The organism is Alphaproteobacteria bacterium (assembly GCA_026400645.1).
Classification (GTDB): Bacteria; Pseudomonadota; Alphaproteobacteria; order Paracaedibacterales; family CAIULA01; genus JAPLOP01.
This window is the reverse complement of sequence record JAPLOP010000025.1, coordinates 1-42,922: the sequence shown is the minus strand read 5'-3', so window position 1 is coordinate 42,922 and position 42,922 is coordinate 1. Positions and strand designations below refer to the sequence as shown.

The 42,922-nt window shown below is 45.0% G+C and carries 41 protein-coding genes, 2 tRNA genes, 1 other RNA gene and 1 pseudogene; 20 read left to right on the top strand and 25 right to left on the bottom strand.

Annotated elements, in window-relative coordinates:
- Positions 1-190 precede the first annotated feature (190 nt).
- From NTX76_03915 to NTX76_03900, 4 genes are all read left to right on the top strand, one after another.
- Positions 191-904 carry a DUF4143 domain-containing protein gene (locus NTX76_03915; protein ID MCX7338410.1) on the top strand — a complete coding sequence of 238 codons (714 nt, stop codon included), beginning with the start codon at positions 191-193 and terminating at the stop codon, positions 902-904.
- A gap of 745 nt (positions 905-1,649) precedes the next feature.
- Positions 1,650-3,197 (top strand): NTP/NDP exchange transporter, encoded by a 1,548-nt coding sequence (locus NTX76_03910; GenBank protein MCX7338409.1) that lies wholly within the window; start codon positions 1,650-1,652, stop codon positions 3,195-3,197.
- 113 nt (positions 3,198-3,310) lie between these two features.
- Positions 3,311-3,385 (top strand) — tRNA-Thr (locus tag NTX76_03905).
- A 29-nt stretch (positions 3,386-3,414) separates the two neighbouring features.
- Positions 3,415-4,677, top strand: a complete 1,263-nt coding sequence (locus NTX76_03900; GenBank protein ID MCX7338408.1) for a serine hydroxymethyltransferase — start codon at positions 3,415-3,417, stop codon at positions 4,675-4,677.
- A gap of 525 nt (positions 4,678-5,202) precedes the next feature.
- Here NTX76_03900 and radA read toward each other — a convergent pair.
- From radA to NTX76_03865, 7 genes are all read right to left on the bottom strand, one after another.
- Positions 5,203-6,612, bottom strand: a complete 1,410-nt coding sequence (gene radA / locus NTX76_03895; GenBank protein MCX7338407.1) for a DNA repair protein RadA — start codon at positions 6,610-6,612, stop codon at positions 5,203-5,205.
- 67 nt (positions 6,613-6,679) lie between these two features.
- On the bottom strand, positions 6,680-6,916 hold the full coding sequence (locus tag NTX76_03890) for a hypothetical protein (protein MCX7338406.1): 237 nt from the start codon (positions 6,914-6,916) through the stop codon (positions 6,680-6,682).
- 116 nt (positions 6,917-7,032) lie between these two features.
- The gene (locus NTX76_03885; GenBank protein ID MCX7338405.1) at positions 7,033-8,301 is read right to left on the bottom strand and encodes an MFS transporter; all 1,269 of its coding nucleotides are present in this window, start codon (positions 8,299-8,301) and stop codon (positions 7,033-7,035) included.
- Between the two features lie 70 nt (positions 8,302-8,371).
- The gene (locus NTX76_03880; protein MCX7338404.1) at positions 8,372-8,695 is read right to left on the bottom strand and encodes a YbaB/EbfC family nucleoid-associated protein; all 324 of its coding nucleotides are present in this window, start codon (positions 8,693-8,695) and stop codon (positions 8,372-8,374) included.
- A 3-nt stretch (positions 8,696-8,698) separates the two neighbouring features.
- Positions 8,699-10,342, bottom strand: coding sequence for a DNA polymerase III subunit gamma/tau (gene dnaX, locus NTX76_03875; protein ID MCX7338403.1), 1,644 nt, complete (start codon positions 10,340-10,342; stop codon positions 8,699-8,701).
- 38 nt (positions 10,343-10,380) lie between these two features.
- Positions 10,381-10,477: signal recognition particle sRNA small type (gene ffs, locus NTX76_03870), an RNA gene on the bottom strand.
- A gap of 48 nt (positions 10,478-10,525) precedes the next feature.
- Positions 10,526-11,173: a hypothetical protein gene (locus NTX76_03865; protein ID MCX7338402.1), complete on the bottom strand. Its 648-nt coding sequence runs from the start codon at positions 11,171-11,173 to the stop codon at positions 10,526-10,528.
- A gap of 180 nt (positions 11,174-11,353) precedes the next feature.
- On the opposite strand from NTX76_03865, the gene NTX76_03860 reads away from it, so the two are divergent.
- The 5 genes and pseudogenes from NTX76_03860 to NTX76_03840 all read left to right on the top strand — a co-directional run bounded on the left by NTX76_03860 (position 11,354) and on the right by NTX76_03840 (position 15,906).
- Positions 11,354-11,575, top strand: coding sequence for a ribbon-helix-helix domain-containing protein (locus NTX76_03860; protein MCX7338401.1), 222 nt, complete (start codon positions 11,354-11,356; stop codon positions 11,573-11,575).
- A 293-nt stretch (positions 11,576-11,868) separates the two neighbouring features.
- On the top strand, positions 11,869-12,993 hold the full coding sequence (locus NTX76_03855) for a Re/Si-specific NAD(P)(+) transhydrogenase subunit alpha (protein MCX7338400.1): 1,125 nt from the start codon (positions 11,869-11,871) through the stop codon (positions 12,991-12,993).
- Positions 12,994-12,999: 6 nt separating this feature from the next.
- A complete protein-coding gene (locus NTX76_03850; GenBank protein MCX7338399.1) occupies positions 13,000-13,416 on the top strand; it encodes a proton-translocating transhydrogenase family protein in 417 nt (138 codons plus the stop codon).
- Between the two features lie 35 nt (positions 13,417-13,451).
- Complete coding sequence (locus NTX76_03845; GenBank protein ID MCX7338398.1) at positions 13,452-14,855, top strand: NAD(P)(+) transhydrogenase (Re/Si-specific) subunit beta; 1,404 nt, start codon at positions 13,452-13,454, stop codon at positions 14,853-14,855.
- 154 nt (positions 14,856-15,009) lie between these two features.
- Positions 15,010-15,906: pseudogene (locus NTX76_03840) on the top strand (ribose-phosphate diphosphokinase).
- 27 nt (positions 15,907-15,933) lie between these two features.
- Here the strand turns inward: NTX76_03840 and NTX76_03835 are convergent.
- Positions 15,934-16,019, bottom strand: a tRNA-Leu gene (locus NTX76_03835).
- Positions 16,020-16,195: 176 nt separating this feature from the next.
- On the opposite strand from NTX76_03835, the gene groES reads away from it, so the two are divergent.
- Together groES and groL are read left to right on the top strand one after the other, a co-directional pair.
- Positions 16,196-16,483 (top strand): co-chaperone GroES, encoded by a 288-nt coding sequence (groES, locus tag NTX76_03830; GenBank protein MCX7338397.1) that lies wholly within the window; start codon positions 16,196-16,198, stop codon positions 16,481-16,483.
- A 54-nt stretch (positions 16,484-16,537) separates the two neighbouring features.
- Complete coding sequence (gene groL, locus NTX76_03825) at positions 16,538-18,184, top strand: chaperonin GroEL (protein MCX7338396.1); 1,647 nt, start codon at positions 16,538-16,540, stop codon at positions 18,182-18,184.
- An 89-nt stretch (positions 18,185-18,273) separates the two neighbouring features.
- Here the strand turns inward: groL and NTX76_03820 are convergent, their stop codons facing one another.
- From NTX76_03820 to dnaQ, 4 genes are all read right to left on the bottom strand, one after another.
- Positions 18,274-19,041 (bottom strand): queuosine precursor transporter, encoded by a 768-nt coding sequence (locus tag NTX76_03820; protein MCX7338395.1) that lies wholly within the window; start codon positions 19,039-19,041, stop codon positions 18,274-18,276.
- Between the two features lie 107 nt (positions 19,042-19,148).
- Positions 19,149-19,445: a 50S ribosomal protein L28 gene (gene rpmB / locus NTX76_03815; protein ID MCX7338394.1), complete on the bottom strand. Its 297-nt coding sequence runs from the start codon at positions 19,443-19,445 to the stop codon at positions 19,149-19,151.
- Positions 19,446-19,557: 112 nt separating this feature from the next.
- The gene (locus tag NTX76_03810) at positions 19,558-20,502 is read right to left on the bottom strand and encodes a methyltransferase domain-containing protein (protein MCX7338393.1); all 945 of its coding nucleotides are present in this window, start codon (positions 20,500-20,502) and stop codon (positions 19,558-19,560) included.
- Between the two features lie 36 nt (positions 20,503-20,538).
- The gene (dnaQ, locus tag NTX76_03805) at positions 20,539-21,222 is read right to left on the bottom strand and encodes a DNA polymerase III subunit epsilon (GenBank protein MCX7338392.1); all 684 of its coding nucleotides are present in this window, start codon (positions 21,220-21,222) and stop codon (positions 20,539-20,541) included.
- Between the two features lie 494 nt (positions 21,223-21,716).
- On the opposite strand from dnaQ, the gene NTX76_03800 reads away from it, so the two are divergent.
- Positions 21,717-22,238 (top strand): phosphatase PAP2-related protein, encoded by a 522-nt coding sequence (locus NTX76_03800; GenBank protein MCX7338391.1) that lies wholly within the window; start codon positions 21,717-21,719, stop codon positions 22,236-22,238.
- A gap of 2 nt (positions 22,239-22,240) precedes the next feature.
- Here NTX76_03800 and NTX76_03795 read toward each other — a convergent pair whose 3' ends face one another.
- From NTX76_03795 to NTX76_03760, 8 genes are all read right to left on the bottom strand, one after another.
- The gene (locus NTX76_03795) at positions 22,241-23,149 is read right to left on the bottom strand and encodes a DUF1849 family protein (GenBank protein MCX7338390.1); all 909 of its coding nucleotides are present in this window, start codon (positions 23,147-23,149) and stop codon (positions 22,241-22,243) included.
- Positions 23,150-23,255: 106 nt separating this feature from the next.
- Positions 23,256-24,242: a hypothetical protein gene (locus NTX76_03790; GenBank protein ID MCX7338389.1), complete on the bottom strand. Its 987-nt coding sequence runs from the start codon at positions 24,240-24,242 to the stop codon at positions 23,256-23,258.
- Positions 24,232-24,561: an STAS domain-containing protein gene (locus NTX76_03785; protein MCX7338388.1), complete on the bottom strand. Its 330-nt coding sequence runs from the start codon at positions 24,559-24,561 to the stop codon at positions 24,232-24,234. The genes NTX76_03790 and NTX76_03785 overlap by 11 nt, the downstream gene beginning before the upstream one ends.
- Before the next feature lie 102 nt (positions 24,562-24,663).
- Positions 24,664-26,469 carry a M3 family oligoendopeptidase gene (locus tag NTX76_03780; protein MCX7338387.1) on the bottom strand — a complete coding sequence of 602 codons (1,806 nt, stop codon included), beginning with the start codon at positions 26,467-26,469 and terminating at the stop codon, positions 24,664-24,666.
- A 132-nt stretch (positions 26,470-26,601) separates the two neighbouring features.
- Entirely contained in the window at positions 26,602-27,498 is an 897-nt protein-coding gene (locus NTX76_03775) for a hypothetical protein (GenBank protein ID MCX7338386.1), read from the bottom strand.
- 176 nt (positions 27,499-27,674) lie between these two features.
- The gene (locus NTX76_03770) at positions 27,675-28,256 is read right to left on the bottom strand and encodes a hypothetical protein (GenBank protein ID MCX7338385.1); all 582 of its coding nucleotides are present in this window, start codon (positions 28,254-28,256) and stop codon (positions 27,675-27,677) included.
- A 96-nt stretch (positions 28,257-28,352) separates the two neighbouring features.
- On the bottom strand, positions 28,353-29,639 hold the full coding sequence (locus tag NTX76_03765; protein ID MCX7338384.1) for a CNNM domain-containing protein: 1,287 nt from the start codon (positions 29,637-29,639) through the stop codon (positions 28,353-28,355).
- 16 nt (positions 29,640-29,655) lie between these two features.
- The gene (locus NTX76_03760) at positions 29,656-30,285 is read right to left on the bottom strand and encodes a hypothetical protein (GenBank protein MCX7338383.1); all 630 of its coding nucleotides are present in this window, start codon (positions 30,283-30,285) and stop codon (positions 29,656-29,658) included.
- Positions 30,286-30,497: 212 nt separating this feature from the next.
- Here NTX76_03760 and NTX76_03755 point away from each other — a divergent pair, with 212 nt between their 5' ends.
- Together NTX76_03755 and NTX76_03750 are read left to right on the top strand one after the other, a co-directional pair.
- Positions 30,498-31,238 (top strand): DUF5765 domain-containing protein, encoded by a 741-nt coding sequence (locus NTX76_03755; protein ID MCX7338382.1) that lies wholly within the window; start codon positions 30,498-30,500, stop codon positions 31,236-31,238.
- A 156-nt stretch (positions 31,239-31,394) separates the two neighbouring features.
- Positions 31,395-32,132, top strand: a complete 738-nt coding sequence (locus tag NTX76_03750; GenBank protein MCX7338381.1) for a DUF5765 domain-containing protein — start codon at positions 31,395-31,397, stop codon at positions 32,130-32,132.
- A gap of 9 nt (positions 32,133-32,141) precedes the next feature.
- Here the strand turns inward: NTX76_03750 and tssA are convergent, their stop codons facing one another.
- A complete protein-coding gene (gene tssA, locus NTX76_03745; GenBank protein ID MCX7338380.1) occupies positions 32,142-33,308 on the bottom strand; it encodes a type VI secretion system protein TssA in 1,167 nt (388 codons plus the stop codon).
- A 146-nt stretch (positions 33,309-33,454) separates the two neighbouring features.
- Between tssA and NTX76_03740 the strand changes: the two genes are divergently transcribed.
- The 6 genes from NTX76_03740 to NTX76_03715 all read left to right on the top strand — a co-directional run bounded on the left by NTX76_03740 (position 33,455) and on the right by NTX76_03715 (position 38,895).
- A complete protein-coding gene (locus NTX76_03740) occupies positions 33,455-34,123 on the top strand; it encodes a Tim44/TimA family putative adaptor protein (GenBank protein MCX7338379.1) in 669 nt (222 codons plus the stop codon).
- A gap of 178 nt (positions 34,124-34,301) precedes the next feature.
- Positions 34,302-34,802, top strand: a complete 501-nt coding sequence (locus NTX76_03735) for a Smr/MutS family protein (GenBank protein ID MCX7338378.1) — start codon at positions 34,302-34,304, stop codon at positions 34,800-34,802.
- A gap of 65 nt (positions 34,803-34,867) precedes the next feature.
- Positions 34,868-35,650 carry a YdcF family protein gene (locus NTX76_03730; protein ID MCX7338377.1) on the top strand — a complete coding sequence of 261 codons (783 nt, stop codon included), beginning with the start codon at positions 34,868-34,870 and terminating at the stop codon, positions 35,648-35,650.
- Between the two features lie 22 nt (positions 35,651-35,672).
- On the top strand, positions 35,673-36,449 hold the full coding sequence (gene coxB, locus NTX76_03725) for a cytochrome c oxidase subunit II (GenBank protein MCX7338376.1): 777 nt from the start codon (positions 35,673-35,675) through the stop codon (positions 36,447-36,449).
- Complete coding sequence (gene ctaD, locus NTX76_03720) at positions 36,446-38,026, top strand: cytochrome c oxidase subunit I (GenBank protein MCX7338375.1); 1,581 nt, start codon at positions 36,446-36,448, stop codon at positions 38,024-38,026. The genes coxB and ctaD overlap by 4 nt, the downstream gene beginning before the upstream one ends.
- Positions 38,026-38,895, top strand: coding sequence for a heme o synthase (locus NTX76_03715; protein MCX7338374.1), 870 nt, complete (start codon positions 38,026-38,028; stop codon positions 38,893-38,895). The genes ctaD and NTX76_03715 overlap by 1 nt, the downstream gene beginning before the upstream one ends.
- A gap of 142 nt (positions 38,896-39,037) precedes the next feature.
- Here NTX76_03715 and NTX76_03710 read toward each other — a convergent pair whose 3' ends face one another.
- The 4 genes from NTX76_03710 to NTX76_03695 form a co-directional block, all read right to left on the bottom strand.
- Positions 39,038-39,490 (bottom strand): hypothetical protein, encoded by a 453-nt coding sequence (locus NTX76_03710; protein ID MCX7338373.1) that lies wholly within the window; start codon positions 39,488-39,490, stop codon positions 39,038-39,040.
- A 98-nt stretch (positions 39,491-39,588) separates the two neighbouring features.
- Entirely contained in the window at positions 39,589-41,847 is a 2,259-nt protein-coding gene (parC, locus tag NTX76_03705; GenBank protein ID MCX7338372.1) for a DNA topoisomerase IV subunit A, read from the bottom strand.
- Positions 41,848-42,171: a Grx4 family monothiol glutaredoxin gene (gene grxD / locus NTX76_03700; protein MCX7338371.1), complete on the bottom strand. Its 324-nt coding sequence runs from the start codon at positions 42,169-42,171 to the stop codon at positions 41,848-41,850.
- Positions 42,172-42,438: 267 nt separating this feature from the next.
- Positions 42,439-42,756, bottom strand: a complete 318-nt coding sequence (locus tag NTX76_03695) for a tetratricopeptide repeat protein (protein ID MCX7338370.1) — start codon at positions 42,754-42,756, stop codon at positions 42,439-42,441.
- Positions 42,757-42,922: the final 166 nt, after the last annotated feature.

Below are 42,922 nucleotides of genomic sequence, written 5' to 3'. Positions count from 1 at the left end.
GCCAATCTCCTTGGGATAAAATCATAAGCTCTGTATTGAATGAAGCAGGGGATGATGGTTTAAGGGATAGGGCAAGTAACAAGGGGAGGAGCGGTAGGGTAAAAATATAGGGATCACACACGCTTGCCGGAGGGACACAAAAGAAACGCGATTACCAAAAAAAATTAGCGAAGATGCTTGGCAACACCTCTTGAAGTTTGGCGGATTCCCGCGGCCATTTTTAGCGAGCAGTGACCGTATTTATAATCGCTGGGCTAACCAACGGCTGGAAAGGCTTTTTCATGAAGATTTACGCGATGTTTTAAAATCATATGATATTGCCAAAATTGAAGTTTTAGCCAATCTATTGCAGCAACAAGTCGGACAGCAGATTAACTACACATCTCTTTCGAAAAAAGTTCAAGTCAGCGACCAAACCATTCGTAGTTGGTTGGCTACACTAGAATCACTATACTATTGCTTTACAATTAGACCTTACAGCCAAAATGTGGCGAGGAGTCTACTGAAAGATCCAAAAGTTTATTCCTGGGATTGGTCAACCATTAAAGATAAGGGTCAGGCTTATGAAAATTTTATTGCTTCTCATTTGCTAAAAGCGGTGCATTTTTGGCAAGACATGGGTTACGGCCAGTATGGTCTGTATTATCTGCGTGACAAGGATCAACGAGAAGTTGATTTCTTGGTAACCAAAAATCAAAAGCCATGGATGATGATTGAGGTAAAATCAAATTCAAACGAATCCATTTCAAAAAACTTGCTATATTTTCAAAATCAACTTAATGCCGAGCACGTATTCCAGGTGGCCGTTGAGGCAGAATACATAGACGCTGACTGCTTTTCCTCTGCAGCTCCTGGTAACGCAATAATTGTTCCAGCCAAAACATTTCTATCACAATTAATTTAGAGGGTTGTCAAGCCAGCCCACTAAATTCCATAATAAGGATTATGCGATATATATTTTTTCAGACACACCTTGACCTTGCTCCCATAATCTCACATATACCTCCCGTGAGTGAGGACAATCAGACAATAAAAAAATCTGGATTCATTGGTAACAATGATTCTTACAGGCTAAGAAATTTCTGATCACGCACAAAATAACTCTACATAAAGGTCTAGATTGCTTTGTCGGGCTGCGCCCTCCGCGCAAAGACGTCGCGGCGTGCAGCGTAAAAAACGAAGCAATCCAGAATTACTCAGGAAAATAGTACAATTTCGGGCCCCTTGGGCTTTTTCGACTAAACCCCTTGAGCGAATCTATTGCAAGAATCAATTGCCGAAATGGCACTATATTGATACAAAACAAGGACCAATAGGACAGGTCAAGACGCTCTTAATTTTGACCCATTGCTGTGCAGATTGGGGACCCAGTTCGATCTCATTTGATGTAAGCTGCTCGCACAAAACTCGCACACTTACTTGACTGACGTACCCGGGATAGTGTAGACTTTATACCTGGACAAAAATGCCACTGCAAAAAGCAGACAAATAAACGAACAAATTTTTTATTCCTGACGTTTTTTCGTAATGGATGGAGGGCTTATCGCGACTTATTATTAATTTTTCAACTAAGGTCTGCACCAAAAAACACAACCAATTATTATCAACCGGTGTAGATGTATATTTAATAAAATTGAGGTTATAGAAGGATGTCAAAAGTAAGTAAAGAAACGGTCCCACAAGAGTTTACAGGTTTAAGAGCCGCTCTTTGGCCTATTCATAACTATGAACTAAAAAAGTTTTTGCCGCTTGGCTTGATCATGTTTTGTTTGTTGTTTAACTACACATTGTTGCGCGATACGAAAGATACACTCGTTGTCACATCAGCTGGCGCGGGCGCAATTACATTTTTAAAATTGTATTGCGTTACACCGGCAGCAATTTTGTTCGTTTTGCTGTATGCAAAATTAACGAATATCCTAAGCCGAGAAGCTGTTTTTTATGCAGTGGTTGCTCCGTTTTTGGTGTTTTTTGCAGCGTTCGCATTTATCATTTATCCAAACTTGGATACATTGCATCCATCGATTGAGGCGGTTCAGGCGCTTCATGCGGCTTACCCAGCATTGGGCGGGTTTATTGATTTGTATGCATATTGGTCATTTTCCTTATTTTACGTTTTGTCGGAAATTTGGGGAAGTGCGATGATTGCCCTAATGTTTTGGCAGTTTGCAAACCATGTGGTTCGCACATCAGAAGCCAAGCGGTTTTATCCCTTGTTTGGTGTTATTGCTAACTTTGCCCTTATCCTGTCTGGTCAGGTCGTTGTGTACTCATCCAGTATCCAGCATCTTTATCCAACAAAGGAAGAAGCTTGGAAAGTTTCACTTTATCTGATGATGGGAACCGTTGTCCTATTTGGTATGGTGGCCATGGGATTATACCGATGGATGACAACCTCTGTCCTAACAGACAAGCGCTTTTTCGATCCAGAAGAACAAACTGGCAAAACCAAGAAAAAGAAAGAAAAGCCATCCCTTGGTGAAAGCATCAAAACGATTTTCACCTCTCCGGAACTGGGGCTTATCGCCATTCTGATTATGGCATACGGCGTAACAATCAACTTGGTCGAAGTCCAATGGAAACACCAATTGGGTCTATACGCAGCCGGCGATAAAGGGGTCTATAACGCCTTCATGGGGAACCAATCGACCGTTTGTGGTATATTCACAATTCTTTTCGGATTGTTTGTTGGATCCAATATCTTACGGCGCGTCAGCTGGTTTAAAGCGGCCCTTATCACACCATTAATTATCACGCTTGGTGGGGTTCTTTTCTTTAGCTTTATTTTGGGCAAAGACATGTTGGATGTTGTTTTACATATGATGAAAACAGATGCGGTTACAGCTGCCACATTCCTTGGGGTTGCGATCATCATCGTTGGAAAGGGCGTCAAGTACATCTTGTTCGATCCAACGAAAGAAATGGCCTACATCCCCTTGAGTGATGAACTCAAAACAAAAGGTAAAGCTGCTGTGGACGTCATTGGTGGTCGTGCGGGTAAAGCCGGCGGTGCCTTTGTTCAAAGTACATTATTGATGGCCTATGCAACAAAAGACATTGTCGTTATTGCATTGCCTGCCTTTATCGTCTTTGGCGTTGTTTGCTTGGCCTGGCTTTATGCAGTAAAGGTTCTATCAGTCAAGGTAGATGCCGCTGTTAAGCGTCGCAAAGACGAACAAGACAGCAAAACAGCCTAAGCTGTTTTAAGGTCGACTTCATCAAACCCCGCGGTTTTTATAGGCTGTGGGGTTTTTTGTGCCTTGCGTTTTGCATCCATTTGTGGGATATTTTTATATCTTACGGAGCCAGCGCCGTAGTGGCTCAGTGGTAGAGCACACCCTTGGTAAGGGTGAGGTCGAGGGTTCGATTCCCTCCTACGGCACCATTCATAATTTTTATACCCAGGATGCTTAAATGAACAACCGCATTCTATCCTCCTCCGATCCATTGATCCATCAAGCGATTCAAAACGAACTGGAACGGCAACGAAATCAGATCGAACTCATCGCATCAGAAAACATCGTATCCGACGCCGTTTTACAGGCACAAGGATCAATTCTGACAAATAAATATGCCGAAGGGTATCCCGGGCGGCGGTATTATAACGGTTGTGATTATGTTGATGTTGTTGAATCGCTGGCCATTCGTCGCGTTAAACAACTGTTCGATGCGAATTTCGCCAACGTTCAGCCCCATTCCGGGTGCCAAGCAAACCAAGCAGTCATGCTGGCCCTTGTGCAACCAGGTGACACAATCATGGGAATGTCGTTGGATGCAGGCGGACATTTAACCCACGGATCCAGCGTCAGTCTTTCAGGTAAATGGTTCAAAGCCGTTGGTTATGGCGTCAATCGCGACACACATCTGATTGATTTTGATGAAATCGAAACGCTTGCCCAAACGCATCGCCCACGCCTGATCATCGCTGGGGGGTCAGCCTATTCACGGATAATTGATTTTGAACGGTTTCGATCAATCGCCGATTCTGTTGGGGCGTATCTGATGGTGGATATGGCGCATTTTGCTGGATTGGTGGCCGGTAAAGTTTACCCAAGCCCCCTGCCCTATGCACATGTCGTGACATCAACGACTCACAAAACCCTTCGTGGGCCTCGCGGTGGTTTAATCCTGACCAATGACGAAGACATCGGCCGAAAAATCAATTCTGCCGTTTTTCCCGGCATTCAGGGCGGGCCATTGATGCATATTATTGCGGCCAAAGCCGTCGCCTTTGGGGAGGCCCTTCGGCCTGAATTTCAACAATACGCACAAAAAGTCGTAGATAATGCGAAAACCCTTGGGGCAACCCTGAATGAACGCGGGTTTGATTTGGTATCTGGCGGAACGGATTCCCATTTGATTTTGGTGAATTGCCAACGCAAAAACGTTACGGGCAAGGATGCCGCGATCACCCTGGAGCGGGCGCATATGACCTGCAACAAAAATGGCCTGCCCTTTGACCCCCTGCCACCATCAATTACGTCCGGGATTCGCCTTGGGTCGCCAGCTATTACGACGCGTGGATTTGGCAAACCAGAGATGATCCAGGTGGGCCATATGATTGCCGACGTTATCGAGGCGATGTCCAATGAGACCGCAGAATTTGTTATTGAGAAGACAAAGCAGCAAGCGATTGAATTATGCCAAAGGTTTCCGATTTATACGCAGATGGAATGATGGCAATAGGGGTTGCGTTAGGGAAGATGATTGGAATGGGTACATGGTGAACCAATCAAAAGAACCCCCTCTTTTCTTGATCAAGCCATGATTTTAGGGCATTGCTTCCCTAGGGTTTCTCTATTGGATCCAAAACCATTTTCACAAATGATTAGAAGTAGTTCAACAAACCTATATTCTCTATGATAGTTCAGTTGTTTATTTGATCATAAAAAATGATCTCCCGTCATCCCGCGACTTGATCGCGGGATCCACAATGGAATACATGGTTCCCGTGGTCAAGCCACGGGATGACGGGAGTATTCGTTGAGATTAAATTAAAATAGTAAATAGCATGAATTAATATTTACGTTATAAGTGCAAATTTGTTGAACTACTTCTTAGTGAGTTTTCTGGATGGCCACACTCTCTTCGTTCGCTCGCCATGACGTCGTGGTGAGGAGGGCGAAGCCCGAGAAAACAATCCAGGAAACTCACTAATCATTCGTAAAAATGGTATTAACAAATCGTTTATGGGGTGCAAGCTCAAACAAGCTCGCGTACGCACCTTAATGGATTTAGGTGTATGTCCGCGATGCTTTCCTTGATTTTTTCGCCTTTCTTTTTTGCAACAGATCCAGAACAATAGGCTTGGGAAAATCCCATCTTGTTAGCTTCTTTTAAGCGAAGCTCCATATGGCTGACGGGGCGAACCTCCCCCGTTAATCCGATCTCGCCAAAGTAAACGGTTTCCCGGGGCACAGGGCAATTTTTCAGGGCTGAAATCAGGGATGCAGCAACAGCCAGATCAGCAGCGGGTTCAGTGATTTTAAAGCCGCCCGCGACGTTCAAATAGATGTCTTTGTTGGAAAAGCTCAGCCCGCAACGGGATTCCAAGACAGCCAAAATCATCGAAAGGCGGTTTGAATCCCATCCTATCGCTGTTCGCCGTGGTGATGGCAGGTAAGACGATGCGATTAGGGCCTGGATTTCGACCAAGATTGGCCGGGTCCCCTCTATGCCGGCAAAAATCGCCGTTCCACTGACGGGTTCTTGACCACCGGCCTGGCCATTAGCCTGATGATTAGCCAGAAAAAGAGCCGACGGATTGGTGATTTCCTCTAGTCCCTGTTCACCCATCGAAAACACCCCGATTTCATCTGTGGCGCCAAAGCGATTCTTGGCCGCCCGCAGGATGCGATAATCGTAATTGTGATCCCCCTCGAAATACAGAACCGTATCAACCATGTGTTCCAACACACGTGGGCCGGCCAAGACTCCCTCTTTCGTGACATGACCAACCAAAACGGCGACATAGTTATTTTTCTTTGCGGAGGCGATAATTTCCTGGGCGCAGGCCCGAACCTGGGAAACGCTGCCCGCAGCCGATTCGATTGAATCCGTTGTCATTGTTTGGATGGAATCGATGATAACCAGGGCCAAGTTGGGAAGGTGTTCCAGGGCCGAAAGTGTTTCGGATAATTTGGTGCTGGATGCCATATGAACAGATGATTGATGAACTTTAAGGCGTTCTGCGCGAACTTTGAGCTGCCCCAAGGCTTCCTCACCAGAAACGTACGCAGAAATCAAGGAACGCGCCGATGTCTGTTGCGACAAAGATGCAACAACTTGCAACAAAAGGGTAGATTTTCCAATTCCGGGGTCTCCACCAACCAAGATAACCGATCCCGGGACAAGGCCGCCACCGCAGACCCGATCAAATTCAGAAATTCCTGTGATGTATTTATGGAGGTATGATGGATCATCCTTTGATGATTCTGCTAGCGTAACAAAAAATGATTGGGGATTGATGGGCTTAACGCGACCGTTTTCCTTGTGAGCAATGATTTCCTCGACAAGGGTATTCCAGGCCCCACATGATTCGCAACGTCCCGCCCATTTGGTGGACCAGGAGCCACAGTCTTGGCAGGCGTATCGTTTTTGAATTTTTGCCATGATTTTCTTTAATAAAAAAGGACGGGTCTTTCGAGCCGTCCTTTTTTCAACTTAAGAAAAGCGAAAACTAGTGCTTTGCTTCTTCTTTTTTAGCTTCCATTACTGGAACAACTGCTACTGCAACAACAGCTTTTTCGTCTTTTTTAGCTTCTTCTTTTTTAGCTTCTGTTGTTGGAACAACTACTACTGGAGTTGTCGTTGCTGGAACAACTGCTACTGGAGCAACATCTTTTTTTGCTTCAGTTGTTGCGTGTGCTGCGGAAAATGCTACTACTACTGCGAATGCAAATGCTAACTTTGACATAATAATAACTCCTAAACGTGATTAATAAAAAAACAAACTCAGTTCACCACCAAGCCTTATGAGAATAAATTAAATCAGTTTATTCAAATGGTCAACAGTATTTATGCTTTCGTTGCTTATTTTTTCTTTTTGTATCCCATTATTACCATAAGAGTCAGCAAGGAACAAAGCGCGATGACTCCACTAGTCGTAAATGCATAGGCCTCTCCATAATGTTCAGAAATCGCCCCGGCACCAAGATCGGCAAAAAAAGCAGAGGTTGCCAGGATGATATAGTAACAACCAAGGCCAGTCCCCCTCAGGTTTTCTGGGACACTCTCAACAATAAGGGAAAGAAAAATATTCTGTGTAATGCCATATTGAACCCCCCACAAAGCCACCCCAATAAAAAAAACAGGTAGGGATAATGCGCTTGCCAAAACAATATCGGCCAATACGATAAAAATAATTCCAATAGCCAGAAACCAATATCGATTCATGCGATCAGCCAAAACACCAACAGGATAAGAAACCCCGCACCATGCCGCATTAAAAACCATCATAACCAATGGGGCATAGGTGACTTTTAGTCCGAAATTGCCGTGTGCATGGAGAATGAGAAAAGTTTCACTCATTCGCGATAGCATGAAAATCGCATTCACAACCATTAGCAACCAAAATGATTGCCCCAGTAATCGCAAATTTGACCACCGCATTTTTGGGCGACTCTTGGGAACAGGCAGGGGGATTTCGGCCGACACAGCAGGGTGGTCATAGCGCTTTGGTTCCTTGACCATAAAAATAAGGATTGAAAGCGCGATAAATGCCGGAATGGATGCTAGCCAAAAAACTTGCTGGAAATCATTGGATGTCCACCACATGGCCAAAATACCGACTGCCCCCCCTAGAAAGGCACCCGCTTGACCTAGGCTCCGTTTTAATCCATAAGACGCCCCAATTCGCCGTGGCGGAGCAATGTCAGCAACCATGGCATCCCTTGGTGTGGATTGCAATCCATTGCCAATACGCTCCATTAAACGCGCAGCAAAAACCAGCCCAAATGAACACGCCAAACCCAAAAGGAGCCGGCTAAATGCGGATAATACATAGCCCAAAACCAAAAGGGGTTTTCTACGCCTTAGATAATCACTAAATATGCCGGACAATAGTTTTAAAAGAAAGGATGTGGCTTCTATTGTCCCCTCGAGCAGGCCAATCCATGTAGTCGAGACACCCAACAGCGTTTTCAGATAAATTCCCGAAAAACTATAAACCATAAGAAAAGAAAGATTCAATGAAAACATCATGAATCCCAAAATCCAAATGGCTCGCGGAATAGGCTGCAAAGCATTGGGATGCGATGATTTGTGGGCGGAATCCTTTTGGTTTTGTGGTTGGCTCGACATTCTCTATGATTCTTTTCTTAAAAAGAAGATTGGTGATCGGACAAGGAAACTGCGGTATTAGGTACCCCCCTTAAAAAGGGAGTTCGAATCCTTTTGGCAATGCCAATCCCCCGGTCACCTTGCCCATTTCTTCGCTCATATGGGAATCAACTTTTGCCTTGGCATCATTAAAGGCCGCGATGATTAAATCTTCTAAAATCTCGTTATCCTTGGAATCCATAAGGGCGGGATCGATTTTGACATGCTTCATTTCACCCTTTCCGTTGACGGTGATTTTAACCATGCCACCCCCAGATAACCCGATCATTTCGGCTTCGCTGAGCTTGTTTTGCATGTCAGCCATTTTTGCTTGTAATTCTTGGGCTTGCTTAAGCATTTGATTAAGATTTTTCATATATTACTCCATGAATGTTACGGTTGAACCAGGAAAGGACTGCTTTAAAGAGTATATCACTGGATGGGTTAATGCTTCGTTACTTAAAGCGTTTTTTTGTTCTTGTTTTTGTTCGGCCAACGTTAAAGCAAGATTCTTGTGATCCTTGCTCTGACCAAGATTGATTTTCCACACATGCTGGGTTTGCTGTTTTAGAACCTGGGATAGCTGAGAGATGAACGATGCTGGTGCTTGTGGCCCCAAACAAATAGATAACTCCCCGGGTTTATAGTCGATCAGATGCAAGTCATGTGTAATGTGACCAACCAATAAAGGTTCCCGCGCCAATTCAAGCATTTTGATCAGATCCGCAAAGGTAGCAGGCAACGGAACAACTGGATGGGCAATCGGAGAGGGCGGCAACACTATGGGGTCTGTATCCATTTTTTCAGGAGGAGCAGCGGCCACCTGTGACCCCCTGGGGGTGGAATGACCGGAAGTCAGATTTTTTTTGAATGACTCCAAAATAGACTGCAAAGGCGGCATATCCGCCATGTAACAGAACCTCAACAAAACCATTTCCAACGCTTGGGCCGGAATGGGAGCCGAATTCACCTCCTCCAATCCTTTGAGCAACAATTGCCACGCCCGAATGAGGGTGGGCATTTCAAGCGGAGCCACAATCTGCACTCCTTCTGTTCTGTCAGCCTCTGGCCAGGTTGGATCATTTTGCAGCTGAGGGACGCTTTTCAAGCAGGTCAACCAATACAGCATATCCAAAATATCCTGAAGAATCACCGAGGGATCGCCCCCATTTCCAACAAGCAGACGCACTTCTTTCAACGTATTGTCGACGTCCCCAGTGAAAAGATGACGGACCAGCGAAAATAATCCCTGCCTGTCGCAAAGCCCCAACATGGTTTTAACTGTTGTGGCAGAAATCAAATCGGACCCTGTGCCGACTGTCAAGGCAATCGCCTGATCCAACAATGACAATCCATCACGCATCGATCCATCGGCGGTTCTGGCCAACGACGCCAGGGCTTCTTGTTCGATTTTAAACCCTTCACGTGTTGATATATCCTGTAAATGCTGAATAATTTGCAGGGGTTCGATTCGTTTTAAATCAAATCGCATGCACCGCGAAATAATCGTATCGGGGATTTTTCGAATTTCGGTGGTGGCAAAAATAAATTTAACGTGGGCTGGGGGCTCCTCTAGTGTCTTAAGCAACGCATTGAACGCGCTTTTGGATAACATGTGCACTTCGTCAATGATGAATATTTTATATCGACCCGTGACGGCTTTGTATCGGCAAGATTCGATAATCTCACGGATGTCATCCACGCTTGTTCGGCTGGCGGCATCTATTTCGATGACATCCAAATGGCGGTCATCATTGATACTGATGCATGATACGCAAACGCCACAGGGATCGGCGGTCATTCCGCCCTTTCCATCTTGGCCAATGCAATTAAGGGCGCGCGCAATAATTCGGGCCGTCGTGGTCTTTCCAACGCCGCGAATCCCATGCAATAAAAAGGCATGAGGTAGGCGATCGTTTTCTATCCCCTGGGCCAACGCCTTTGTCAGCACCTCTTGTCCGACAAGGTCCCCTAGGGTCTTTGGGCGATATTTTCGCGCTAATACTCGGTAAACTAAGACCATAAATTGAGTTCATTTCGGAGCTGATTGATGAATGAACAGGTGGAAGGTCGGATTCTGACCCAAAAAGGGATCGTTACGGCTGCTTCCTTCCGAATCTGACCGGATTGGCGACTTTCTTGTCCAGAACGACCTTCCGAATGCACTATAGCAGAGCCCCTTTATGCTTGCCATAAAAAATCACAATTATTCTTGATTTTCAGCAAGACACTGGGCGCATTCACAATAGTCTAAATGACTGCTAACGCTGTTCGGCCTTTCAAAGGATCGGAGTAACATCGTCTTTGTTTGTTGCCTCCTTTCGTTCAGGTCGATAATTCTATTTTTAAAAAAAACTGGATGGGAATCACAAATCTTTTCGTGAACAAAATCCAGAAAAAACAAAGCATCCTTGTGTGATGTAATGTATCTTTGGTTGATGGAGTATAGCTTATGAAAAAAACTTTCCTCTTGGCTAACAGGGCACTCAAAAACATCACTGCCATATGTTAAGGTTTCATGATCATTAGACAGGACAATTTGAAAAACAAAATCATCCTGAAGCGCTTTGAGTGCGATTTCAAAATCTTCTGTCGATAACTTCGGAAGACTGAGACGTTCCCGCGTGACTCGTTTCCCTGTTAACTGTATCCGAACATTGGGTGTTCGCGTGTCATCACAGTCAAATTCATCTGGGGTAAATTCTGCCGCAAGCCCCTCCCTAAAGACCTTGAACGGAATCGTTAAACGCGGAACCAACGACAAGGGGATCTGGTCCTGTTCTGTATAATTACTAGCAGCATAAGAATTACCGCGCACAGATAACAAAAGAATAAGTATGAAAATACGAATCATAATACTAACCACTTCATAATTACTAATGAATATATCAATTGGGGAGCATGTGTTAATTATATGTTAACATTATGTCGATTTTTTACCAACCACCCTGCACCGCATTATGGAAGTATGCTTTTAATTTTGTATGACATGTGTTACAATCTACATAGAAACAAAGAAAAGGAGTGGTACATCATGCTTTCTGTCCGTTTATCAAAAGCAACAGAAGAAAAGCTGGATCGTTTAGCAGCCCAAACCAATCGCACTAAAAGTTATTATGTCAAAAAAGCATTAACAAAGTTCTTGGAGGACCAAGCAGAGCATGAATGGGCTGCGGCCGCCTATAAGGAGTATTTAGAATCAGGGAAAAAAACGTATACCCTTGAGGAGATCGAAGAGAAGTACGGCCTTGACTAAATAACCTGAGTTCGACGTAAAAAGTCAATAAACCCAGATAAAAGCAAGCTTCCCTATGGCTTGACCATAGGGTCCAGAGAAAGAAAACGATCTTTATCAGCTGGATCCTTCGGTCAAGCCGAAGGAAAACTACGGTGGGCGCTGTTTTGATACGACTCTTACGTCGAGCTCAGGGCAAGCCAACAACTCTTTCTGTCAGTTCACTCCCAAAGCTTTTTAATTCCCCCCTTTATTCCTGCTCAAAAAGCTCTATAATAAGACTAGTTTTATTAAAATGCAGGTGATTAAGGCTTATGAAAATTGTCGTCCTAAAGGAAACCGCGGCGCATGAACGGCGTGTTGCCCTCAGCCCTGACGTGGCAAAAAAGTTTATTGAATCCGGCCACCAAGTGTACATCGAAAAAAATGCGGGTAAAGAATCTGGATTTTTAAACGAGGATTATGAAAACGCTGGATGTGTGTCCGAAAAGGAAAAAAGCAAACTTTTGGACAAAGCAGATGTTTTCCTGACCGTCTCGCCCCTTTCAGAAAGCGATATTGGGAAAATCCCGGAAAATTCCATTGTTATTGGAATGCTAAAACCCTATCAAAATAAGCCGCTTTTGAAAAAACTAGCGACGAAAAAAATAACCTCGTTTAGCTTGGAATTGTTACCACGCATTACACGGGCACAAACCATGGATGTTTTATCATCCCAAAGCAACCTTTCAGGATACAAAGCCGTTGTTAAGGCTGCCTTTCTGTTCGGGCGCCCGTTTCCATTGATGATGACCGCCGCTGGCACCGTTCCAGCAGCCCGCGTATTGGTACTGGGTGCCGGGGTTGCAGGGTTGCAGGCCATCGCCACAGCACGGCGTTTGGGTGCAATTGTTTCTGCCTTTGACGTTCGAACGGCAGCCAAGGAACAGGTCGAAAGCCTTGGTGCCACATTCATTTCCGTTGATTCAACCGAAACCGGCGATGGCAGTGGTGGATATGCCAGTGAAATGGGTGATGACTATAAAAAGGCCCAGGCCCAAAAACTTTTGGACACGCTCAAAACCCAAGACATCGTTATTACAACGGCCCAAATTCCGGGCAAACCAGCGCCAATCCTGATCACAGATGAAATGCTGAAAAACATGAAACCCGATTCGATTATTATTGATCTGGCAACGGAAACGGGCGGCAACTGCGTTGGGGCCGAGCATGGAAAAACGGTCGTCAAGCACGATGTCAAAATTGTTGGCCCTTTTAATATGCCAAGCCTTGTCGCCAACAGCGCCAGCCAGCTTTACGCACGAAATTTGTTGAATTTCTTTAAAATTCTTCAGCCAAATGATACCGCACCCATTACCATCAATTGGGACGATGAGATTATAAAAAGCACAGCGCTAACACATCAAGGTGCCATCGTTCACCCTAACTTTAAGGAGTAATTTTCTATGAATTCCCAAAGCCTACTCGATCAAACATCAAAAATTTTTCAATCCTCCAGACAAATCAGCGCCGAAGCTAAAGAGCTTGAAACGATGGTACGTGACGTGATTCAACATTCAGAGGTGGTCAACGTTGATCCATTTGTGATTGGGCTGACCGTTTTTGCCCTGGCTTGTTTTGTTGGATATTATGTCGTTTGGAAAGTCACGCCAGCCCTTCATTCCCCATTAATGTCTGTCACCAATGCCATATCTAGCGTGATTATCGTTGGTGCTTTATTTGCCGCCGGAGGAGCCGCTTTGTCGGGCCATGGCACATCGAACGTTTTTGGATTGCTGGCTGTGGTTCTTGCCTCTATTAACATCTTTGGTGGCTTTATTGTAACCCAACGCATGTTGCAAATGTTTTCCAAAACCAAATAAGCAAATAAAAAGCAACCTTTAAAAGGAAATTCTTTATGTCTATTCACTTCTCTGCATTTTTATATTTAATATCAGCCGTTTGTTTTATCATGGCCCTAAGGGGGTTATCATCCGCAGCAACATCCCGGAATGGCAACCTTTATGGTGTGTTCGGAATGGTTATAGCGATTTTAACCACCCTTGTTTCATCGGGCGTTTCCAAATACGTTTCGATCATCATTGCGATTGCTATTGGTGGTGGAATCGGAACCGTCATTGCCAAGCGCATCAAAATGACCGCCCTGCCCCAGCTTGTGGCAGGATTTCACAGCTTGGTTGGGTTGGCGGCCACTTTTGTTGCGGCAGCAGCTTTTTATTCCCCGGAAACGTTTCACATCGGGGTACGGGGACACATCAACCTTATTAGCCTGCTTGAAATGGGCCTTGGGTCCGCAATCGGTGCGATTACCTTTACGGGATCCATTATCGCCTTTTGCAAGCTTCAAGGTCTGATCAGTGGAAAGCCCTTGGTTTTCCAGAAACAGCATCTGTTAAATGCCTCCCTCGGAATCGCGATTGCTTTGCTTTTGGGCATATTTACAATAACCGGATCTGCATTCTCGTTTTGGTGTTTGACCGTGTTATCCTTTGCACTAGGCTTTCTTTTGATCCTGCCAATCGGTGGCGCCGACATGCCGGTCGTGATTTCAATGCTGAATTCGTATTCGGGATGGGCTGCATCAGGCATTGGTTTTACAATGCACAACAATTTGCTGATTATTACAGGTGCCTTGGTTGGTTCCAGTGGGGCAATCCTTAGCTATATCATGTGTAAAGGGATGAATCGTTCCATTTATAATGTGATCTTGGGCGGGTTTGGAACAGATCAATCTGGTGGGGACAGAAGTCACAGCCACGAAAGTGATCGCCCAGCAAAAGTCAGCAGTGGCGAAGATGCAGCTTACATGATGGCCAACGCAGGTTCAGTCATTATTGTCCCTGGATACGGTATGGCTGTTGCCCAAGCCCAACATGCCTTGCGTGACATGGCTGACGCGTTAAAAGCAAAGGGTGTCAAAGTCCGGTATGCAATCCATCCCGTCGCGGGCCGCATGCCAGGACACATGAATGTTTTGCTGGCCGAAGCCAACGTTTCGTATGATGAGGTTTTGGAACTTGACGATATCAATTCCGATTTTCCATCAACCGATGTCGCTTTTGTCATTGGGGCCAACGATATCACAAACCCAGCGGCAAAAACGGATACTGCGTCCCCAATTTACGGAATGCCCATTCTGGATGTTGAAAAGGCACGAACCGTTTTGTTTGTAAAACGATCTTTGGCACCCGGATATGCCGGCGTTGATAATGAACTTTTCTATGCAGATAATACCCTTATGGTATTGGGCGACGCAAAGAAAGTGTGTGAAGAGATTTTAAAAGCTCTTAAGGATCATTAATACAAAGTCGATATAGAAACGACATCAAACAGGACCCGCTGTAATTTTCCCCGGCTGATAAGGATCGATTTTTCAGATTTCGCCGAAAGACATTGCGTCAAGACGCGCATTTTGGTAGTCAAGTAGCAGTGATTGCCCTTGAGACATGAAATTGATGAAAATTATCGCCGGTCGCAGCAACCCTGAACTTGCACAAAAGATCGCACAGCAATTGGGTGCCCCCTTGGTGCCCATAACAATCAAGCGCTTTGGTGATGATGAAATTTTTGTCACGATCAATGAATCCGTCCAGGGCGATGATGTTTTTGTTATTCAATCAACGTCATCCCCGGCCAATGATCATCTGATGGAGCTGTTGATTATTGTTGATGCACTAAAACGCGGGTCAGCACGCCGCATTACAGCAGTTATTCCCTATTATGGATATGGGCGTCAGGATCGGCAATCAAGCCCGGTATCCCCCATTACCGCCCAATTGGTGGCGAACCTGGTGACGGCCGCTGGGGCGGACCGCGCGATTCTGATGGATCTTCATTCCCCTCACCTTCAGGGGTTTTTTGAAATACCTGTGGACCATTTGACAGCGTCATCTTTGTTTATCCAAGATATGCAAGCTACATATGGTGCCGATCCAATCGTGATCGTTTCCCCTGATAAGGGCGGAGCAGAACGCGTTCGGTATATTGCCAAAAGCCTGGGCCAAACAGTGGCCGTAATTGATAAATGTCGCGCTGATGATGGTGCGATTCACACTCATTCCATCATGGGTGATGTTCGGGGGGAAAAATGCGTAATTGTGGATGATATTATTGCATCAGGAGAAACTCTATATCAGGCAGCGGTCACGTTGATGGGGGCTGGGGCGTGTTCCGTTGATGCCTATATCACGCATGCAGTTCTAAGTCCGGGCGCAACCTATGTTCTGGATAAAATGCCCATCGGGCGACTGACGGTAACCGATACGATTTGTATACCGAAAAATCTTTCGATTGTACGTATCTTAAGCACGGGGGGGATTCTTGCTGATGCTATACGCAGAATTTCGCAGGATATCGCTTTAAGAAAAAACGGAATGAATTGGTGCCCTCGGGGAGACTCGAACTCCCACATCCTCACGAATAATAGATTTTGAGTCTACCGCGTCTACCATTCCGCCACAAGGGCACTGGGTTTATATAACACCATTTACGAATGTGACGTCAATAAAAAATTTTGCAAGAATCAGCTTGACAGAAAAGGGTTCTCATTTTAAATTAGCACTCAGCAACCGAGAGTGCTTACAATCGGTCAAGCGATCAGAAAAGCAATCGCAAAACTAAAATATCAAAAAGGAGAATTCCATGAAATTTAGACCTCTGCACGATCGTGTACTTGTCAAACGTACCGAATCCGAAGAAAAAACAGCAGGCGGGATTATTATCCCTGATACTGCCAAAGAAAAACCCATCGAAGGGGATGTTGTAGCAGTCGGTAATGGCGCACGCAACGAAGCCGGAAATATCGTCCCATTAGAAGTCAAAGCCGGCGACAGAATTTTGTTTGGCAAATGGTCCGGAACCGAAGTCAAAATCGAAGGCGCAGATTATCTTGTTATGAAAGAATCTGATGTTATGGGCATAATCGGTTAATCAATAAACCGAACATTATTACTCAATATAGAATTAAAAAAAGGAATTTATACTATGGGTGCAAAAGAAGTACGCTTTTCAACAGATGCTCGCGACAAAATGTTGCGCGGTGTTGATATATTGGCTGACGCTGTAAAAGTAACATTGGGACCAAAGGGTCGTAATGTTGTGATCGAAAAATCCTTTGGGGCTCCACGCATTACAAAAGATGGTGTTTCTGTTGCAAAAGAAATCGAACTGTCCGACAGATTCGAAAATATGGGCGCACAGATGCTTCGTGAAGTTGCCAGCAAGACATCGGATTTGGCTGGGGACGGAACAACAACAGCAACCGTTTTGGCACAGGCTATCGTTCGCGAAGGAATCAAAGCAGTCGCCGCTGGCATGAACCCAATGGATCTAAAGCGCGGTATCGACATGGCTGTTGAAGCCGTGATCAGCGATCTCAAAACACGGTCCAAGAAAGTTTCAACCAACGAAGAAATCGCCCAGGTTGCCACAGTATCGGCAAACGGCGAACGCGAAATTGGTGAAATGTTGGCAAAGGCTGTTCAAAAAGTCGGCAAAGAAGGCGTCATCACAATCGAAGAAGCCAAATCTTTCCAGACCGAATTGGATGTTGTTGAGGGGATGCAATTCGATCGCGGATATATCTCACCTTACTTTGTGACCAATTCTGAAAAAATGAATTGCGAATTGGAAAATCCGTACATTTTGATCCACGAGAAAAAATTGTCCGGCCTGCAAGCGATGTTACCTGTTTTGGAAAGCGTTGTTCAGTCTGGTCGTCCATTGTTGATTATCGCCGAAGATGTCGAAGGCGAAGCATTGGCAACCCTTGTTGTGAACAAGCTTCGTGGTGGCTTGAAAGTTGCTGCAGTAAAGGCACCTGGTTTTGGTGATCGTCGCAAAGCCATGTTAGAAGATTTAGCCGTTTTGACCAGTGGTCAGGTTATTTCCGATGACGTTGGCCTAAAGCTGGAAAATGTTACGATTGACATGTTGGGAACAGCACGCAAGGTTGTCATTACAAAAGACGACACAACGCTTGTTGATGGCGCTGGCAACAAAGAATCAATCGCAGCCCGTTGCAACCAAATTCGTGCACAAGTCGAGGACACTACATCTGATTACGATCGTGAAAAATTGCAAGAACGCCTGGCTAAACTCAGCGGCGGTGTTGCTGTTATTCGCGTTGGTGGTGCAACTGAATTAGAAGTCAAAGAACGCAAAGACCGCGTAGAAGATGCAATGCATGCAACACGCGCAGCAATCGAAGAAGGAATCGTTCCCGGTGGTGGTGTTGCTTTGGTTCGGAGCTTGAAAGTATTGGAGAACTTAAAAGGCGCCAATGGAGATCAAGAAGTCGGTATTCGCATTGTTCGCCAAGCTCTGACAGTTCCATGTCGTCAGATTGCCATCAATGCAGGGGCCGATGGGTCAATCGTTGTGGGTAAAATTACCGACAGCAGTGACTATAATTATGGATATGACGCACAAAGCAACACATACGTTGATTTGCTAAAAAGCGGCATTATCGACCCAACCAAAGTCGTTCGGTATGCATTACAAGATGCGGCATCCATTGCCAGCTTGTTGATTACAACCGAAGCCATGATTGCCGAGAAGCCAGAACCAAAGTCCGCCTCAGCCGGTGGTATGGGCGGCGGCATGGGTGGTATGGGCGGAATGGATTATTAATTAATCTGAATTCGACATATACCCGTTTCAAATGATTGGTGAGTTTCCTGGATGGCCACGCGCCTTCCAGGATTCCACATACCCTAGGCCTAATGAGTAAGTGTCTGCTTACTGTGCATATAATAACTTAAGTACATAACTGGTGTACCGCCAAGGTTAACAAGAAAGCGCAACAAATAAGACCCGAACACATAGCTAACCATTAGGGTGTAATAATCAATTGGCGTTGGATTCAGGATAACCCATGCGATTATGCTAAAAATAAAATTATCCAACAATCCCGACAGCAGCGTTGAAACGTTTTGCCTGAGCCATAAAAAACGGCTTTGGCTTAATTCTCTGATTTTTTGAAATAGCCAAATATCAAACAATTGACTGATCGCATAGGCAATCAGACTTGCCCACAGGAAACGCAGGGACGGCACAAAAAGCGTGGTCATCGCCCGGTCAACCGAGATCGGATTGCTTGACAAAGGATCATCAAGGGATGGATGCCCCAACGTCAGAATCATCAACGTAGTTACGAAAATCTGGGATAAAAAGCTTAACGCAAGCGCTTGCCTGGCGGCTTTTGCTCCATAATGTTCTGCCAGGATATCCGAAGCCAAAAATGTTGTGGCAAAAACAACCGTACCAAGCGCCATGGGTTCTGGGGAAAAACTAAATTTTGCCAGGCGCAATACCTGTATGTTTGCAACAACAATAGCGATTGAGTTATAAACATATAATCCGGGTGCGCCAAAGTACCGGACAAAGAATAGCAGAACGACACCGCAAACAAGAAAGGTCAGTAACGACAAAAACTCAGGCGAGAATTGACCAAGGAAACAAACAATGGTGGAAACGAAAATATCCATAGACGTTCAATTCAACCATCTAGCAGGCTTGGAAGCCCATCCATCAATTACCAGGCAAGAAAAAAGGCACAAGCAAAAACTTGTGCCGTAAAACAACTAATCGCTCACTAGGAAGCAGATTTTGCCGCAATTCTTTCCATGATGGTTTTTTTCAATGTAGCGATCTTTAGGTCCAGCTTTGCAGCAGGAGTCCTCACAAGAAATGAATCCAAACCGCCATGGAATTCAATGGTGCGAATACCGCTGGTTGTCAACCGCAAACGAACCATCCTGCCAAGAGATTCACTCATCAAGGATATTTCTTGCAAATTTGGAAGAAAACGACGACGCGTTTTATTGTTTGCGTGACTAACATTATTACCTGATTGAACGCCTTTGCCCGTAATTACACAACGTCTTGCCATTATAAAACCTTTATTCATATATAAGATACTGATTAATAGCAAAAAATGGCCACAAAGTCAATCGCGACAACAACATTCTAACGAAAAAACTTAACTTGCGTAATTTCTGCCCCTACTTCCGCGCCACAACCGTTGGAAACATCCCCTGGGAATCATACAGGACATCAAGAACCGTAAACCCTGCCTGCGCAAGCTGATCCCTGGTTTTTGATTCGCTTCTGAAAGCTTGCCAGCCCACCTGAATGATATCGCCAAATATAGCCTTTTGCTTCAACACATCACTTGGATCATAATTGTTCCATGGCGATTCAGCCGATAAAACCGGGGGCGGCGTCAGAAAACTGGTGATAAATATACCGCCCGCCTTAAGCGCCTTGTAAAACTCCCCATAAAGCGCAACGACCTTTTCATCATTGGGCTGATAAATGTTAAGACCGTTGCTTGTCAGCACATCGTATTCCGCGTTGACCCCTAAATTCCATGCGTCTCTCTTGATAAATTCAACAGCATTGATTCCGTGTGCCTGGGCATTTTTTTGTGCGAACTGCAAAGATTCACCATCCAAATCAATCCCCACAAGCTTGACGTCTTCACACTGTGCGTAATCCAGCCCCAACAAATCATCCATCAACCCACAGGGAACGGATGCTAGTATGATTTCGCTTTTCAGGTACTTCGAAAGTTGCTGCTTAAAAATTCCGAAACGTTCCTGTGTTGCCCTGACCGTGGGTGCCTTATGTAAAAACCAAGTCTCCAAAGGGGTTAAGTTGATTTCCAGGGGGCCGTGCAGAATAATATAGGCAGTCCAATATCCATTCAGACCCTTGTTTTTCAATAAAAACCGCCCAAGGTCAAATTCACCAAGCTCCTTTAAAAGGTCCATTTCCACATCCAAAGAAAACGTTAAGTTGGGTTTTCTTTCAAGATTTTTTTGATAAACAGATAAATCAAAATCCTGCCTTAGGTTATCATGCGTCAAAAGATGTTCGTCTTGGCTGGCAGCACAAGCCGATAGCGCCGTCATAAAAAGGACTGCAGCAGGCGATAATTTTTTCATATATTTTTTCCTTAATTAACTGTGAATTTAATTTACCTAATATTGGCTCCATAGCGGGTTTTTGATCTGCCCCAAGAATTCCTTGTGCGCCTTAGCCTCTTCATCAAAAATTTCAAATATACGTGCCGCACGTTTTACGTGTTTTGTGCCAATCTCCACGGTTTCCGCCGCCGGGCCATCCCTGGACGATTCCATGGCCAACGTACGCTGACGCCCACCCAAAAGCTCCAGATAGACAATTGCCAATAATTCGGAGTCTAACAACGCCCCGTGCTTGTTCCGCTTTCCCAAATCAACATTAAATCGTTTACATAACGCATCCAAGCTGGCTGGCGAACCGGGAAATTTCTGCCGGGCGATCAACAGCGTATCGACAGCACGACTTTGCGGCAATACAGCCAACCCTAGGCGTGACAACTCAAAATTCAAAAAAGTTAAGTCAAACTTGGCGTTGTGAATGACCAATTGATCATCCTGAATAAAGTCCAAAAAATCATCAACAACTTTTGAGAAAACAGGGAATGGTTTTAAAAATTCGGTCGTAAGCCCCGTAATGGCTGTCGATTGCGGTGGAACATCGCGTTCTGGATTAATGTAACACTGAAACGTTCGGCCGGTTGGAACGCAATTGAATAACTCCACACAGCCGATTTCAATAATCCTGTGTCCATCATTGGGGCTAAGACCCGTTGTTTCCGTATCAAGAATAATTTCACGCATGAATACAACCCTCCCCTAATTTAAATTAAGCCGACGTACGCCATGTGCGCTCACTCCAGATTATTTTCCCCACACAACCCCATTGTCATCCTCGGACTTGATCCGAGGATCTCCTGAGCAAAACACACAGATCCTCGGGTCAAGCCCGAGGATGACAAAATGTGGAAAATCATCTGAAGTGGGCATACACCACACAGCCCAACGCAGCATGACATAACAATTTGGCTTTATCAGGACAATTTATAACGCCCATTAGTAATATATTAAGATTTTGGGTGCAAGATCATAATTGCACCCAAAATAAATTAACCCCGTTATATATTGGAAAAAAATGACAAGCAAAATTTTCTCACCCCCCCTGCACATTATTAGCATATGTACCTATTGCCGGAAAATTAGCATTCGCAACACTGGGCCTTGTTGCATGGCGATACAGTCAAGCCTTACTGGAAGTATTTCATAAAAGTACAGAATCAAAGGGTATTTTTGATCTGATGCATAAATGGCTTGAGCCGTTTAATCATTTCCTTTTAGCGCATGAACAAATAACAAATTCCCTGCTTATTCTAAGCTCTGTTTGTATGGACATTATCACCATTGGCCTTGTTCTTTGGGGTTTATTTGGCAAAACAATGCGCCCATTCCTAGCCCTGATTATCTTGACGCTCATGCGACAAATTGCCCAGGCCCTGATCAGCTTTCCAATCCCCCAGGGTTTGATCTGGCATTATCCCGGTTTTCCGTCACTGACCGAGACATACGATGTCGCCACCGATTTCTTTTTCTCGAGTCACGTTGGAATTACAGCCCTTGCAGCCCTAGCAATCGCCAAAAGGAATTTCTCCAAAACGATCACATACTTTTCAGTTTTTTTCGTCCTGACCATGGCAATTTTTATGCTGACCATACGGGCACATTACACTGCCGATATCATTGCAGGATGTTTCGCTGCCGTAACATCATTTTTAATTGCGGGGCGTCTGTCACCCAGGATAGATCGATTTTTTGCGAGGTAAAATCAGTTTTGCGCCGGTGAAAAAACATCAACCTTTTTCAGTGTCAGCTGTGTACTGAATCCCTCGCCGTATTCCATGACCATCGACGCAATAATCCCGGATGGCAATATGATCTGACTGATTTCATATTCAGGATCCGGGCTTTGACTGTTCTGGGGGAAAATGGCCATCTGCAATGACCATGCCTTGTCTGTGCACAGCAACCTTGGGTCATTCACAACCAGTTTCAGATTATTCACAGGCGTGATAATCGTGTTGACCTCTACTGGCTCAAATGCTTCGCTGCTTCCATCAAAAACAGTCTTGTTGGGCAGGGAATTCTGACCCGATGCGGCTGCAAACAAAGCCTGCTGCAAATGCTGTATGGGGAACAAAACACCACCCGGCAAAGTCTTTTTGATAATTGTGGGTTGTTCATAGTTTAGCATAACACCCTCTCCCGTTGTCGAGGGGGCAGCATTTCCGCGAACGCAGTCTTCCTCGACCCCGTTGTGTAACGAACGCACATTAAAGCGATAGTATCTGCCGTCCTTTGATTCCCAGGATACGATCGTCGTAATATACTGTTCCGCCGACCCATCATTTGAATATACTTGCAGGGTGGAATGCTGTTCAAACGTCCATCCATTACCAACGTCTGCCAATTGGACGGTTAGCGTCCCCTTGACGTCAGCAATTTCTGGGTTAGTGCTTTTATGCAGGGTGATTTCATATTCCGCACGATGAGGCTGCAATGCAGGGGCGCATTTTTTTATCTGCACATCCCCTTTCGGAGGAGAGAAAGACACGGATTGCTTGAAGTTGACCGGTGTGATTCCGGGCTTTAAGGCAGTGATGGGGGCACCAGCAAGCGCGCTTTTTAACAAGAAAAAAGACGCGATCAAACAAAGGATGGGGAGAAATTTTGTCATTAGAATAAAAATATACTGCACGAATAGGGCATGCTACAGAATTAAATAGAAAAACTAAAGATAATTAAGAAGTCATCAAAAATGATCTGTGCTTGAGTGTCACAAATTAATCACGACTAAACCCATTCCCTTCACCTTTCAAAATCGGATGCGCCACCACCCAAGTGCTCCAGGATTGATGTCCCAACCCATCCCCAGATTTGACATACTCATAAAAATGCTGAATGAATTTCAATCGCTCTGTCGCCTTTTCTTTAAGGAAGGGATCTTTCAATGCGCGCGGACTTAAGTGCACAAGATCATTGCCCCCAATTGCCCATTGGCGATTGAGGATATCATTCAGGCTAATCCTTGTTCCATTTTTAAGAATATCGGTCATAACCATGAATTGAGTGGTACGACCTCTTCCTCCGCGACAATGAAAATGGAGCCAGGTCGTTGACGGAACAGTTTTCATAAAGGCCAGAAATTCATCCACAATAACATCCGATGGGCGCTGATCATCCGCGATCGCAAAACGAACAGAACCGACTCCAGATTGGGCGGCAAGCTTCGATTCTATCTGCACAGTGTTGGGTGTCAGCCATTCCTGAATCGCGGCTTGAATCGTATCGTTTTCCCCACGTTTAGTAACAAGTCCGACATTCAGATTTTGCCCATTGCGCAAAAGTCCGGCAACTTTTTCTTCTTCCCATTTAGTTTCATCAGACGTTTTTCCCCAGGTTGCGTTGAAATAGGGGCTGTATTGGCAAACAGACAAGCCATTAAGAAAAAAATGATGTTCCTGCCGCAGATCAACCAGAATGACATCTTTTTGCTGCAACCGATTCAGCATGTGTTTAAGTTGACTGGCAGAAAACTGGGCGCTTCCGGAAATCTTAAGGTCAGCCAGGCCCGTTCGGTTAATACCCTGACTCCCCTTTCGATCATCATCCCACGTTGTCCGAAAATTGTTGGGATCATCGTGAATCTTGCCCATTTTGGATATATCGCTGGGGATCAAATCAAAAATAAGGGTGGATGCGTGGGCCAGGGAAACCAGACAAGCAACAACCAGTCCCAGTCCACATCCCCTTGCAAACCTAAGCATCATCACGATTTTCGATGGTTAGATAATTTTCAAAATGCCCCAGTTCAATCATTTTTTTGACTTGACTATGGACACCACGAACGATGACTTTGCCGTTTCCTTCTTGGACTTTATCTTGTGCCAGCAATAGCATTCCAACACCAGCGGAATCAATAAAATCTAACCGGGATAAATTAAAAACGCATGTTTGCTTTTCTGTCTTTCCCAAGTCATTGGTGATTTTATGGAATACTGGATAGTCTGCATGCGTTAACCGACCATTTAAAGTAATTTCCGTTTGTTGACCGAGATTACTGACATGATCGTTTACTTGATAAAACATTTTAACCCTCTTTATAATTATTTGTGCGTGATGCCTAAAGAGAATTATGGGACCAAATGGTTAATATCTGGTTAACGATGCAATAATAAATCGATTTTCTGTTTATCCAACCGAAACAATCGCCTCCAGCTCATCAATAAATGACGCAATCATAGTCAATCCTTGCTGCCAAAAACTGGGGTGGCGAGCATCCAAACCGAATGGTTCCAAAAGGTCCGCAAAATGCTTTGTACCGCCAGCTGACAACAAATCAACGTATTTTTCAGCAAATCCATCCGGTTGCTTTTCATAAACCGCATACAGTGAATTCACAAGACAATCCCCAAAAGCATATGCATATACATAAAACGGCGAATGAATAAAATGCGAAATATATCCCCAGTATGGACGAACCAGCGGATCCAAAACGATAGCATCACCTAATGCCTCCCGCTGTGTTTCAATCCAAATATCCCCCAATGTTTCGGACGTTAACTCCCCCTGCCTCCGTTGAGTATGGATGCGTTTTTCAAAATCGTAAAACGCGATTTGGCGAACAACCGTATTCAGCATATCCTCGATCTTGCTGGCCAAAAGCTGGCGACGCTGGGCTGGGTCCGTGCACTGTTTCAGCAACGATTTGAACGTCAGCATCTCCCCAAACACGGATGCCGTTTCGGCCAATGTCAATGGCGTCTGTGACAACAGGTGCCCCTGCTTTGCTGCCAACACTTGGTGGATGCCATGCCCCAATTCATGCGCCAACGTTGTTACATCGCGCAAATTCCCCTGGTAATTGAGCAGGATATAGGGATGCACAGACGGGACTGTTGGATGCGAAAATGCACCGGATGTTTTGCCGTCTAACGTTGGAACGTCAATCCAATGATTGTCAAAGAACGGGCGGCCAATCTCGGCCATTTTGGGGCTGAATTGTTCGTATGCTTGCAGCACAATCTGACGCGCTTGTAGCCAGCTGGTTTTCGATTCTGCGACATCGGGCAATGGCGCATTTCGGTCCCAGTACTGTAATGTGGGCTGACCCAGCATTTTTGCTTTCAGCGCATAATACCGATGTGACAAATTCGGATACTGACTTTTGACGGCGGATACTAACGCCTCCACAACCTCGGGCTCCACCTGATTGGCCAAATGACGTTCGCTGGTTGGGGATGAATACTGACGCCAGGTATCCTCTGTTTCCTTGTCCTTTATTAACGTATTTGTGATGAATGCCAAGAGGGAAAGGTTTTGGTTTAATCCATCCGACAAAGCCATGGCAGCCTGACGTCGAACTTTTGGATCCTTATGGCTCATCATTTCTGTAACATGGGACAGGGTCAAACTTTGCCCATCTATGATGAATTTCATGCTCGCTAAAGTTTCGTCATATAAACGATTCCAAGCACTGCTGGATGTTAATGCTTTTTCCATGAACAGCTTTTCGGCCTCCGATGAAAGCTGGTGGGCTTTAAAAGTTCGAATGTGTCGAATCCAAGGTTCGTACCGTTTTAATTCAGTCGATTCAGCCAATGCTTTTTGCAAAGGTTCATCGGGAATTTTATTGATATCCAGCGTGAAAAAAATAAAATGCGTGCTAATTTTTGTGATTTTTTCAGACGTTTCTTGATAAAATTGCTGCGCTGCTGAATCCGTTAAATTTTTATAATAATTCAGGCCGGCAAAGCTAGACAGTCGCCCCAAAAGCTCGCTCAGATTTTCATAAATTTGAATGGCCTTTGCAAGGTCATAGGCCTGAATGAAATCACCAACAAACATTCCACCGTATGTTTGGGCGAATGATTCCGCACCCTTGGCACAATAGTCCATATCGCTTTGAATTTTTGGATCTTTTAGAGACTGATATAGGTCCGACAGATCCCATTCAGGAAGGTCAATTTGGCCCAGTGCTGCGTTATTTTTTGTCATTATTGTTTATCCATGCTGGTTGTATCAAGCTATAATACCATTTTCAATTTGATACGGAACAACAAAAAAGGCAGAGCGTTTAAACTCTGCCTTAATGATAGAACGTTTTTTTCGTTCGTTAGCAACGAAAGACTATTCAACCACAACCTCTTCGGCTGGTGCTTCCTCTGCCGGAGCAGCATCATCAGCTGTAGCGGCTGCATCGTCTGTCGGAACCGCCTCCTCCTCTGCCGGAGCAGCATCATCTGCCGGTGCAGCTTCCTCTGCTGCAGCGGCTGCTGCATCTTCCTCGGCTTGCTTAGCTGCGGCTGCTGCGGCCTTTGCAGCCTCTGCATCAGCTTTCTTTTTAGCAGCAGCAGCTTTCTTTTTAGCGGCAGCCTCATCAGCAAGCCTCTTAACCTTTGCAGCCTTACCATCCGCCACAACCTTATCTGTGCTTACCTTTGCATTAGCAGCCTTACTGGCAACTTTACCTGCTGTTCCTGCCAAATGCGCCGTTGCCTTTTTGTGAACTAGATCCGCTTGCTCTTTGTGATAAGGGGTCCAATCGTCGGGCTTTCCTGTGGGTATGCCATATTTTGCACGCTCTGCATCAACATCCACACTTCCCTTACTTAAGCATTCTTTAATTTCTGACCTTGGGCAGGATATGGCACACAAAACTGCCATTCCAGTTGGATCATTCCCACAAGCATTCATTGCGCGTGTTGTCCACCTAGTTCCCGTACAATTAGAGTTACATATTTTCTTTACTGCTTTTGCATTGACCCCAAGATTCTTTCCATTTGGTCCATTGAGAGTATATTCCTTAGTATAATTCTTGTTAGCCTTGACAATAGCGATTGCTTTATTTTCAAATTCCGAAAGAACTTTCAGATATTTGGATCCTGGCGTTACCCTGTCAGTTATTTTGCCCTGAGCATTTTTTTCGAGGCCGCCAATAATATATACCTTCTTTGTGTCATCTGCCCTGGTTTCCATGCCCGTTAGTGCTGTAAGCACCACAGCGGCCATTATTACTTTATTCAAGAATCTCATTCCTTGTCTCCATTTCAATTGTTTTCTGTTTACATATTAAAGTATGCGGCACAAAACTTAAGAAACCCTTAAAAGGAATGGGAAATTTCAAAGATACCATAAAAAAGGCAGGATGTTTAAGTCCTGCCTTGCTATCATCGGGAACAGTTTTCTGAATAATTTTTGCCTCAAGAATCAGAGTCGGATGAATCAGCACCAGAATCATCAACTGTTTGAGTATCAGCAGAAGCACCATCATCATCGTTGGAAGCGCTAGCGGCAGCTTCTTCATCCTCTTTCTGTTTAGCGGCGGCCTCCTCGGCTTTCTGCTTAGCAAGTGCTTCTGCTGCTGCTTTTTTCTTTGCAGCCTTGATTTCTTTTGCTGTTGGTTTTTTGGCAGCAAATTTATCAGACGCGCCATCTTTACCCTTAGCAGCTTTTTCTGTTTTTCCGCCCTTTGCCTTGGCATCCTTGCCGGCTGCCTTTGCTAAACAGTTTTTTGCAATTGAATCAGAGGGGCATTTTTTAGCACAAAATGCAGCCATTAATGGATTTTTTCCGCAAACCTTGACCGTACAATCATTCTTACAGAGAGCCTGCAGTTTTTTCTTGTCTTTCAGTTTGTCCATTTTTTTTTCTTCTTTCACGTATTTAGACTCAACCGATACCGTCGTCCCATCCGATAATTTTACGTCATCGGCCCTGACGTCCATTCCTGTCATTGCAGCAATAGCCGCAACAGACACTATAATTTTATTTAAAAATTTCATTAGATTTCTCCGTGCTAATTATTTTCTATTGACATCTTATAGTATGCAGGGAAGAGATTAAGAAACCCTTAAGACGAACGAAAAAAGAGATTGACCTCAGTCCGCTTGAACAGACATCGGCTCTGGTGGGGTGATTTTGATCAACGTGATTTGGTTCCTTTGGCGTCGCAAAACCTCCAACCGAAAACCATGCAACATAAAAACCTGGCCAACTTTGGGGATTAACCGCACCTGATACAACAAAAGCCCCGCAATCGTTGATGCCAAATCATCCGGCAACTCCCAATCAAATTGCCGATTCAGGTCACGAATGGTCACGCTACCATCAATGATGTATGACCCATCCGCTTGGGGGCGCACACCCTTTACCGCTATGTCATGTTCGTCGGCGATATCCCCAACGATTTCCTCTAAAATGTCTTCTAGTGTAACAATGCCCATAAGCGTTCCGTATTCATCGACAACAATGGCAAAATGTTCCCGCCGATGTCGAAAGGCCTGCAGCTGCTCCAGCAAATCTGTGCTTTCAGGGATAAACCAGGGCTTGGTAGCGATGCTGGTGATATCCAAATCATCCACCTTGCCATGATAGGCTTTAACGGCCCTCAATAATGCTTTGGCATTAATAAGGCCAACGATGTTATCCGGATCATCTTGCCAGATAGGAAGGCGCGTAAAAGGACAGGATAAAACCTGATCGATTATAACAGCCGGGGGATCACCGGCATTAATCATGGTAACGTTTTTCCGGTGAACCATGATTTCATCAACGTGGACCGAACCCAAATCAAGGATGCTTTTCAACATGGCCCGTTCTTGTTGAACATCTTGGCCGGGCCCCTTGTGCAAGTCGATAACCCCCCTTAATTCTTCGATGGAGGAATACAGATCGTTACCCCCTGTTGGCTGAATTCCAACCAAACTTAACGTATTTCTGGCCAGCCAATTGATTGTTTTATTGACGGGCTGAAAAAAGGTAAACATAAACCGTATGAATCGCGCCGACCCCATGAGTATTTTTTCTGGATTATGAAGGGCGACCATTTTCGGCATCACCTCGACATAAACCAGCAAAACAGGCCCCATAATCATGGTCGTGCATATCGTACCCATGACGTCCTTTCCCCATATATCGGACAAAAAATCCGTTGCCAGAGAAACCGCACCCGCATTAATCATGGTCATGCACATTAACAAAACACTGATAACTAAGCCCAATTTCTGTTGCAAATCACGAATGATGATTGCCCTGGGGTTTCCTTCTTTTGCGAGTTGATGAAATTTGGCTTTTGATGCGACCGTAATTGCCGTCTCACAGGCTGAGAAATAAGCAGAAATCATCAATGAAATGACAATGATACTAAGAATCGTTAGGGCGTGCATATTTTATATCTCTGATTTATTTAGAGGGTGAGTCTTGTTCGTCATCATTCATCAACACAGGTTTAATGGGTTGATAAGATACATTGGGAAGCGGTTCGGATTCAAGTGACTGAACACCGATTCTGTCGGCCGGTTTGATGTGGCCACGGGGCACGTGCACAGTAACGGTTTGCGTTGAATGAGGTGCGTTGGTTGGGCCCAACCCCTCCTGAGGGACCGATCTTTCCACCGTGACCTGCAATTCTGTCATAAGGGCCGAAATCTCCTTAATCTTGTTTTTGCTGAGCTCCTCCACATGGGAATGGCGGCATTCACCCTCGTAATTCTGCTGAATTAAAGTGTCGTGTGATTTGGCAATCACATCAATGGTATCCAGCAGATCTTTCAGCAACCCCTCGGTATCTATAAACGTCTTAACGATACTACTTTCAAGCCCCTTTTTAATGGCTTCCTTTCGTTGTTCCTTTGTTTGCTCGAGGGTTTTTCTGATTTGCCCGGCAGTTTTATAGGCCATTTCATAGAATGATGTTGCGCCATCGGTTGAGTTAGAACCTTTTGCATCTGTCGCCCCAATGCCTGGCCCCATTAAAAAAAATGTAATGATATAGCCGCAGACTACCATTTTATATTTATTTTTTACCGACATTATATAGTCAACCATTTCTTATTTCTTGCAAACCCGTCCACATTAAATCGTTTTTTAGGGGTTTTGTCAAACAGATCTCACCTGGACCCAATAATTTCTTCCAAAAAAATGTAGAAACAATTGACGCAATTGATTTCTTAACAGCTTGTTAACCTTTTACTCGTTATGATAAATTTCAATTAAACTTTTTTACAAATTAAAGGAAACAAATTATGTGCTGGAGCGGAGAAGCATCAACGGTATTAGCAACCATAGGATTTGGCACGTGCGCCTATGCGGCCTACAAGAAAAAACCAACTGCCCTTTGGATTAGTTTGGGATATTTTTCATTGATGGAGGCGCTGCAGGCATATACATACTCAGTCATTGACCAATGTTCGTTGCCATCCAATCAAATCGCCACACTTCTGGGGTATTTGCATATCGCGTTTCAACCATTTTTCGTCAACCTAATATCGATGCACTTTATTCCCGATGACGTTCGAAAGAAAATCCAAGGCCCCGTTTATTGCCTTTGTTTTGCAGCAGCCATTATTATGATTCTACAAGTTTATCCATTTGATTGGGCCGGGGTTTGCACACCGACAAGGCCGCTTTGCAGCAAGACATTATGCTCCGTCACAGGAAGCTGGCATGTCGCATGGAATATCCCCATTAACGGAATTGGGAATTCCTTGCTTAATATACCCATCGTATTAGCATATATCTTTAGCGGAGCCTATCCTTATACACTGGTCGCGACCGTCCTTCCCTTTATATATGGATCCTGGCGCGTCACGTTGTATCTGTTACTAAGCGGTCCTTTGTTGGCGCAATTGTTAACAAATAACAAAAATGAACGCCCTGCCGTATGGTGCTTGCTGTCTGCTGGAATGCTCCTGATCATTATATTGACCCCTTTGAGTAATTCTTTGCATGTCAAAAAGTGGTTGTTCTATCCAAAGAAAGCCTAGCAACACTATTTTTCGGCCGAACAACACGGACCTATCATCCTCCCCATCGAGAGGATGATAGAGTCACACAAAAAGCGATTCATTAACCATCCATTAACCTTTTGCTGTTTACAATAAATTTAGTCAAATTATTAGATTAAACAAAGGAAACACATTATGTGCTGGAGCGGAGAAGCCTCAACAGTCCTGGCAACGATTGGGTTTAGTGCATGCGGATATGCGGCCTACAGAAAGGAACCCGCTGCATTATGGGTTTGTTTGGGATATTTTTCATTGATGGAGGCGTTGCAGGCATACACATACACAGTGATTGGACAATGCTCCCTTCCATCGAATCAAATCGCCACACTTCTGGGATATTTGCATATTGCATTCCAACCATTTTTTGTTCATTTATTTAGTATGCATTTTATCCCTGACGCGGTCCGACGGAAAATCCAGGGTCCTGTTTTTTGTATGTGTTTCGCCACAGCAATTTTTATGATCATTCAATTGTACCCATTTGATTGGGCCGGAACCTGCACACCAGGACGCCCACTGTGTGCCCAAACACTCTGCTCTGTTCATGGCAATTGGCATATAGCATGGGATATTCCGATCAACGGGATTTGGAATTCCATAAGTGACGTACCCATTCTGGGCTATTTGCTCCGCGGTGGGTATCCCTATATCGTCGTTTGCTTCCTTGTTCCCATTATCTATGGTTCATGGCGCTTTACTCTGTACCATTTCCTAGCTGGACCATTTCTTGCAGCCCTCCTTACCAACAATCAAAACGAATGGCCGGCGGTATGGTGCTTGTTATCGATTGGAATGCTGCTCCTTGTCGTAGACACACCGTTGCGCAGGCTCCTTTATGTTAAAAAGTGGCCATTCTATCCAAAGGTGGCCTAAAGAAACCTATCAACCGGCAGAAGACGCGCTCGCCAATAATTTCAATATTGTGTGCGCCTCTCCTGATCCGGTTGAAACATCTTTCAATATCTGGACCAAATTCTTGTCTTCCCAGGATCCCAATAACTCAACAAGGGCCGGGACAGGACTGTGGGGATCCAGGCTTTTTAGGAACTGACCAATCTGCTTTAGGGCTTGATAGGCTTCCTTTCGACCTGTAACCATCACAGCATCATCATCCTGGCCCGGGGGCGGAGATAAAGGCACTTCTGTTACTACAGCCTCTGTCAGGAACTGATTGATATCATCAACCTCCTCCCCCATTTTGCCCAGGGTTGGTTCTGGTTTCTGCCCGCTAGATTGAATTCTTTGTGTAACCTGAGGCAAAGCAACGGCCGCCTGCAGGATCCTGATAATATCATCCAGCTTGCTTTTTATCTTTGGAAACCCCGGCGCATTTTTACCGCAGACTTCTTCTAAAAACAAAACAAAGTCCCGTAGCGATTCCTTGATCCCTTGGGCGTCTGCTAAAAAAGTTTGCAGAAAATCCCCATCCGCCAATTGCATGTTTTGCCGAAATCGTTGAATAGTTACCCGTCCTTGGTTTTCAGCACTGGCCAGATTGCTTTTCCCATCAGGGATTCTTTTTGATAATTTTTCAAGATTAAGGGCGGAAATCCAATCGGACAAACATAATGGACGTTGGTATCCAACGTTGGGGGGGATAATAGGGACAAGAATCAACCGCATCGCAAGCGTATCATCAAGCCAATCAAGGATATGCAGGCGATGATCTATATCGTCACCCTCTGGTGCTGGATAAATACTTGGCCAAAATTCTTTGGACAACCGATGGATCATGGTGATGCCATTTTTTGCCCCGGACAGATTATCCTGAACCGTCCAAGCCTCGCACAGCCAAGCAGCAATCTGCAAATCTTTGGACTGAGTCGTTAAAACATCAACACAGAGATTTTCAACCAAGGGCCAATCGGCACGCTTAAGATCGGTTTGCCATATCCCCTGGGACAACGTAGAATCATCTTCTCGACGAGCGGCACGAATTTGATCATAAACACCATCGTATCTCAAATAATTCCCAACCCGGTTTGGCGATAGGGGGGCGTTAAAGTCCAGCATTGGTTTATTTCTTTTTTGTTCTGTTTCTGTGTTCATAAAATAATATCCGAAATAGAGAGCTGATTAACGTTTCTGGATGGCCCTATTGTAGTATCTCAGGGAGTTAAGAAAAAAAACAAGAGTTCCTTTATAAAATTGATAAATCCAGCTATGATAAAAATGTAGTCACGGAAGGTTAGAAAATGGAAATAGTTTTTTTTGCAGTTTTAGCAGGGTATTTGTTCTTTCGCTTATGGGGAGTCTTGGGTACGCACTCTGGCCCCGAAAAGGATTCTGAGAGAAAAAATACTATTTTTTCCCAGCCTATCCCCACAAGCAGCATGGAGGATGCCATTGTTTCCCTCAGAAAGAAAGCAAGGCGTCCTGTTCTTGTTGATGCTGACACAGCGGATCAGGATGACACAAGAAAAGATATTTTAGCGTTACAAAACCTGGATGAATCTTTTGATAGCCCGGTTTTTCTTAGGAATGCTACATCGGCTTTCACTATGATTATTCAGGCCTATGCCACAGCCAATCATCGGACACTGAAAAAATTGCTCAGCCCCGATGTGTATGAACAATTCGCCACAGCCATAGAGAGTCGCGAAAAAAATAATCTTCGCCAGGAAACAGAAATCGAGGATGTGCATGCCGAAATCCATAAAGTCGATGTCAAAAACAAAAAAGCACGCGTTACGGTCCTGTTTAAAAGTCAGCAAAGGGTCATCACCATTAATGAAGAGGGTCACAGTTTCGATAACCCTGCACGTTTCAGCGTACCGATGACCGATTACTGGACATTTGAAAAGCCAATAGGATCGGATAGCAAAAGTTGGTTACTGGTCGAAACACGCACAGAAAATGCATAAACTTTATGCCCATTGCATATGATTTTGCCGAAACATCATGGATGGCCACGCTCGCTCCGCTCTCTCGCCATGACACCATTACAGTCATGGCGAGGAGGGCAACGCCCGACGCGGCCATCCATGAATTCCCGCAAAATGATCTGGAGGGGGATATAGATTGGGCACATATATCTTGTAAATGAAAAAACGTACCTTATCGGATGAAGAAAGCAACCTTTGGGCTGCTGTCACAAGCAGCATCCGACCCCTGCAACAAAAAGAAAACGGACGCCCCCTACCCCTGCCAGCATCCGGAGAAGATAATTTCCCGCTCCCAAAATTCTTTTTAAAGGCCGAAAAAAGCAAACCGACATCCCATCTTTCGGTTTCCACGCTCATCAGCCGCGACACTAAAAATATACGCCTGCAGGGTCGCCTAGATCTGCATGGATTGACCGTTGAAAGGGCCAAAATCTCCCTAGAAACCTTTTTTCTAAGGAACCAAGATCAGGGAAACAAATGGGCCCTGGTTATCACGGGAAAGGGTGGGCATGCCAACGGGGGGCGCGGTATTCTAAAAGATTTCGTCCCACAATGGTTGGGCCAACATCCTCTTTTGATCGTTGGATACAGCTGTGCCGAAAAAAAAGATGGAGGTGATGGCGCCCTTTATGTGAGAATAAGGAAAAAGCGACAATAGCGCACATAACACCCAATACGCTTTACAAAAACTATGTGTCAACAAAAATAACAAAGGATGATGAGATGATCTATATCTTGGAAAACTTATTTTGGATTTTAATTAATCTGGATGTTATTTGTTTTTGCTCTCTTGGGCTTGGGCTTTTACTGTATGCAGCCGGAACAAACACACGCAGATTTGGGCAGAGACTAGTTATTTACGCAGGCGTGCCTTTGGCTTTTATTGCCCTAACACCTTTCTCACGTATTATTTTATACAACCTAGAGCACCGTTTTTCTGAAAAAACCGAGCTACCTGAGGATGTTAAGGGATTAATTTTGCTAGGGGGATATTTTTCGCTTGCAGAAAGTGAGATAGGCAAGCGCCCAATTTATAATAGAGCAGGCGGTCGACTCATTGAATTCATAGCCCTTGCCAAGCGATACAACCATTTGCCCATTGTTTTCACGGGCACGCCGAAAGAGGCAGCCCTAACCGAGCAGCTATTCAAAGAAATGGGAATCGATTCAGAACGTCTTAAATTTGACAATACAGCTAAAAATACATCCGACAATGTCGCAAATACATATAGAATCATCAAGCCAAAAGTCGGAGAAAAATGGGCTTTGGTTACGTCAGCCTTTCATATGCCACGAGCCGTTGGATTGTTTAGAAGGGTTGGATTGGATAACATCATCCCCTACCCTGTTGATTATCACACAGCGGACCTATCGTTGTGGAAAACAATCCTTGTTGGCATTTTTGATCGACAAAACCTACTGGTCTGGGCAACGATTATGAAAGAAGGCGCTGGCCTGACAAACGCGTATCTGACAGGGATCTCGTCACAACTTTATCCAGAATAGCAGGATGTTTTGCAGGTAGACTATGATGTATTATATTTTTATTTTTCTGATGGGAATTCAATCCGCCATAGCCTCTGCCCCGAAACCGTGGCAGATGTATTTTCAACCATCTGCATCGCCCGTTATGGATGCGATTGAATCGATGCATTCGTTATTGCTAATCATGATTACGGGTATTGCTGTTGTCGTTTCAACGATTTTGGGATACATTGTGTTTCGATTTCGCGCCAGTCGAAACCCAATCCCAAGCCGAACATCCCATAATGTTCTTTTGGAAATCGCGTGGACACTTGTTCCAGTCTGCCTTTTGGCGATCATTTTTGTGCCCACAGTCAAATTATTGTTTTTCTTGGACAAAGCACAAAATCCAGAAATGACAATCAAGGTTATTGGACGCCAATGGTATTGGACATACGAATATATCAACGATGATCCAAAAAAATGCTTTTCGTTTGATAGCTACATGATCCAGGACAAGGATTTAAAACCGGGGCAGCTTCGGTTGTTAGAGGTTGATAAACGCCTTGTCATCCCCGTCAATACAACCGTGCGCGTCATCGTGACATCGACCGATGTGATCCACAGTTTTGCCGTGCCCGCATTGGGCGTAAAAAAGGATGCCGTTCCAGGGCGAATCAATGAAACGTGGTTCAAGATCGTAAAAGAAGGCGTTTATTACGGGCAATGTTCCGAATTGTGCGGAGCCGGACATGGTTTCATGCCGATTGCACTAGAGGTTGTATCGAAAGACCAGTATGATCAGTGGCTAAACAAACAAGAAAAAGAAATACCAAAATGACCAATACTATCGAACATCACGAACATTCCATTCCAACAGGGTGGCGACGGTGGATTCTGTCGACCAACCATAAAGACATTGGGACGCTGTATATCATTCTTTCTATCGTAGGCGCGATGGTTGGCGGCCTGCTATCGATGGTTATGCGGGCCCAATTGATGCATCCTGGCAGTACCGTTCTGGATCCCCAGATGTACAATGTTGTGATCACCATCCACGGCTTGGTGATGGTGTTTTTCTTTGTGATGCCCGCATTAATCGGCGGATTTGGTAATTGGTTTGTCCCCCTTTTGATAGGCGCGCCCGATATGGCGTTTCCACGGCTGAATAACGTGAGCTTTTGGTTGATGATTCCGGCACTAATTTTGGCCGTTTTGGCTGCCATCGTTGGGACGGGCGCCGGGGTTGGCTGGACGTTGTATCCCCCCTTAAGCTCCCTCATTGGGCATCCGGGGCCATCTGTTGATTTTTTATTGTTGGCCATTCATGTGGCGGGGGCGTCATCTATCCTGGGGTCGATTAATTTCATCACGACCGTTTTAAATATGCGCACACCTGGGATGGGATTTCATAAAATGCCCCTGTTTGTTTGGGGTGTTACGATTTCATCATTTCTGCTGTTGCTGACCGTGCCCGTTCTGGCGGGGGGAATCACAATGTTACTGACGGATCGGAATTTTGGCACGACATTCTTTAATCCAGCCGGTGGCGGAGATCCCGTTTTGTTCCAACATTTATTCTGGTTTTTTGGCCATCCAGAGGTTTATGTAATGATCCTGCCGGCCTTTGGCATTGTGAGCCATGTGATTTCAACATTTGCCCGAAAGCCCGTCTTTGGATACCTGGGCATGGCCTATGCGATGATTTCGATTGGTGCCTTTGGGTCATTGGTTTGGGCGCACCATATGTTCACCGTTGGGATGAGCGCAAAGGCCAACATCTATTTCGCCCTGGCCACAATGATCATCGCCATCCCAACCGGAATCAAGGTTTTCAGCTGGCTGGCCACCATGTGGGGCGGGTCAATTACTTTTAAAACGCCGATGCTATTTGCCGTTGGCTTTGTTTTGGTATTTACGATGGGCGGATTGACGGGTCTTATCCTGGCCAATGGCGGCGTCAACGTGATTGTTCATGATACCTATTATGTCGTTGGGCATTTCCATTATATTTTATCAATGGGGGCTGTATTTGGTGTTTTTTCAGGATTTTATTATTGGATCGGTAAAATGTCAGGCTATCAATACAATGAAACGCTAGGCAAAATCCATTTTTGGTTCATGTTTGTCAGCGTCAATATCATTTTTATCCCGATGCATTTTTTGGGCCTGGCCGGAATGCCACGGCGGATTCCTGATTACCCAGATGCGTTTTGGGGTTGGAATTATGTGGCATCCATTGGGGCATATTTATCGGGGTTAAGCGCCATCCTTTTCCTGTATATCGTTTGGCGTCTATTTCGTGATAAAATCCCATGTCCTAATAATCCCTGGGGCGATGGCGCCACAACATTGGAATGGACCGTTTCATCCCCACCCCCATTTCATACATTTGAACAACAGCCAGTTATTGAATAATGATCGCACCCCAACATCACATGAAATGTGCCGGCCTAAACGATTACTGGCAACTTTTAAAACCACGCGTGATGTCATTGGTTATTTTTACGGGATTGTGCGGAATACTGTTGGCCCCAGGGCGCATTCACCCGTTTGTTGGTTTTTTGGCGATACTAAGTTTGGCCGTTGGGGCCGGGGCGGCTGGTTGCCTCAATATCTGGTGGGAACGGGATACCGATGCGCTGATGGATCGCACAAAAAACCGGGCTGTCCCTGCTGGTCGAATTGATCCCAATTCTGCATTAACATTTGGGGCGGTCCTGGCCATCGGATCTGTTGCGGTGATGGTCATTGCGGTAAACATTCTGGCGGCCATGCTTTTGGCGGGAACGATCCTTTTTTACGTGTGCGTTTATACGATATTTCTAAAGCCCAGAACTCCACAAAATATTGTTATTGGCGGTATTTCTGGTGCATTGCCCCCCGTTATTGGTTGGGCCGCTGTATCCAATTCCGCCCCCATAGAGGCCTGGATCTTATTTTTGATTATCTTTTTATGGACGCCGGCGCATTTTTGGTCACTGTGTATTCAGTGTCAGGATGATTATAAAAAGGCAGGAATCCCCATGTTGCCCTGTGTGTTTGGAGATCAATCAACCAAAAAGCAAATCATGCTTTATAGCGTACTAACGGTCTTGTCATCTTATTTGCCCTATCATTATCAAATGGCAAGTTCCATTTATTTGGTCAGCGCGATTGTTTTGGGGATGATTTTTATTGCTATGGGCGTTCGCTTTTACTATCAAAAAGAAACAAACTTGCAGCTGTTTGCCTTTTCCATTTTCTATCTTTTTGGATTGTTTTTAGCCCTACTTACCCAGAATTAATGACACCATCTCCGCAAATGATTCGTGAATTTCCTGGATGGCCACACTTCACTCCGTTCGCTCGCCATGACGACATCATGCGATGAGGACGAAACCCATTGAGCAATCCAGAATTCGTGACAAGCCCATAAAGATTTAATGATTAGCTTTGAGGAAATTCCTCATCAAAAATCTTCAAAATATCCCGCAGATTCTCAACAACACCTTCGTTTAGTTTTTCAAAATAAGGCTTCTTGGCCCCAAACGCAGTCAGCATAAGAATATGCGTTTCAATCTCCCCCTTTAACCCCTGAGGAATAATCGCCCCAACCTTCAAGATATGCGACAAGCCAAGAATGTTTGCACCTAGAGCAGCAATCTCTATTGGGAGCTTCGACTGCAAGACTGGATAAACACTAGGAAAAGGTTTGTTAATAATATCGCGGTTATTTTCTAACCATGCATCCAGCTCAGTAAGCTTGGCTGGATTTCCGAAAATCTCCCTTTTTGCGAATTCATTTTCCAGTTCGGTTTTTGAGAATTCCGCCCCATTAGCCCCATGAAAAAATGATAAACACAGCACAACCGAAACAAAAGCACATTTAATATACAACATATATACTTACTAAAACCAAAATTACCAATATAATATGAATAATTTTAGCGTTAATACGTTTTTATACGCAAGAAAAAAATGTGATAAGGTATAAAAAATTATCCTTTGAACTTATTGCTTCGGGGAAACCCGATTGGGGCCAAGCGCCCGCTGGATGCACGACGACCCTGCCATGTACGCAAATCTTTTTCCAAGTACGACTTGCCGGCACGCACCCACCGCAATCCGGTGGTTGGTGGAAACACGACAAGATCACTCATGGACCCGTCCTTGTATTTTTGAAGGGTCACGCCCCTGCCCCGGCTCATGATGGGTAGGTCCTGCACAGGGAAAATCAATAATTTGCGATTTTCGCCAATGACGGCAATAACGGCCGAATCGCTTTCCACAACAGGCACACAGGAATGCGCCCTTTCCTTATCCGCCAAGGTCAACACCTGTTTCCCTGATTTTGTTTGCGCCAAAATATCCTTTGCCAGCACCAAAAACCCATGGGCAGACGTCGATGCAACCAAGAACGGATCATCCAGCTTATCAGGCCGAATGATAAAGGCATTCAGAATTTCTTCGGTATTTTCCAGATCAACCAACAACCGCAAAGCTTCCCCGGGGCCCCGAGTCCGCGGTATTTTGTCCACACCAATCGTATAAAATCGCCCGTTGGTTGCAAACAAAACAAATTTATCGGTCGTTTGGGCAGGCAGCACAAAGCGTTCCTCGTCCCCATCTTTATACTTAATTTCAGCCTTAGATTCTGGGGACAGATGCCCCTTAACAGACCGGATCCAATTCTTGTTGGAACAAATGATGGTGACGTCTTCTTTTTCGATTTCATCAACCAACGGCAATGCAACCGGTTCTGGAGCCCCAGCAATGACTGTCCGCCGCGCCCCAAGGGCAGTATGCTTGCCAAACTGAGTGATCAATTCCCCCAATTCGGTCTGAATTTTCTGCCATTGTAATTTTGGACTTGCCAATAAACGATTCAAGCCCTTTTGTTCTTTTTCAAGGTCAGCGTGTTCTTTTCGGATTTCAAGCTCCTGAAGTTTCCGAAGGCTGCGCAATCGCATATTTAAAATCGCGTCTGCCTGATTTTGCGTCAAATCAAATCGGGTCATCAACGCTGCTTTGGGGTCGTCTTCTTCTCGAATGATCTGGATCACTTCGTCCAGATTCAAATACGCAACAAGATACCCCGCCAAAACCTCCAGGCGCGTCGCAATTTGATCAAGGCGGTATTCTGCCCGCCTTTTTTGCACGATCTGCCTGTGCATCAAAAAGCATTGCAGAATTTCTTTCAATGACATCACACTTGGAACATTCAACGCATTCAGAACATTCATATTCAGGGAAACACGCGTTTCCAAATCGGTTTGCCTAAACAAAGATTCCATCAATACAGCAGGGTCCACATTCCGACTTTTCGGCTGCAGGACAAGCCGAATATCATCAGCCGATTCATCCTGAACATCATCCAAAAAGGGTAGCTTTTTATCCGCCAACAAGTTCGCGATTCGCTCTATCAATTTTGATTTTTCAACCTGATAGGGAATCTGTGTCACGACAATCTTGTATGCGCCACCCTTTTGTTCCTCAGTCTCCCAATGGGCCCTAAGGCGGAAACTTCCCCGCCCCGTCTCATACGCCCGCAGGATCACATCGGGTTCCTCGATCAGGACACCCCCCGTTGGGAAATCTGGCCCTGGGATGAATGGCAACAGGTCGGCATTTGTCGCATCGGGATGGTCAATCAAATACACAAGGGCTTGACACAGCTCCTCTAGGTTATGCGGGGGGACCGACGTCGCCATTCCAACGGCAATTCCCGTGGATCCATTGGCCAACAGGTTGGGGAATGCTGCCGGGAAAACAATCGGTTCCTCCCCCTCTCCATCATAGGTTGGACGGAAATCAACGGCGTTTTCATCCAATCCATCCATCAAGAAAATCGAAATCTGACTTAGGCGCGCCTCGGTATACCGCATGGCTGCCGCTGAATCGCCATCGATATTGCCAAAATTGCCCTGACCTTCGATCAGGGGATAGCGCACCGAAAAATCTTGGGCCAGACGAACCAATGCCCCATAAATTGCTGAATCCCAATGGGGGTGAAATTTACCCATAACATCGCCCACGACGCGCGCGCATTTTTTGAACCCTGACTTTGGATCCAGGCGCAGCTGCTGCATCGCATAAATCAAGCGCCGATGCACAGGTTTCAGCCCATCCCGGACATCCGGCAGCGACCGCGACATAATCGTGGACAGGGCATACGCTAGGTATCGCTCGCTCAGCGCTTTCTCAAAATCAACGTTTTGAATACTGTGCGTATCAGGGATTTGGTCTTTTTTGCTCATTTAAGCGATGATTTCTTGGGCTTTCAGCAAAGTCAAAAGCTCCCCCGACTGATAAAGTTCGCGAACAATATCGCTTCCGCCAATAAATTCACCCTTGATATAGAGTTGTGGAATCGTTGGCCAGCTTGCATATTCTTTGATGCCTTGGCGAATTTCAGGCTCCGTCAGCACGTTAACAGCTTTAAAAGGCACATCCATGCTTTTTAAAATTTGCACCACAACGGCGGAGAAACCACATTGCGGCATCTCACTGGTCCCCTTCATAAAAAGGATGACCGGGGTCGATAACACGTCTTCACGAATTTTAGCTTGCACAGAGGTCATGTTGTTTTTTCTCCTGGAAGTCGATTCCCAAACCATATAGCGGAATAATTATGCATTGTAGAAAAATATACAGGGATAGCCCCCGAAAAACAACTGTTTCGGAATGTGAAGGATTTGAGTTTTTACCAAAACTGCAGTGCGCCCAATGGAATTGATGATATTTAAGGCTGGATTACATCATCAAAGATATCGCCTTCTGTGCAACGACATCACCTGCAAGGGACACACAAAATCCAGCATCTTCGTTTCCATTGGGCATCACCTAAATTACTGACTGCTTTTCTCCGCCACCTCATTCTCCCTCAAATATTCTTGGGCTTCTTTGGAAAAATGATGATTTTCTCCATAAAGCTTATTGTGCGCTTCAGCAGCTTTTTGAAGAAGGGGCCGTGCTTGATCATAAAGCCCCAACCTTGTGTAGGCGTGACCAAGATGAAGAGATACCCACGCAAATCCTATCTTATTTTCGCCTAAGTTTTTTCGATATACTTGTATGGCATCTTCTAACAGAGATCGCGCTTTTTCTGGGTCATTTAACCCAATATACGCAATTCCCAAATGTCCTTTTGTCCAAGCTATATCCATCGCGCTCGATCCTTTCTCATAAATTGGTTGAGTAGAGGAAGCCAATCACTCAAGCTTCCCCCCTCCTCAGAACCGGACTTGCCCAATTAAGGCATCCGGCTCCCGATTCAATAATGGGCCATAACACCTCTGTCGGTCTTACCCAGAATCGATACCGTCTTATACG

What these genes read in the sequence shown, in the direction of transcription:
- NTX76_03910 (MCX7338409.1), top strand. Translation starts at nt 1,650, where the DNA reads ATGTCAAAAGTAAGTAAAGAAACGGTCCCACAAGAGTTTACAGGTTTA.
- NTX76_03900 (MCX7338408.1), top strand. Translation starts at nt 3,415, where the DNA reads ATGAACAACCGCATTCTATCCTCCTCCGATCCATTGATCCATCAAGCG.
- radA (MCX7338407.1), bottom strand. Translation starts at nt 6,612, where the DNA reads ATGGCAAAAATTCAAAAACGATACGCCTGCCAAGACTGTGGCTCCTGG.
- NTX76_03890 (MCX7338406.1), bottom strand. Translation starts at nt 6,916, where the DNA reads ATGTCAAAGTTAGCATTTGCATTCGCAGTAGTAGTAGCATTTTCCGCA.
- NTX76_03885 (MCX7338405.1), bottom strand. Translation starts at nt 8,301, where the DNA reads ATGTCGAGCCAACCACAAAACCAAAAGGATTCCGCCCACAAATCATCG.
- NTX76_03880 (MCX7338404.1), bottom strand. Translation starts at nt 8,695, where the DNA reads ATGAAAAATCTTAATCAAATGCTTAAGCAAGCCCAAGAATTACAAGCA.
- dnaX (MCX7338403.1), bottom strand. Translation starts at nt 10,342, where the DNA reads ATGGTCTTAGTTTACCGAGTATTAGCGCGAAAATATCGCCCAAAGACC.
- NTX76_03865 (MCX7338402.1), bottom strand. Translation starts at nt 11,173, where the DNA reads ATGATTCGTATTTTCATACTTATTCTTTTGTTATCTGTGCGCGGTAAT.
- NTX76_03860 (MCX7338401.1), top strand. Translation starts at nt 11,354, where the DNA reads ATGCTTTCTGTCCGTTTATCAAAAGCAACAGAAGAAAAGCTGGATCGT.
- NTX76_03855 (MCX7338400.1), top strand. Translation starts at nt 11,869, where the DNA reads ATGAAAATTGTCGTCCTAAAGGAAACCGCGGCGCATGAACGGCGTGTT.
- NTX76_03850 (MCX7338399.1), top strand. Translation starts at nt 13,000, where the DNA reads ATGAATTCCCAAAGCCTACTCGATCAAACATCAAAAATTTTTCAATCC.
- NTX76_03845 (MCX7338398.1), top strand. Translation starts at nt 13,452, where the DNA reads ATGTCTATTCACTTCTCTGCATTTTTATATTTAATATCAGCCGTTTGT.
- groES (MCX7338397.1), top strand. Translation starts at nt 16,196, where the DNA reads ATGAAATTTAGACCTCTGCACGATCGTGTACTTGTCAAACGTACCGAA.
- groL (MCX7338396.1), top strand. Translation starts at nt 16,538, where the DNA reads ATGGGTGCAAAAGAAGTACGCTTTTCAACAGATGCTCGCGACAAAATG.
- NTX76_03820 (MCX7338395.1), bottom strand. Translation starts at nt 19,041, where the DNA reads ATGGATATTTTCGTTTCCACCATTGTTTGTTTCCTTGGTCAATTCTCG.
- rpmB (MCX7338394.1), bottom strand. Translation starts at nt 19,445, where the DNA reads ATGGCAAGACGTTGTGTAATTACGGGCAAAGGCGTTCAATCAGGTAAT.
- NTX76_03810 (MCX7338393.1), bottom strand. Translation starts at nt 20,502, where the DNA reads ATGAAAAAATTATCGCCTGCTGCAGTCCTTTTTATGACGGCGCTATCG.
- dnaQ (MCX7338392.1), bottom strand. Translation starts at nt 21,222, where the DNA reads ATGCGTGAAATTATTCTTGATACGGAAACAACGGGTCTTAGCCCCAAT.
- NTX76_03800 (MCX7338391.1), top strand. Translation starts at nt 21,717, where the DNA reads ATGCATAAATGGCTTGAGCCGTTTAATCATTTCCTTTTAGCGCATGAA.
- NTX76_03795 (MCX7338390.1), bottom strand. Translation starts at nt 23,149, where the DNA reads ATGACAAAATTTCTCCCCATCCTTTGTTTGATCGCGTCTTTTTTCTTG.
- NTX76_03790 (MCX7338389.1), bottom strand. Translation starts at nt 24,242, where the DNA reads ATGATGCTTAGGTTTGCAAGGGGATGTGGACTGGGACTGGTTGTTGCT.
- NTX76_03785 (MCX7338388.1), bottom strand. Translation starts at nt 24,561, where the DNA reads ATGTTTTATCAAGTAAACGATCATGTCAGTAATCTCGGTCAACAAACG.
- NTX76_03780 (MCX7338387.1), bottom strand. Translation starts at nt 26,469, where the DNA reads ATGACAAAAAATAACGCAGCACTGGGCCAAATTGACCTTCCTGAATGG.
- NTX76_03770 (MCX7338385.1), bottom strand. Translation starts at nt 28,256, where the DNA reads ATGAAATTTTTAAATAAAATTATAGTGTCTGTTGCGGCTATTGCTGCA.
- NTX76_03765 (MCX7338384.1), bottom strand. Translation starts at nt 29,639, where the DNA reads ATGCACGCCCTAACGATTCTTAGTATCATTGTCATTTCATTGATGATT.
- NTX76_03760 (MCX7338383.1), bottom strand. Translation starts at nt 30,285, where the DNA reads ATGTCGGTAAAAAATAAATATAAAATGGTAGTCTGCGGCTATATCATT.
- NTX76_03755 (MCX7338382.1), top strand. Translation starts at nt 30,498, where the DNA reads ATGTGCTGGAGCGGAGAAGCATCAACGGTATTAGCAACCATAGGATTT.
- NTX76_03750 (MCX7338381.1), top strand. Translation starts at nt 31,395, where the DNA reads ATGTGCTGGAGCGGAGAAGCCTCAACAGTCCTGGCAACGATTGGGTTT.
- tssA (MCX7338380.1), bottom strand. Translation starts at nt 33,308, where the DNA reads ATGAACACAGAAACAGAACAAAAAAGAAATAAACCAATGCTGGACTTT.
- NTX76_03740 (MCX7338379.1), top strand. Translation starts at nt 33,455, where the DNA reads ATGGAAATAGTTTTTTTTGCAGTTTTAGCAGGGTATTTGTTCTTTCGC.
- NTX76_03735 (MCX7338378.1), top strand. Translation starts at nt 34,302, where the DNA reads ATGAAAAAACGTACCTTATCGGATGAAGAAAGCAACCTTTGGGCTGCT.
- NTX76_03730 (MCX7338377.1), top strand. Translation starts at nt 34,868, where the DNA reads ATGATCTATATCTTGGAAAACTTATTTTGGATTTTAATTAATCTGGAT.
- coxB (MCX7338376.1), top strand. Translation starts at nt 35,673, where the DNA reads ATGATGTATTATATTTTTATTTTTCTGATGGGAATTCAATCCGCCATA.
- ctaD (MCX7338375.1), top strand. Translation starts at nt 36,446, where the DNA reads ATGACCAATACTATCGAACATCACGAACATTCCATTCCAACAGGGTGG.
- NTX76_03715 (MCX7338374.1), top strand. Translation starts at nt 38,026, where the DNA reads ATGATCGCACCCCAACATCACATGAAATGTGCCGGCCTAAACGATTAC.
- NTX76_03710 (MCX7338373.1), bottom strand. Translation starts at nt 39,490, where the DNA reads ATGTTGTATATTAAATGTGCTTTTGTTTCGGTTGTGCTGTGTTTATCA.
- parC (MCX7338372.1), bottom strand. Translation starts at nt 41,847, where the DNA reads ATGAGCAAAAAAGACCAAATCCCTGATACGCACAGTATTCAAAACGTT.
- grxD (MCX7338371.1), bottom strand. Translation starts at nt 42,171, where the DNA reads ATGACCTCTGTGCAAGCTAAAATTCGTGAAGACGTGTTATCGACCCCG.
- NTX76_03695 (MCX7338370.1), bottom strand. Translation starts at nt 42,756, where the DNA reads ATGGATATAGCTTGGACAAAAGGACATTTGGGAATTGCGTATATTGGG.